The 55,885-nt window shown below is 70.0% G+C and carries 55 protein-coding genes, 1 tRNA gene, 1 pseudogene and 1 riboswitch (2 of these 58 running past the window's edge); of the genes and pseudogenes, 21 read left to right on the forward strand and 36 right to left on the reverse strand.

Annotation, left to right across the window (positions count from 1 at the left end):
* The 3 genes from ACIBLC_RS17775 to ACIBLC_RS17785 form a co-directional block, all read left to right on the forward strand.
* Positions 1 to 812, forward strand: partial view of a sensor histidine kinase gene (locus ACIBLC_RS17775; RefSeq protein WP_399211885.1) — the 3' portion only. It extends 385 nt beyond the left edge of the window; only the last 812 of its 1,197 coding nucleotides appear in the window; its start codon lies off the left edge, out of view; it ends in the stop codon at positions 810 to 812.
* Positions 809 to 1,450 (forward strand): response regulator, encoded by a 642-nt coding sequence (locus ACIBLC_RS17780; RefSeq protein ID WP_399211886.1) that lies wholly within the window; start codon positions 809 to 811, stop codon positions 1,448 to 1,450. The genes ACIBLC_RS17775 and ACIBLC_RS17780 overlap by 4 nt, the downstream gene beginning before the upstream one ends.
* A gap of 105 nt (positions 1,451 to 1,555) precedes the next feature.
* Entirely contained in the window at positions 1,556 to 3,394 is a 1,839-nt protein-coding gene (locus tag ACIBLC_RS17785; protein ID WP_399211887.1) for a glycosyl hydrolase family 18 protein, read from the forward strand.
* An 11-nt stretch (positions 3,395 to 3,405) separates the two neighbouring features.
* Here ACIBLC_RS17785 and ACIBLC_RS17790 read toward each other — a convergent pair whose 3' ends face one another.
* The 25 genes from ACIBLC_RS17790 to ACIBLC_RS17910 form a co-directional block, all read right to left on the reverse strand.
* A complete protein-coding gene (locus tag ACIBLC_RS17790) occupies positions 3,406 to 3,852 on the reverse strand; it encodes a DUF2550 domain-containing protein (RefSeq protein ID WP_399211889.1) in 447 nt (148 codons plus the stop codon).
* Between the two features lie 138 nt (positions 3,853 to 3,990).
* A complete protein-coding gene (locus tag ACIBLC_RS17795) occupies positions 3,991 to 4,365 on the reverse strand; it encodes a F0F1 ATP synthase subunit epsilon (RefSeq protein ID WP_383681140.1) in 375 nt (124 codons plus the stop codon).
* 146 nt (positions 4,366 to 4,511) lie between these two features.
* On the reverse strand, positions 4,512 to 5,948 hold the full coding sequence (atpD, locus tag ACIBLC_RS17800; RefSeq protein ID WP_399211891.1) for a F0F1 ATP synthase subunit beta: 1,437 nt from the start codon (positions 5,946 to 5,948) through the stop codon (positions 4,512 to 4,514).
* Positions 5,948 to 6,862, reverse strand: coding sequence for a F0F1 ATP synthase subunit gamma (locus ACIBLC_RS17805; RefSeq protein ID WP_399211892.1), 915 nt, complete (start codon positions 6,860 to 6,862; stop codon positions 5,948 to 5,950). The genes atpD and ACIBLC_RS17805 overlap by 1 nt, the downstream gene beginning before the upstream one ends.
* A gap of 21 nt (positions 6,863 to 6,883) precedes the next feature.
* Complete coding sequence (gene atpA, locus ACIBLC_RS17810; protein ID WP_399211894.1) at positions 6,884 to 8,476, reverse strand: F0F1 ATP synthase subunit alpha; 1,593 nt, start codon at positions 8,474 to 8,476, stop codon at positions 6,884 to 6,886.
* Between the two features lie 151 nt (positions 8,477 to 8,627).
* The gene (locus tag ACIBLC_RS17815; RefSeq protein ID WP_399211895.1) at positions 8,628 to 9,449 is read right to left on the reverse strand and encodes a F0F1 ATP synthase subunit delta; all 822 of its coding nucleotides are present in this window, start codon (positions 9,447 to 9,449) and stop codon (positions 8,628 to 8,630) included.
* A complete protein-coding gene (locus ACIBLC_RS17820) occupies positions 9,446 to 9,991 on the reverse strand; it encodes a F0F1 ATP synthase subunit B (protein ID WP_399211896.1) in 546 nt (181 codons plus the stop codon). Before ACIBLC_RS17820 ends, ACIBLC_RS17815 begins: the two co-directional genes overlap by 4 nt.
* 41 nt (positions 9,992 to 10,032) lie before the next feature.
* Complete coding sequence (locus ACIBLC_RS17825) at positions 10,033 to 10,269, reverse strand: F0F1 ATP synthase subunit C (RefSeq protein ID WP_399211897.1); 237 nt, start codon at positions 10,267 to 10,269, stop codon at positions 10,033 to 10,035.
* A gap of 76 nt (positions 10,270 to 10,345) precedes the next feature.
* A complete protein-coding gene (atpB, locus tag ACIBLC_RS17830) occupies positions 10,346 to 11,167 on the reverse strand; it encodes a F0F1 ATP synthase subunit A (protein WP_399211898.1) in 822 nt (273 codons plus the stop codon).
* Between the two features lie 225 nt (positions 11,168 to 11,392).
* Positions 11,393 to 11,830, reverse strand: coding sequence for a hypothetical protein (locus ACIBLC_RS17835; RefSeq protein ID WP_399211899.1), 438 nt, complete (start codon positions 11,828 to 11,830; stop codon positions 11,393 to 11,395).
* 298 nt (positions 11,831 to 12,128) lie between these two features.
* On the reverse strand, positions 12,129 to 13,493 hold the full coding sequence (locus tag ACIBLC_RS17840; RefSeq protein ID WP_399211900.1) for an MraY family glycosyltransferase: 1,365 nt from the start codon (positions 13,491 to 13,493) through the stop codon (positions 12,129 to 12,131).
* 129 nt (positions 13,494 to 13,622) lie between these two features.
* Positions 13,623 to 14,861, reverse strand: a complete 1,239-nt coding sequence (glyA, locus tag ACIBLC_RS17845; protein WP_399211901.1) for a serine hydroxymethyltransferase — start codon at positions 14,859 to 14,861, stop codon at positions 13,623 to 13,625.
* Between the two features lie 122 nt (positions 14,862 to 14,983).
* Positions 14,984 to 15,649, reverse strand: coding sequence for a protein-tyrosine-phosphatase (locus ACIBLC_RS17850; RefSeq protein WP_326720645.1), 666 nt, complete (start codon positions 15,647 to 15,649; stop codon positions 14,984 to 14,986).
* Entirely contained in the window at positions 15,646 to 16,293 is a 648-nt protein-coding gene (locus ACIBLC_RS17855) for an L-threonylcarbamoyladenylate synthase (RefSeq protein ID WP_365441017.1), read from the reverse strand. Before ACIBLC_RS17855 ends, ACIBLC_RS17850 begins: the two co-directional genes overlap by 4 nt.
* Before the next feature lie 53 nt (positions 16,294 to 16,346).
* A complete protein-coding gene (prmC, locus tag ACIBLC_RS17860; protein WP_399211902.1) occupies positions 16,347 to 17,192 on the reverse strand; it encodes a peptide chain release factor N(5)-glutamine methyltransferase in 846 nt (281 codons plus the stop codon).
* Between the two features lie 47 nt (positions 17,193 to 17,239).
* Positions 17,240 to 18,316 carry a peptide chain release factor 1 gene (gene prfA, locus ACIBLC_RS17865; RefSeq protein ID WP_399211903.1) on the reverse strand — a complete coding sequence of 359 codons (1,077 nt, stop codon included), beginning with the start codon at positions 18,314 to 18,316 and terminating at the stop codon, positions 17,240 to 17,242.
* Between the two features lie 137 nt (positions 18,317 to 18,453).
* Entirely contained in the window at positions 18,454 to 18,681 is a 228-nt protein-coding gene (gene rpmE, locus ACIBLC_RS17870) for a 50S ribosomal protein L31 (protein ID WP_399211904.1), read from the reverse strand.
* A gap of 194 nt (positions 18,682 to 18,875) precedes the next feature.
* Positions 18,876 to 20,015: an LCP family protein gene (locus ACIBLC_RS17875; protein WP_399211905.1), complete on the reverse strand. Its 1,140-nt coding sequence runs from the start codon at positions 20,013 to 20,015 to the stop codon at positions 18,876 to 18,878.
* Between the two features lie 233 nt (positions 20,016 to 20,248).
* A complete protein-coding gene (gene rho, locus ACIBLC_RS17880) occupies positions 20,249 to 22,327 on the reverse strand; it encodes a transcription termination factor Rho (RefSeq protein ID WP_399211907.1) in 2,079 nt (692 codons plus the stop codon).
* Between the two features lie 385 nt (positions 22,328 to 22,712).
* Positions 22,713 to 23,642 (reverse strand): homoserine kinase, encoded by a 930-nt coding sequence (gene thrB / locus ACIBLC_RS17885; protein WP_399211908.1) that lies wholly within the window; start codon positions 23,640 to 23,642, stop codon positions 22,713 to 22,715.
* A 296-nt stretch (positions 23,643 to 23,938) separates the two neighbouring features.
* Positions 23,939 to 24,997 carry a threonine synthase gene (thrC, locus tag ACIBLC_RS17890; RefSeq protein ID WP_399211909.1) on the reverse strand — a complete coding sequence of 353 codons (1,059 nt, stop codon included), beginning with the start codon at positions 24,995 to 24,997 and terminating at the stop codon, positions 23,939 to 23,941.
* A gap of 6 nt (positions 24,998 to 25,003) precedes the next feature.
* Entirely contained in the window at positions 25,004 to 26,305 is a 1,302-nt protein-coding gene (locus ACIBLC_RS17895; protein WP_399211910.1) for a homoserine dehydrogenase, read from the reverse strand.
* 176 nt (positions 26,306 to 26,481) lie between these two features.
* Positions 26,482 to 27,873, reverse strand: coding sequence for a diaminopimelate decarboxylase (gene lysA / locus ACIBLC_RS17900; RefSeq protein ID WP_399211911.1), 1,392 nt, complete (start codon positions 27,871 to 27,873; stop codon positions 26,482 to 26,484).
* Positions 27,874 to 27,894: 21 nt separating this feature from the next.
* On the reverse strand, positions 27,895 to 28,875 hold the full coding sequence (gene nrtL, locus ACIBLC_RS17905) for an ArgS-related anticodon-binding protein NrtL (protein WP_399211912.1): 981 nt from the start codon (positions 28,873 to 28,875) through the stop codon (positions 27,895 to 27,897).
* A gap of 352 nt (positions 28,876 to 29,227) precedes the next feature.
* Entirely contained in the window at positions 29,228 to 29,791 is a 564-nt protein-coding gene (locus ACIBLC_RS17910) for a response regulator (RefSeq protein WP_399211913.1), read from the reverse strand.
* Between the two features lie 175 nt (positions 29,792 to 29,966).
* Here ACIBLC_RS17910 and ACIBLC_RS17915 point away from each other — a divergent pair.
* A tRNA-Arg gene (locus tag ACIBLC_RS17915) sits at positions 29,967 to 30,038 on the forward strand.
* A 529-nt stretch (positions 30,039 to 30,567) separates the two neighbouring features.
* Here ACIBLC_RS17915 and ACIBLC_RS17920 read toward each other — a convergent pair.
* The 3 genes and pseudogenes from ACIBLC_RS17920 to ACIBLC_RS17930 form a co-directional block, all read right to left on the reverse strand.
* Positions 30,568 to 30,918, reverse strand: a complete 351-nt coding sequence (locus ACIBLC_RS17920) for a hypothetical protein (protein ID WP_399211914.1) — start codon at positions 30,916 to 30,918, stop codon at positions 30,568 to 30,570.
* A 232-nt stretch (positions 30,919 to 31,150) separates the two neighbouring features.
* Positions 31,151 to 31,573, reverse strand: a pseudogene (locus ACIBLC_RS17925) (tyrosine-type recombinase/integrase); the annotation flags it as partial.
* A 294-nt stretch (positions 31,574 to 31,867) separates the two neighbouring features.
* Positions 31,868 to 32,131, reverse strand: coding sequence for a hypothetical protein (locus tag ACIBLC_RS17930; protein WP_399212193.1), 264 nt, complete (start codon positions 32,129 to 32,131; stop codon positions 31,868 to 31,870).
* Here ACIBLC_RS17930 and ACIBLC_RS17935 point away from each other — a divergent pair.
* The 4 genes from ACIBLC_RS17935 to ACIBLC_RS17950 all read left to right on the forward strand — a co-directional run bounded on the left by ACIBLC_RS17935 (position 32,013) and on the right by ACIBLC_RS17950 (position 34,803).
* Entirely contained in the window at positions 32,013 to 32,327 is a 315-nt protein-coding gene (locus tag ACIBLC_RS17935; protein WP_399212209.1) for a hypothetical protein, read from the forward strand. The genes ACIBLC_RS17930 and ACIBLC_RS17935 overlap by 119 nt on opposite strands.
* Before the next feature lie 167 nt (positions 32,328 to 32,494).
* Positions 32,495 to 33,214 carry a DinB family protein gene (locus ACIBLC_RS17940; RefSeq protein WP_399211915.1) on the forward strand — a complete coding sequence of 240 codons (720 nt, stop codon included), beginning with the start codon at positions 32,495 to 32,497 and terminating at the stop codon, positions 33,212 to 33,214.
* 459 nt (positions 33,215 to 33,673) lie between these two features.
* Positions 33,674 to 34,336: a hypothetical protein gene (locus tag ACIBLC_RS17945; RefSeq protein ID WP_399211916.1), complete on the forward strand. Its 663-nt coding sequence runs from the start codon at positions 33,674 to 33,676 to the stop codon at positions 34,334 to 34,336.
* Positions 34,336 to 34,803 carry a hypothetical protein gene (locus ACIBLC_RS17950; RefSeq protein WP_399211917.1) on the forward strand — a complete coding sequence of 156 codons (468 nt, stop codon included), beginning with the start codon at positions 34,336 to 34,338 and terminating at the stop codon, positions 34,801 to 34,803. Before ACIBLC_RS17945 ends, ACIBLC_RS17950 begins: the two co-directional genes overlap by 1 nt.
* Positions 34,804 to 34,979: 176 nt before the next feature.
* On the opposite strand, the gene ACIBLC_RS17955 is transcribed toward ACIBLC_RS17950, so the two are convergent.
* Together ACIBLC_RS17955 and ACIBLC_RS17960 are read right to left on the reverse strand one after the other, a co-directional pair.
* Positions 34,980 to 35,633 (reverse strand): fasciclin domain-containing protein, encoded by a 654-nt coding sequence (locus ACIBLC_RS17955; protein ID WP_399211919.1) that lies wholly within the window; start codon positions 35,631 to 35,633, stop codon positions 34,980 to 34,982.
* A gap of 71 nt (positions 35,634 to 35,704) precedes the next feature.
* Entirely contained in the window at positions 35,705 to 37,336 is a 1,632-nt protein-coding gene (locus tag ACIBLC_RS17960) for a sulfite oxidase (RefSeq protein ID WP_399211920.1), read from the reverse strand.
* 348 nt (positions 37,337 to 37,684) lie between these two features.
* On the opposite strand from ACIBLC_RS17960, the gene ACIBLC_RS17965 reads away from it, so the two are divergent.
* Genes ACIBLC_RS17965 through ACIBLC_RS17985 form a run of 5 tightly spaced genes read left to right on the forward strand, consistent with a single transcriptional unit; the run spans position 37,685 to position 43,125 of the window.
* Positions 37,685 to 39,004 carry an NAD(P)/FAD-dependent oxidoreductase gene (locus ACIBLC_RS17965; protein WP_399211921.1) on the forward strand — a complete coding sequence of 440 codons (1,320 nt, stop codon included), beginning with the start codon at positions 37,685 to 37,687 and terminating at the stop codon, positions 39,002 to 39,004.
* Positions 39,001 to 39,732 (forward strand): DUF1365 domain-containing protein, encoded by a 732-nt coding sequence (locus ACIBLC_RS17970; RefSeq protein WP_399211922.1) that lies wholly within the window; start codon positions 39,001 to 39,003, stop codon positions 39,730 to 39,732. The genes ACIBLC_RS17965 and ACIBLC_RS17970 overlap by 4 nt, the downstream gene beginning before the upstream one ends.
* The gene (locus ACIBLC_RS17975) at positions 39,729 to 41,012 is read left to right on the forward strand and encodes a class I SAM-dependent methyltransferase (protein WP_399211923.1); all 1,284 of its coding nucleotides are present in this window, start codon (positions 39,729 to 39,731) and stop codon (positions 41,010 to 41,012) included. Before ACIBLC_RS17970 ends, ACIBLC_RS17975 begins: the two co-directional genes overlap by 4 nt.
* Positions 41,009 to 42,331, forward strand: coding sequence for a class I SAM-dependent methyltransferase (locus tag ACIBLC_RS17980; protein WP_399211924.1), 1,323 nt, complete (start codon positions 41,009 to 41,011; stop codon positions 42,329 to 42,331). Before ACIBLC_RS17975 ends, ACIBLC_RS17980 begins: the two co-directional genes overlap by 4 nt.
* A complete protein-coding gene (locus ACIBLC_RS17985) occupies positions 42,328 to 43,125 on the forward strand; it encodes a DUF1295 domain-containing protein (protein ID WP_399211925.1) in 798 nt (265 codons plus the stop codon). Before ACIBLC_RS17980 ends, ACIBLC_RS17985 begins: the two co-directional genes overlap by 4 nt.
* A gap of 66 nt (positions 43,126 to 43,191) precedes the next feature.
* On the opposite strand, the gene ACIBLC_RS17990 is transcribed toward ACIBLC_RS17985, so the two are convergent.
* Both ACIBLC_RS17990 and ACIBLC_RS17995 read right to left on the reverse strand, forming a co-directional pair.
* Positions 43,192 to 43,944, reverse strand: a complete 753-nt coding sequence (locus ACIBLC_RS17990) for an anti-sigma factor domain-containing protein (RefSeq protein WP_399211926.1) — start codon at positions 43,942 to 43,944, stop codon at positions 43,192 to 43,194.
* Positions 43,941 to 44,525 (reverse strand): sigma-70 family RNA polymerase sigma factor, encoded by a 585-nt coding sequence (locus ACIBLC_RS17995; RefSeq protein WP_399211927.1) that lies wholly within the window; start codon positions 44,523 to 44,525, stop codon positions 43,941 to 43,943. Before ACIBLC_RS17995 ends, ACIBLC_RS17990 begins: the two co-directional genes overlap by 4 nt.
* Positions 44,526 to 44,760: 235 nt before the next feature.
* On the opposite strand from ACIBLC_RS17995, the gene ACIBLC_RS18000 reads away from it, so the two are divergent.
* The gene (locus tag ACIBLC_RS18000; protein WP_399211928.1) at positions 44,761 to 45,426 is read left to right on the forward strand and encodes an alpha/beta hydrolase; all 666 of its coding nucleotides are present in this window, start codon (positions 44,761 to 44,763) and stop codon (positions 45,424 to 45,426) included.
* Positions 45,427 to 45,775: 349 nt separating this feature from the next.
* Positions 45,776 to 46,366: a histidine phosphatase family protein gene (locus tag ACIBLC_RS18005; protein ID WP_399211929.1), complete on the forward strand. Its 591-nt coding sequence runs from the start codon at positions 45,776 to 45,778 to the stop codon at positions 46,364 to 46,366.
* A gap of 164 nt (positions 46,367 to 46,530) precedes the next feature.
* Here ACIBLC_RS18005 and ACIBLC_RS18010 read toward each other — a convergent pair whose 3' ends face one another.
* Positions 46,531 to 47,289: a CbtA family protein gene (locus tag ACIBLC_RS18010; protein ID WP_399211930.1), complete on the reverse strand. Its 759-nt coding sequence runs from the start codon at positions 47,287 to 47,289 to the stop codon at positions 46,531 to 46,533.
* Positions 47,290 to 47,309: 20 nt separating this feature from the next.
* On the reverse strand, positions 47,310 to 47,531 hold the full coding sequence (locus ACIBLC_RS18015) for a CbtB-domain containing protein (protein ID WP_399211931.1): 222 nt from the start codon (positions 47,529 to 47,531) through the stop codon (positions 47,310 to 47,312).
* Between the two features lie 34 nt (positions 47,532 to 47,565).
* A riboswitch (cobalamin riboswitch) is annotated at positions 47,566 to 47,707 on the reverse strand.
* A gap of 265 nt (positions 47,708 to 47,972) precedes the next feature.
* Between ACIBLC_RS18015 and ACIBLC_RS18020 the strand changes: the two genes are divergently transcribed.
* The gene (locus ACIBLC_RS18020; protein WP_399211932.1) at positions 47,973 to 49,748 is read left to right on the forward strand and encodes a beta-ketoacyl-[acyl-carrier-protein] synthase family protein; all 1,776 of its coding nucleotides are present in this window, start codon (positions 47,973 to 47,975) and stop codon (positions 49,746 to 49,748) included.
* Positions 49,749 to 49,794: 46 nt separating this feature from the next.
* On the opposite strand, the gene ACIBLC_RS18025 is transcribed toward ACIBLC_RS18020, so the two are convergent.
* Positions 49,795 to 50,868: a Ku protein gene (locus ACIBLC_RS18025; RefSeq protein ID WP_399211933.1), complete on the reverse strand. Its 1,074-nt coding sequence runs from the start codon at positions 50,866 to 50,868 to the stop codon at positions 49,795 to 49,797.
* 104 nt (positions 50,869 to 50,972) lie between these two features.
* On the opposite strand from ACIBLC_RS18025, the gene ligD reads away from it, so the two are divergent.
* Positions 50,973 to 51,860 (forward strand): non-homologous end-joining DNA ligase, encoded by an 888-nt coding sequence (gene ligD / locus ACIBLC_RS18030; RefSeq protein WP_399211934.1) that lies wholly within the window; start codon positions 50,973 to 50,975, stop codon positions 51,858 to 51,860.
* Between the two features lie 106 nt (positions 51,861 to 51,966).
* Here the strand turns inward: ligD and ACIBLC_RS18035 are convergent, their stop codons facing one another.
* Entirely contained in the window at positions 51,967 to 52,770 is an 804-nt protein-coding gene (locus tag ACIBLC_RS18035; RefSeq protein ID WP_399211935.1) for a nuclease-related domain-containing protein, read from the reverse strand.
* Positions 52,771 to 52,868: 98 nt separating this feature from the next.
* Here ACIBLC_RS18035 and ACIBLC_RS18040 point away from each other — a divergent pair, with 98 nt between their 5' ends.
* From ACIBLC_RS18040 to ACIBLC_RS18055, 4 genes are all read left to right on the forward strand, one after another.
* Positions 52,869 to 53,378: a dual specificity protein phosphatase family protein gene (locus ACIBLC_RS18040; protein ID WP_399211936.1), complete on the forward strand. Its 510-nt coding sequence runs from the start codon at positions 52,869 to 52,871 to the stop codon at positions 53,376 to 53,378.
* A gap of 123 nt (positions 53,379 to 53,501) precedes the next feature.
* Positions 53,502 to 54,263, forward strand: coding sequence for a hypothetical protein (locus ACIBLC_RS18045; RefSeq protein WP_399211937.1), 762 nt, complete (start codon positions 53,502 to 53,504; stop codon positions 54,261 to 54,263).
* Positions 54,260 to 55,654: an ATP-binding protein gene (locus tag ACIBLC_RS18050; protein WP_399211938.1), complete on the forward strand. Its 1,395-nt coding sequence runs from the start codon at positions 54,260 to 54,262 to the stop codon at positions 55,652 to 55,654. Before ACIBLC_RS18045 ends, ACIBLC_RS18050 begins: the two co-directional genes overlap by 4 nt.
* Before the next feature lie 110 nt (positions 55,655 to 55,764).
* Positions 55,765 to 55,885, forward strand: the beginning of a protein-coding gene (locus tag ACIBLC_RS18055) for an SH3 domain-containing protein (RefSeq protein WP_399211939.1). It continues 374 nt past the right edge of the window; 121 of the gene's 495 nt are visible here — the first part of the coding sequence; the start codon lies at positions 55,765 to 55,767; its stop codon lies beyond the right edge, outside the window.

Raw genomic sequence — 55,885 nt, forward strand, 5'->3', positions numbered from 1 at the left:
TCGCGGTCTGGCGGGTGCCGGAGACCCTGCTGATCGGTGTGGTCATCGGCATCGTGGTGTTCACGCCCGCCGCCACCGGCTGGGTCGTGCGCAACCACCGGGACACCGCCGTCACCGAACGCCTCCGCGCCGAACAGACCGCGCTGCTCGCCGAGATCGACCGCGCCCAGGCGGTCACGGCCGAACGCGCCAGGATGGCACGGGAGTTGCACGACATGGTCGCCAACCACCTGTCCGCGATCGCCATCCACTCCACGGCCGCGCTCTCCCTCGACGACCCCAGGACCTCGAAGGACGCGCTCACCGTGATCCGCGAGAACAGCGTCGAGGGCCTGGCCGAGATGCGGCGGCTCATCGGCATCCTGCGCGACGACAGCGGGGACAAGGAGCCCGCGGCGGCTCCCACCCTCGACGGCCTCGAAGCGCTGGCGGAGAGCGCCCGCGCCAACGGGCTCGACATCACCCTCGACGCCGCCCACGAGTCCCGGCTCCCCACCCCGGTCGAGCTCGCCGCCTACCGCATCGTCCAGGAGTCCCTGACCAACGCCCTCAAGCACGCCTCCCCCGGCCGCGTCACCGTCACCCTGGCCCAGCTCGACGGCTCCCTCACCGTGCGGGTGTCCAGCCCCTACGGTGACCGGGACGGGCCGCGCGCGCCCGGCTCGGGGGCCGGGCTGGTCGGCATGCGTGAGCGGGTCGCCCTGCTGAACGGCACGTTCGAGGCGGGCCCCGAGGTCTCGGGCCGGGCCAAGGTCTGGGCCGTGCGCGCCACCCTGCCGATCACCCACAGAACCGAGGGAGACAACGAATGATCCGCGTGCTCGTCGCCGAGGACCAGTCCGCCGTACGGGCCGGGCTCGTCCTCATCCTGCGCAGCGCGCCCGACATCGAGGTGGTCGGCGAGGCCGGGGACGGCGAGCAGGCCGTCGAGCTCGCCCGTCGGCTCCGGCCGGATCTCGTCCTGATGGACGTCCAGATGCCCCGGCTCGACGGCGTCTCCGCGACCCGTCGGGTCGTCGACGAGCAGTTGGCCGACGTACTCGTCCTCACCACCTTCGACCTCGACGAGTACGTCTTCGGGGCACTGCGCGCGGGCGCCTCCGGGTTTCTGCTGAAGAACACCGAGGCCCGCGACCTCCTGGAGGCGGTCCGCACGGTGGCCCGCGGCGAGGGGCTCATCTCGCCCACGGTCACCCGCCGGCTGATCGCCGAGTTCGCCGCGAAGCCCGTACGGGATCCTGGGCCGGACCCGGCGGTCCTCGAAGCCCTCACCCGGCGGGAACGCGAGGTGCTCTCCTGCCTCGGCGAGGGAATGTCCAACGCGGAGATCGCGACGCGCCTCGATATGGCCGAGGCGACGGTGAAGACGCACGTCAGCCGCCTGCTGGGCAAGCTGGAGCTGCGCAGCCGGGTTCAAGCGGCGGTGCTGGCGCAGGAGTTGGGCGTGTAACAAGTAATCGCGAGCATTGCCCACAGTGGTCTGGACCTATTGACCTATGGTCCAGACCTTTCTATTGTCCTGCGCACCTCATCAAATCCCCCGGAGGAACCGCGGATGCGCTTCAGACACCGAGCCAGACAGAGAGCCGTGGCAGGACTCACCACCCTGCTGCTCCCGTTCGCCGCCATGGTCGGCCTCGCGAGCCCCGCCCAGGCAGCCACCTCGGCCACCGCCACGTTCGCCAAGACCCAGGACTGGGGAACCGGCTTCGAGGGCAAGTGGACCGTCAAGAACACCGGGACCACGAGCATCAGTTCCTGGACGATCGGCTGGGACTTCCCGTCCGGTACGTCCGTCAGCTCGGCCTGGGACGCGGACGTCACGTCCTCCGGCACCCGCTGGACCGCCAAGAACAAGTCCTGGAACGGCACCCTCGCCGCCGGCGCCTCCGTCTCCTTCGGCTTCAACGGCTCGGGCAGCGGCGCCCCCTCCAACTGCCTCCTCAACGGCGGCTCCTGTGACGGCGGCCCCACGGTGCCCGGCGACACGGCCCCCACCGCGCCCGGCACCCCGACCGCCTCCGGCATCACCAACACCGCGGTGAGCCTGTCCTGGTCGGCGGCCACCGACGACAAGGGCATCAAGAACTACGACGTCATCCGTGACGGCGCCACGGTCGCCACGGTGACGGGCACCTCGTACACGAACACCGGTCTGACCGCCGGCACCGACTACTCGTACACCGTGAAGGCCCGCGACACCGCCGACCAGACCGGTCCGGCGAGCGGCTCGGTCGCGGTGCGCACCACCGGCGGCACCACCGACCCGCCGCCGACCGGCAACGCCGTGAAGCTCGGCTACTTCACCGAGTGGGGCGTCTACGGCCGCAACTACCACGTCAAGAACCTGGTCACCTCCGGTTCCGCGTCGAAGATCACGCACATCAACTACTCGTTCGGGAACGTCAAGAACGGGCAGTGCGTGATGGACGACTCCTACGCCGCCATCGACAAGGCGTACACCGCCGACCAGTCGGTCAGCGGCGCGGCCGACACCTGGGACCAGCCGCTGCGCGGCAACTTCAACCAGCTGCGCCAGCTCAAGGCCAAGTACCCGAACATCAAGGTCCTCTGGTCGTTCGGCGGCTGGACCTACTCGGGCGGCTTCACCCAGGCCGCGGCCAACCCGACCGCCTTCGCGCAGTCCTGCAAGGCCCTGGTCGAGGACCCGCGCTGGGCCGATGTCTTCGACGGCATCGACATCGACTGGGAGTACCCCAACGCCTGCGGCCTGTCCTGTGACGCCTCCGGCTTCAGCGCCTTCAAGACGCTGTCCTCCGCGCTGCGCACCGAGTTCGGCAGCAACTACCTGGTCACCGCGGCCATCACGGCCGACGGCTCCTCCGGCGGCAAGATCGACGCGGCCGACTACGGCGGCGCCTCGCAGTACCTCAACTGGTACAACGTGATGACGTACGACTACTTCGGCGCCTTCGCCCCCACCGGCCCGACCGCTCCGCACTCCCCGCTGACCTCGTACAACGGCATCCCGGCGGCCGGCTTCAACTCGGCCGACGCGATCGCCAAGCTGAAGTCGAAGGGCGTGCCCGCCAACAAGCTGCTCCTCGGAATCGGCTTCTACGGCCGCGGCTGGACCGGCGTCACCCAGGCCGCCCCGGGTGGCACGGCGACCGGCGCGGCACCCGGCACGTACGAGCCTGGCATCGAGGACTACAAGGTCCTCAAGAACACCTGCCCGGCCACCGGCACCATCGCCGGCACGGCCTACGCGTACTGCGGCAACAACTGGTGGAGCTACGACACCCCGGCCACCATCGGTACGAAGATGGCCTGGGCCAAGTCCCAGGGCCTGGGAGGCGCGTTCTTCTGGGAGTTCAGCGGGGACACCACGAACGGTGAACTCGTGAGCGCCATCAACAGCGGCCTCAGCTGACAGAAGCAGAGCTAAGCCACATTGACGCGCTGACCGGGCGGGGCTGCTTCCAGCCACGCGAGAAACCCGGTCAGCGCGTCTTCGCTCATCGCCAGTTCGAGACGCGTGCCCCTGTGCAGACAGGTGAGAATGATCGCGTCGGAGAGCAGCGCGAGTTCCTCCTCGCCCTCCGGGGCACGCCGGCCCGCCACCTCGATCGCCGAGCGCTCCAGGACGCGGCGCGGGCGGGGGGCGTAGGAGAAGACGCGGTACCACTCGATGCGGTCGCCGTTGTAGCGGGCGACGCCGTAGCCCCAGCCCTTGCCGTTCGTGTCGGACTTCTCGGGCACGTCCCAGCGCAGGCTGCAGTCGAAGGTTCCCCCGGAGCGCTGGATCAGCCGGCGGCGGAGGCCGAAGACGAACAGTCCGATCACCACGAACGCCACTACCAGGCCGCACACAGTCAGAGCGAGGACCATCGACACCGACCTCCTCGTCTCCTAGGTAAAGCAGGTAAAGAAACGGAAAAAAGCACCCGCATCGCCTCAGCCGCGACCCGGTCCGGAGCAAGCTCCGGTCCTGGCCGCGGCTGAGTCAAATCTGTCCGGCGCGCTGGTTCAGTGCGCCGACACCGCTCGCAGACGGACGTCCGCGCGACGCTCGGCGGTGGCGTCGCCGTCCGCCTTCGCGCGCTCGAGCTCCCGCTCCGCACGCTGCACGTCGATCTCGTCCGACAGCTCGGCGATCTCGGCCAGCAGCGACAGCTTGTTGTCCGCGAACGAGATGAAACCGCCGTGCACCGCGGCGACGACCGTTCCACCATCACTCGTACGGATGGTCACCGGGCCCGACTCCAGCACACCGAGCAGCGGCTGGTGACCGGGCATGACGCCGATGTCGCCGGACGTGGTGCGCGCGACGACCAGGGTGGCCTCGCCGGACCAGACACTGCGGTCCGCGGCGACGAGCTCGACATGCAGCTCAGCAGCCAAGGTGGGCTCCTCGGGTCACCACCCGGCCTTGCCGCCGGGTGTTGGGTCAAAGTCTAGTAGGCGTACGTGAGGGGACGGGACGCACCCCGCGAGGTGCGACCCCGCCCCCTCACCAAGAGGCAGTACTCACTCGGTCAGGCGACCGTTCAGGAGACGCCGTGCTCCTTGGCGTTGGCCTTGAGGTCCTCGATGCCACCGCAGAGGAAGAACGCCTGCTCCGGGAAGTGGTCGTAGTCGCCGTCGATGATCGCGTTGAAGGCCGTGATCGACTCCTCCAGCGGAACGTCCGACCCGTCGACGCCGGTGAACTGCTTGGCGACGTGGGTGTTCTGGGACAGGAAGCGCTCCACGCGACGGGCACGGTGGACGGTGAGCTTGTCCTCCTCGCCCAGCTCGTCGATACCGAGGATCGCGATGATGTCCTGAAGGTCCTTGTACTTCTGAAGGACCGACTTGACGCGCATCGCCGTGGCGTAGTGGTCCGCCGCGATGTAGCGGGGGTCCAGGATGCGGGACGTGGAGTCCAGCGGGTCCACGGCCGGGTAGATGCCCTTCTCGGAGATCGGACGGGAGAGAACCGTCGTCGCGTCGAGGTGGGCGAAGGTGGTGGCCGGGGCCGGGTCGGTCAGGTCGTCCGCGGGGACGTAGATCGCCTGCATCGAGGTGATCGAGTGACCACGGGTCGAGGTGATGCGCTCCTGGAGGAGACCCATCTCGTCGGCCAGGTTCGGCTGGTAGCCCACCGCGGAGGGCATCCGGCCGAGCAGGGTCGAGACCTCGGAACCGGCCTGCGTGAAGCGGAAGATGTTGTCGATGAAGAACAGCACGTCCTGCTTCTGCACATCGCGGAAGTACTCCGCCATGGTCAGACCGGCCAGGGCCACCCGGAGACGGGTGCCCGGGGGCTCGTCCATCTGACCGAAGACAAGCGCCGTCTTGTCGATGACGCCGGACTCGGACATCTCCTCGATGAGGTCGTTGCCCTCACGGGTGCGCTCGCCGACACCGGCGAACACGGAGACACCGTCGTGGTTGTTGGCGACGCGGTAGATCATCTCCTGGATGAGCACCGTCTTGCCGACACCGGCACCGCCGAACAGACCGATCTTTCCACCCTTGACGTACGGGGTGAGAAGGTCGATGACCTTGACGCCGGTCTCGAACATCTCGGTCTTCGACTCGAGCTCGTCGAAGCGCGGGGCCTTGCGGTGGATGGGCCAGCGCTCGCCCGTGTACTTCTCGTCGGAGTTCAGCACCTCACCGAGGGTGTTGAACACCTTGCCCTTGGTGAAGTCGCCGACCGGGACGGAGATGCCCGCGCCGGTGTCGGTGACCGCGGCCTGGCGGACCAGACCGTCGGTGGGCTGCATGGAGATCGTGCGAACCATGCCGTCACCCAGGTGCTGGGCGACCTCCAGGGTCAGGATCTTCCTCTCGCCGGCGTTGGCCGGGTCGGCCACCTCGACGTGAAGGGCGTTGTAGATCTCCGGCATCGCGTCGACGGGGAACTCCACGTCGACGACCGGGCCGATGACCCGGGCGACGCGGCCCGTGGCAACGGCCGTCTCAACTGTCGTCGTCATTACTTGTCACTCCCCGCGGTCGCGTCGGCCAGAGCTGCGGAGCCACCGACGATCTCGCTGATTTCCTGGGTGATTTCGGCCTGGCGGGCCGCGTTGGCAAGACGGGAGAGCATGGTGATCAGGTCTCCCGCGTTGTCGGTCGCCGACTTCATCGCGCGGCGCGTGGCGGCGTGCTTGGAGGCAGCCGACTGGAGCAGCGCGTTGTAGATACGGCTCTCGACGTACCGCGGCAGCAGGGCGTCAAGGACGTCCTCGGCCGACGGCTCGAACTCGTACAGCGGAAGGATCTCGCCCTTGGGCGCTTCCTTCACAACCTCTTCGAGGCGCAGCGGCAGCAGGCGGCCGTCGACCGCCGTCTGCGTCATCATCGAGACGAACTCGGTGTAGACGATGTGGAGTTCGTCCACGCCGCCCTCTGCCGTCTCCGTCTCGATGGCCTCGATCAGCGGACCCGCGACCTTCTTCGCGTCCGCGTAGCTGGGCTCGTCGGTGAATCCCGACCACGACTCCGCGACCTTGCGCTCGCGGAAGTTGTAGTGGGCCAGACCGCGGCGGCCGACGATGTACGTGTCGACCTCCTTGCCCTCCGCCTCGAGGCGCGCCGTCAGCTTCTCGGCGACCTTGATGGCGTTGGAGTTGAAGGCGCCGGCCAGTCCGCGGTCGCTCGTGAGGAGCAGCACCGCGGAACGGGTCGCCGTCTCCGCCTCCGTCGTCAGCGGGTGCTTGGTGTTGGAGCCGGTACCGACCGCCGTGACCGCGCGGATGAGCTCGGTCGCGTACGGCGCGGAGGCCGCCACCTTGCGCTGCGCCTTGACGACGCGCGAGGCGGCGATCATCTCCATCGCCTTGGTGATCTTCTTGGTCGCGGTGACGGATCGGATGCGACGCTTGTAGACCCGGAGCTGGGCTCCCATGAGTCAGGTCCCTTCCTTACGTCACTTGGCCGCGGCGGCCGGAGCGTCTTCGCCGAGAAGCTTGCCGTCCGAGGTCTCGAACTGCTTCTTGAAGTCCGCGATGGCGTCGCCGACGGCGGTGAGCGTGTCGTCCGACATCTTGCCGCCCTCCTTGATGGAGGTCATGAGGCCCTGCTCCTTGCGGTGCAGGTACTCCAGGAGCTCCTTCTCGAAGCGGCGGACGTCGTCGACGGGCACGTCGTCCATGCGGCCGGTGGTACCGGCCCAGACGGAGACGACCTGGTCCTCGGTCGGCATCGGCTGGTACTGCGGCTGCTTGAGCAGCTCGACCAGTCGCTGACCGCGCTCCAGCTGCGACTTCGACGCGGCGTCCAGGTCGGAACCGAAGGCGGCGAACGCCTCCAGCTCGCGGTACTGGGCCAGGTCGAGACGGAGCCGGCCGGAGACCTGCTTCATCGCCTTGTGCTGGGCGGAGCCACCGACACGGGAGACCGAGATACCGACGTTCAGGGCCGGACGCTGACCGGCGTTGAACAGGTCGGACTCCAGGAAGCACTGGCCGTCGGTGATGGAGATGACGTTGGTCGGGATGAACGCCGACACGTCGTTCGCCTTGGTCTCGACGATCGGCAGACCCGTCATCGAACCGGCGCCCATCTCGTCGGAGAGCTTCGCGCAGCGCTCCAGCAGACGGGAGTGCAGGTAGAAGACGTCACCGGGGTAGGCCTCGCGCCCCGGCGGACGGCGGAGCAGCAGGGACACGGCGCGGTAGGCGTCGGCCTGCTTCGAGAGGTCGTCGAAGATGATGAGGACGTGCTTGCCCTCGTACATCCACTGCTGGCCGATGGCCGAACCGGTGTACGGCGCCAGGTACTTGAAGCCGGCCGGGTCGGACGCCGGGGCGGCGACGATGGTCGTGTACTCCAGCGCGCCGGCCTCTTCGAGAGCGCCACGCACGGAGGCGATGGTCGAACCCTTCTGACCGATGGCGACGTAGATGCAGCGGACCTGCTTCTTGGTGTCGCCCGAGCGCCAGTTGTCGCGCTGGTTGATGATCGTGTCGACGGCCAGCGCGGTCTTGCCGGTCTGACGGTCGCCGATGATCAGCTGACGCTGGCCACGGCCGACCGGGGTCATCGCGTCGACGGCCTTGTAGCCCGTCTCCATCGGCTCGTGCACCGACTTGCGGACCATGACGCCCGGAGCCTGCAGCTCCAGGGCGCGGCGTCCGGTGGTCTCGATCTCGCCGAGGCCGTCGATCGGGGCGCCGAGCGGGTCGACGACGCGGCCGAGGTAACCCTCGCCCACGGCGACGGAGAGCACCTCACCGGTGCGCTGCACCGGCTGGCCCTCCTCGATCCCGCTGAACTCGCCGAGGACGACCGCACCGATCTCGCGCTCTTCCAGGTTCAGCGCGAGGCCGAGGGTTCCGTCCTCGAACTTCAGCAGTTCGTTCGCCATCGCCGAGGGAAGGCCCTCGATCTTGGCAATACCGTCGCCGGCGACGGTGACCGTACCGACCTCCTCGCGCGAGGCCGCGTCCGGCTTGTACGACTGGACGAAGTTCTCCAGCGCGTCCCGGATCTCCTCCGGCCGGATCGTGAGCTCCGCCATCTGGGTTCCCTGCTCTCCTTGTTGGGCCCGAAGTTTCACTTGGGGGGATGGGGACTCCCCCCTGTAAAGAGGTGAATCCTCTGCACGGCCCAACGAGGGCCGTAGGTGCGTACTTCTTGCTGTGTGCTGCGTACCGCTTATGAAGTTGGGGCTAGCCGGCCATGCGGCGGCTGGCGTCCGCGAGACGGTCCGCGATGGAGCCGTTGATGATCTCGTCGCCGACCTGCACCTGGATCCCGCCGAGGACCTCGGGGTCCACGTCGAGGTTGAGGTGCATCTGCCGGCCGTAGAGCTTCGCCAGAGCGGCGCCGAGGCGCTGCTTCTGTCCGTCGCTCAGCGGGACCGCGGAGGTGACGACGGCGACCCAGCGGTCCCGGCGCTCGGCGGCGAGCTTGGACAGGGACTCGAGTCCCGCTTCCAGGCTACGTCCACGCGGCGCGGTCACAAGGCGCGTCACCAGTCGCTCCGTCGTCGCTTCGGCCCGGCCGCCGAGCAGGCTGCGCAGCAGCTCGCTCTTGGCCGCGCTGGTGGCGGTCCGGTCGGTCAGCGCTGCGCGCAGCTCGGTGTTGGAAGAGACGATCCGGCCGAACCGGAACAGCTCGTCCTCGACGTTGTCGAGCTTGCCGGCCTGGTGTGCCGACGTGAGGTCGGCGGTGTCGGCCAGCTCTTCGAGGGCGTCGACGAGGTCACGCGACCGCGACCAGCGCGAGCGCACCAGACCGGCCGCCAGATCGGCGGTCTCGCCGCTGACCTGGCTGCCGAACAGGCGCCCGGCCAGTTCGGCCTTCGCCTCTCCGGGCTGCGCCGGGTCGGTGAGGACCCGACGCAGCGACACCTCGCGGTGCAGCAGCGCGGTGACCGCGGCCAGCTCGTCCGCGAGCCGCGCCGCGTCCACGGACGTGTTGTCCGTCAGCGCGTCGAGACGCTCGCGTGCGGCTGCGGTTGCCTCGCGGCTCGCTCCGTGCGCTGTCATCGAGCCGCCTCGGCCTTCTCCTCAAGCTCGTCGAGGAAGCGGTCGATGGTGCGGCTCTGCCGGGCGTGGTCCTCGAGGGACTCGCCGACCAGCTTGCCGGCCAGGGCGGTGGCCAGCTGGCCGACGTCCTGACGCAGCGCCTGAGCCGCGGACTTGCGGTCCGCCTCGATCTGCGTGTGACCGGCGGCGACGATTTCGTCACGCTGCCGCTGGCCTTCCGCGCGCATCTCGGCGATGAGCGTGGCGCCCTGCTCCTGCGCCTCCTGGCGCAGCCGTGCGGCCTCGTGCCGGGCTTCGGCGAGCTGAGCCTTGTACTGCTCGAGCACGCTCTGGGCCTCGGTCTGAGCGGCCTCGGCCTTCTCGATACCGCCCTCGATGGCCTCGCGGCGCTGCTCCAGAACCTTGTTGATGTTCGGGAGGAGCTTCTTGGCGAGGAAGCCGAAGACGATGACGAAGGCGATCAGGCCGATGACGAGCTCGGGGATCGGCGGAATGAGGGGGTTTTCCAGTTCCTCAGCCGCGATAGTGAGCATCTGGCTCATATCAGTGCCTTTCGTCTAGTGGGCTGTCGTGGATCCGACGATCACACGCCATAGACGAACGGCATGACCAGACCGATGAGCGCGAGCGCCTCACAGAAGGCGAAGCCGAGGATCTGGTTGGCGCGGATCAGGCCGGCAGCCTCGGGCTGACGAGCGAGGGCCTGGGTGCCGTTGCCGAAGATGATGCCGACGCCGACGCCGGGGCCGATGGCGGCGAGGCCGTAGCCGATGGAGCCGAGCGAACCGGTGACGGCGGCGAGGGTCTCAGTGGCAGCCATGCTGATTCTTCCTTCTCTGTACGGACCGGCGGAGGTTGGCCACCGGACGCTTAGGGGGTTTTACAGGGGGGTTCGCTCAGTGGTGCTCGGCGAGCGCGCCCTGGATGAAGGTGCAGGTCAGAAGCACGAAGACGTAAGCCTGCAGGGCCTGGATGAACAGTTCGAACGCCGTCATGACGATCACCATCACGAACGAGACACCCGCGTAGGCGATCCCGAGGCCGTTGAGCAGGTACCAGCTGGCGATCGTGAAGAGCAGCAGCAGGGTGTGCCCCGCGAACATGTTCGCGAACAGTCGCACGGCGTGCGTGAACGGCCGGACGATCAGGTTCGAGAGCAGCTCGATGCCCATGGCCAGCGGGAGAACCGGGCCCAGCGACTTGTCGTAGCCGGAGAAGTTCTTGAACGCGCCGACCAGTCCGTGTCGCTTGAAGGTCAGCGAGACCCACAGGACGTAGACGATCCCGGCGAGAACCGCGGGGTACGCGATGATCGCCGTGACGGGGAACTGGGCGACCGGAACGATCGACCAGAGGTTCATCATCCAGATGAAGAAGAACAGCGAGACGACCAGCGGTACGTACTTCTCGCCTTCCTTCTTGCCGATCGTCTCGTAGACGACCCCGCGCCGGACGAAGTCATATCCGGCCTCGGCAACCATCTGGAGCTTGCCCGGGACCACCTTCGGCTTGCGGAAGGCGGCCCAGAAGAAGCCGATGATGATGACGGAGCCGAGCAGCGCCAGGAGCATCGTCTTGTTGAAATAGACGCTGCTGTCCGCATCGCCCACGAGGGGCTCGAACAGGAACGAGTGCAGGCCGGGAGCCGGGAAGCCACAGCCGTCGAAGATGTGGCAGTCGGTCTCGAAGGCGAGCACCTGCGTCGGGTCAGCACTCACCGCGGGCTCCTTCAGCGTGGCGCATAGGTACGGCAACCTCGTTGTGTCGGCGCGGCACGCAGCCGCGGTTCGGCACTGGACTGGTGTTACGGATGTGGGGGCGGCTGTGGGGCATCAAGCCTCGCGTTTGAGCAGGCGTCAGCTCAGATGCCCGCGCCCGCGATGCCGCAGTTGGCACCGGACGATAGCAGGGTCTCCGACACGCACTTATCGCGGCCCTACCCCTCACGACGAGTGCCCTGTCTTCTCGGGCTTGTCGCCCTTCGAGGACTCGGGTTCGACGTAGAGGATCTTGGCCTTCATCTGGGCACGCGCCTGTGCGCCGATCCACGCGAGCGTGGTGGCGACGATGGCGATCGCGAAGGCCTTGGGGTTGAACAGCGTCGTGTTCTTGAACGCGGCGACAAAGATGAACAACAGAAGAATCTGTGCCGTGTAGAGCATCAGACCCATCGCCTGGAACAAGTGCGGAAGCGATTTGGCGGTGCGCTGCAGAACGTAGAGCCCGATACCCATGAAGAGGATCACGACCAGCGTCGCGACGATCGCCCCGATCGCTCCCTTGCCACCGGCGACCACGCCACTGACGACGGCGGCAATCGCGCCGACGGCAGCTGTGGGCACAGCGGCCTGAAGGAGAATCCGGGCGTCATTGGACGGCATGGCGGCAACTCCGCTGGCTAAGGGGGGGCAGGGTGTCGTCATGGACGAGCGTAATCCCGGGCTGAGAGAGAACCTCACGCCAAGGGACCGTCTCTCTGGGGTCCTTCGGCTCCGGCTCGGGTTCTCGTGAACCGTATCACAAACTATTTGATGAGGTCTTTACCTGGTTGGTGTGCTCGCTGTCACACATGAGAGTGAAGGTGCGCGTCTGTGCATTCTGAGAGCCAAGTTGTCTGGTATTAGGGCGATTTGCCGAAGCGTGAAGTCTCGGGTCTCTTGCGAGATTCTTACTTTGGCGTCAGCGCGACGATCCGGCCTTACCCCGATCCAGGAACCGCGAACGGCCACCGATCGCGGTCGCCCCGTTGACTCCTGACACTCCGACAGCGACCGGCGCGCGGTGCTCCCGGGCGCCGTCCTCGTCGGTGAAGGCCCCCGCCTCGTGCGCCACGGCGGGCTCGGTCTCCGCTGTCCCGGACAGGTCCACGGAGCCCCTGCCGCGGCGGTAGCGGGGCGGCACGAAGCTCTCGGCCCAGCGCGGAGTGCGCGGGGTGAAGCGCGGCAGCAGGAGCAGCACGAGACCCACCGCGCTGAGCCCCATGATCCCGAGCACGCTCCACATGGCCCCGGAGTTGACCGAGTACGCGAGGGCGCCGAAGGAGATCAGCGCCGACCAGAAGTACATGATCATGACCGCGCGGCTGTGCGAGTGCCCGACCTCCAGGAGCCGGTGGTGCAGGTGCCCGCGGTCGGCGGCGAACGGCGACTGTCCGCGCCAGGTGCGCCGCACGATGGCCAGCACCAGGTCGGCGGCCGGGATCGCGATGATCGTCAGCGGCAGCAGCAGCGGGATGAAGACGGGCACCGTCTGGTGCACGGTGTTCCGCTCGGAACCGGAGAACAGGTTCATCACGTCGGGGTCGATCTGCCCGGTGATGGAGATGGCGCCGCCGGCCAGCACAAGCCCGATGAGCATCGAGCCGGAGTCACCCATGAAGATCCGCGCGGGGTGCATGTTGTGCGGCAGGAAGCCCAGGCACATGCCCATCAGGATCGCCGCGAAGAGGGTGGCCGGGGCGGCGGCCTCGATGCCGTAGCTGTACCAGATGCGGTACGCGTACAGGAAGAACGCGGCGGACGCGATGCAGACCACTCCGGCGGCGAGACCGTCCAGGCCGTCCACGAAGTTCACCGCGTTGATGGTGATGACGACGAGGGCGACGGTGAGCAGGGTGCCCTGCCACTGGGTGAGCGCGACCAGCCCGACACCGGGGATGGGCAGCCACAGGATGGTGAGACCCTGCACGACCATCACGCCGGCCGCGATCATCTGGCCGCCCAGCTTGATCAGGGCGTCGATCTCGAACTTGTCGTCCAGTACACCGATCAGCCAGATCAGCGCCGCCCCGGAGAGCAGGGCCCGCGGCTCGTTGGAGTTCGCGAAGACGTCGCTGAGGTTCTCCAGGTGGTCGGCGACCAGCAGGCCCGCGCACAGCCCGAAGAACATCGCGATGCCGCCGAGCCGCGGAGTGGGTTCCCGGTGCACGTCGCGCGCACGGATCTCCGGCATGGCTCCGGCCACGATCGCGAACTTCCGCACCGGCCCTGTCAGCAGATACGTCACCGCGGCCGTCACGCAGAGCGTCAGCAGGTATTCACGCACGGGCTTCCCCACAGGTCTCGCTGGCCATCTGAGCCCCACACCTTAGCGATGCACGCATATGGTTGAGGACTTCCGGGTAGCGACGATGGTTGCACGAGTGGCTGTGCACGAGTCTCCGTCTACCCCGTATCACCCGGGATACGGGGGAAATCCGCTGGTCAGCTCCCCTACTTCTTCACGAACCGCTTTCGCGTCGACCTCGTCCCGCAGCACCCCCGCGAAGAGTACGGCCACCCGAGCCATCTCCGCCTCGCCCATCCCCTGCGTGGTCAGCGCCGCCGTACCCAGCCGCAGCCCCCGGGCGTCCCCGTCCGGCAGCACGCAGGTGTCGAGGACCATCCCGGCGGCGGCGAGACGCCCGCGGGCCGTGCGCCCGTCCACACCGAGGGGCGCGGTGCCGACGGTGAGCAGGTGGGTGTCGGTACCGCCGGTGGTGACGGCGAGCCCTTCCGCGTCCAGCGCCGCGGCGAGCACCCGGGCGTTGGCGACGACCTGATGGGCGTACGCCGTGAAGGCCGGTGTCGCCGCCTCGCCGAACGCGACGGCCTTGGCGGCGATCGTGTGCATCTGCGCGCCACCCTGGGTGAAGGGGAACACCGCCCGGTCCACGCGCTCGGCCAGCTCGTCGCCGCACAGGATCATCCCGCCGCGCGGGCCGCGCAGCACCTTGTGGGTGGTGGCGCAGACCACATCGGCGTACGGCACCGGATTGGGCGCCGCTCCCCCCGCGACGAGCCCGATGGGGTGGGCTGCGTCCGCGATGAGGTGGGCGCCCACCTCGTCGGCGATCTCCCTGAACAGCGCGTAGTCGATGTGCCGGGGGTAGGAGATCGAGCCGCAGACGACGGCTTTGGGGCGGTGCGCACGGGCCAGCGCGCGCACCTGCGCGTAGTCGATGAGCCCGGTCTCGGCCTCGACCCCGTACCCGACGAAGTCGAACCATCTCCCCGAGAAGTTCGCGGGCGACCCGTGCGTGAGGTGGCCGCCGAAGGCCGGCCCCATCGCCAGGACGGTGTCACCGGGGCGCAGCAGCGCGGCGTACGCGGCGAGGACCGCCGAACTCCCGGAGTGGGGCTGCACGTTGGCGTGTTCGGCGCCGAACAGCGCCTTCGCCCGGTCCACCGCGACCCGCTCGGCGACGTCCACGATCTCGCAGCCGCCGTGGTGCCGGGCGCCGGGATAGCCCTCGGCGTACTTGTTCGCCAGCGGCGACCCGAGGGCGGCCAGCACGGCCGGCGAGGTGAAGTTCTCGGCCGCGCTCAGTTGCAGGGTCGTCGACTGCCGCGCCAGCTCCCCGATCAGGATCTCGGCGAGCTCCGGGTCCTGCCGACGCAGAACATCCGCTTCCAGTGTTCGTGTGACCGGCATGGTGGGCTCCGGACCTCGGCGTGGGGGTGCGCTGAGTCCAATGTAGAACCGGGACCGGAGGGACGCCCGGTGTCACGTCCGGGTGGGTACCGCTGCGCCGGATTCCGTCCGTCGGGCCTGGATCACGTCCGGGTGGGTACACCTGTCAACGCGGTCACCACGGGATCCAGGGCTTCGTTGATCTCGTCCCCGATCGAGCGGAAGAACGGCAGGGGGGCGCCGTAGGGGTCGAAGACCTCGTCCGCCTCGGCGGTGGGGGCGAGGAGCCACCCGCGTAGCGCGGCGGCGGCCCGGACCAGCGCGCGTGCGCGCTCGACCACTCCCTCCTCGAGGGGTGGGAGCGTCGCGGGGTCTATGGCCCGTACGAGCCGGGTGAACTCCTTCAGGGTGAAGGTGCGCAGGCCCGCCGAGTGGCCCATGGAGATGACCTGGGCGCGGTGGTCCCGGGTGGCCGTCAGGACCAGGTCGGCGCGGATCACGTGGTCGTCGAGGAGTTCGCGGCCCACGAAACCGGAGGGGTCGGCGCCGTAGTCGGTGAGGACCGTCGCCGCGTTGGTCTCCATGGGCGCGCCCTCGTGCCCCCAGGTGCCCGCGCTCTCCACGATCAGGCCGCCCCACAGGGGGTCGCCGAGCCGGTCCGCGAGGGCATGCCGGGTCAGCCGCTCGGTGATCGGCGAGCGGCACACGTTGCCGGTGCTGACGTGGAGGATGCGGAAGGACCCCCTGGGAGAACCGTTGGCCCCCGTGATCCCCGTGCCTATGCCACGCCCCGCGTCAGGGGCTGTCAATTCGCCACCTCGAGGTCGGGTACGACCTTCCGCAGCTCCTCGGCCGACAGTGCCCCCTCGCGCAGCAGCACGGGTACCTTGCCGGTCACGTCGACGATCGAGGAGGGGACGATGCCGGGGGTCGGGCCGCCGTCCAGGTACACGGAGATGGAGTCGCCGAGCATCTCCTGCGCGGCGTCACAGTCCTCGGGCGAGGGGTGACCCGTGAGGTTGGCGGAGGAGACGGCCATCGGGCCGACCTCGGTGAGCAGCTCGATGGCGACGGGGTGCAGCGGCATGCGTACGGCGACGGTGCCACGGGTGTCTCCCAGGTCCCACTGGAGGGACGGCTGGTGCTTGGCGACGAGCGTGAGCGCGCCCGGCCAGAACGCGTCGACGAGCTCCCAGGCCATCTCGGAGAAGTCCGTGACCAGGCCGTGCAGCGTGTTCGGGGAGCCGATGAGGACAGGGGTGGGCATGTTGCGGCCCCGGCCCTTGGCGTCGAGGAGATCGGCGACGGCCTCGGAGGAGAACGCGTCGGCGCCGATGCCGTACACCGTGTCGGTCGGGAGGACGACCAGCTCGCCACGGCGGACGGCGGACGCGGCTTCACGCAGACCGGTGGTGCGGTCGGTCGCGTCGTTGGTGTCGTATCGCCGTGCCATTTAGCGGGCCTCCTCGTACACGTACTGCTGCCTGGGGAACTCGATGCGCGTGCTCACGGCATCGCCTTGCGGGCGGTCGCGAACCGCGGCCGGTTGTTGAGGTCCGGGTGGTCGGCCGCGTCGGCCCAGCCCCGCTCCTCGGTGAAGATCCACGGCACCTGCCCGCCCTGGGTGTCGGCGTGCTCGATGACGACGACACCGCCGGGACGCAGCAGGCGGTGCGCGGTGCGCTCGATGCCGCGGATCAGGTCGAGGCCGTCCTCGCCCGAGAACAGGGCGAGTTCGGGATCGTGGTCCCGGGCCTCCGGCTGGACGTACTCCCACTCGGTGAGCGGAATGTACGGCGGGTTGGCGATGACCAGGTCGACCTGGCCGTCGAGGTCGGGGAAGGCATCCAGGGCGTCTCCCTGGCGCAGGTCGACCCTGGAGCCCTGGACGTTCTTGCGGGTCCACTGGAGGGCGTCCTCGGACAGCTCCACGGCGTGCACACGGGAGCGCGGGACCTCCTGGGCGAGGGCGAGCGCGATGGCGCCGGAGCCGGTGCACAGGTCGACGATCAGCGGCTCCACGACGTCCATGGCGCGTACGGCGTCTATGGCCCAGCCGACGACCGACTCGGTCTCCGGACGCGGCACGAACACCCCTGGCCCGACCTGGAGTTCCAGGTAGCGGAAGTAGGCGCGTCCGGTGATGTGCTGGAGCGGCTCGCGCGCCTCGCGGCGCGCGGTCACCTCCCAGTAGCGGGCGTCGAAGTCGGTGTCCTTGACGGTGTGCAGCTCGCCCCGCTTCACGCCGTGCACGAAGGCCGCGAGCTCCTCCGCGTCATTACGCGGCGAGGCCACGCCGGCGTCGGCCAGCCGCTGGGTGGCCTGGGCCACTTCCGCGAGCAGCAGGTTCACGCTGGTCCTCCGGGCTGAGCTGTTGTCGTGAGGGCGGGTGGGGGCTCTTACGCGGCGGCGAGCTTCGCGGCCGAGTCCGCGTCGACGCACGCCTGGATCATCGCGTCCAGGTCACCGTCGAGGACCTGGTCCAAGTTGTACGCCTTGAAGCCGACGCGGTGGTCCGAGATGCGATTCTCCGGGAAGTTGTACGTACGGATCTTCTCGGAGCGGTCGACCGTGCGGACCTGGCTGCGGCGGACGTCGGCCGCATTGCGCTCCGCCTCCTCCTGAGCCGCGGCGAGGAGCCTGGAGCGCAGGATACGCATCGCCTGCTCCTTGTTCTGGAGCTGGCTCTTCTCGTTCTGGCAGGAAGCGACGACTCCGGTGGGAATGTGCGTGATGCGCACCGCGGAGTCGGTGGTGTTGACGGACTGGCCGCCGGGTCCGGAGGAGCGGTAGACGTCGATCCGCAGGTCGTTCGCGACGATCTCGACGTCGACCTCCTCGGCCTCGGGCGTGACCAGCACACCGGCGGCGGAGGTGTGGATCCGGCCCTGCGACTCGGTCGAGGGCACCCGCTGTACGCGGTGCACCCCGCCCTCGTACTTCAGGCGGGCCCAGACACCCTGGCCGGGCTCGGTGGCACCCTGGCCGCCCTTGGTCTTCACGGCGACCTGGACGTCCTTGTAGCCGCCGAGCTCGGACTCGGTGGCGTCGATGATCTCGGTCTTCCAGCCGACGCGCTCCGCGTAGCGCAGGTACATGCGCAGCAGGTCGCCGGCGAAGAGCGCCGACTCGTCGCCGCCCGCGCCCGCCTTGATCTCCAGGATGACGTCCTTGTCGTCGCTGGGGTCGCGCGGGACCAGCAGCAGACGGAGTTTCTCCGTCAGCTCCTCGCGCTGCTTCTCCAGCTCCTTGACCTCGGCCGCGAAGTCGGGGTCGTCGGCGACGAACCCCTTCGCCGTCTCGATGTCGTCGCCGGTCTGCTTCCAGGAGCGGTACGTCGCGACGATCGGGGTCAGCTCGGCGTAGCGCTTGTTGAGCTTGCGCGCGTTGGCCTGGTCGGCGTGGACCGACGGGTCAGCGAGCTTCGTCTCCAGATCGGCGTGCTCGCCGATGAGTTCCTCGACCGCCTCGAACATCTCCGGCTCCAATGGGCTGTCCCCAGCTCCTTGACGGGCTCGGGACGTAGGTAAGACATGGGGGAAGGGGCTGCACCGCAAAGCGCCGGTCCCGGCACCCCCGTGCAGGGGCACCGAAGACCGGCGCTGTGAGGTCGCTACTTCTTGTCAGCGGCAGCCTTGGCCTTGCCGAAGCGGGCCTCGAAGCGGGCCACGCGGCCACCGGTGTCGAGGATCTTCTGCTTGCCCGTGTAGAACGGGTGGCACTCGGAGCAGACCTCCGCGCGGACGGTGCCGCTGGAGATGGTGCTACGGGTGGTGAACGACGCGCCACAGGTGCAGCTGACCTGGGTATCGACGTACTCGGGGTGGATGTCGCGCTTCAAGGTGTCTCCTAGTTTCGGGAGGGCGCCGGGTCGCCGCCGCGGATTGCGGGTGCGTGAACCGGAGCCGACGGACCAGTCTGCCAGGACTGGCCGCATCCCCCAAAACCGGGGGGCGGCGTGATCTATTCCCAGGGGCCTCCGGTGCGGCTCGGCCGGCGCTTCCGGTGCGGCTCGGTCGGCGCCTCCGGTGCGGCTCAGCCCGCGCTGACGACGTCCTTCGCGGTGCCGGTGGCCGTGCCCTCGGTGGCCGACGCGGGGATCGCCCTGTCGTTCTTCAGGGCGTCCCAGACCAGCTTGTCCTTGGCCTCGTCGATGAGCACCCGGTTGGCGTCCGCGCTGTCGTACTGGACCGGCATCGTCACCATGGTCATCTTCGAGGAGCTGATGCCCTTGAGGCCGCTCGCGAAGGACGTGAGGTCCTTGACGGAGTCCAGGTCGGAGTCGGTGGTGACGGCGTTGGTCGCGGTGTCGGCGAGTTCGACCAGCTTGGCCGGGTCGGTGAGCAGGCCGATGCTCCTGACCTGGTTCATCAGGGCCTTGATGAACGCCTGCTGGAGCTGGATCCGGCCGAGGTCCGAGCCGTCGCCGACGCCGTGCCGGGTGCGGACCAGGCCGAGCGCCTGCTCGCCGTCGAGGGTGTGCGTGCCGGCCTTCAGGTTCAGGTGGCTGTCGGGGTCGTCGATGTCCTTGGTGGTGGTGATCTTCACACCGCCCAGGTCGTCGATGAGCTTCTGGAAGCCGCTGAAGTCGACCTCGATGTAGTGGTCCATGCGGATCCCGCTCATGGACTCGACGGTCTTCACCGCGCAGGCCGCGCCGCCGGTGGAGTACGCGGAGTTGAACATGACCTCGGAGGCCGCGTCGTGCGTGACGCCCTCGGCGTCGGTGCAGGAGGGACGCTCGACGAGGGTGTCCCGGGGTATGGAGACCACGCTCGCCTTCTTGTGCCCCTCGTAGATGTGCACGACCATCGCCGTGTCCGAGCGGGCACTGCCGTCGTCGGCGCCGCCGCCCAGCTTCCCGTTGGAGCCGGAGCGGGTGTCGGAACCCAGGACCAGGATGTTCTCGGAGCCGTTGTCGACCTTCGTCGGCCGGTCGGTGCCCAGGGCCTGGTTGATGTCGACGCTCTTGATGTTGCCGTTGAGCTTGAAGTACAGGTACCCGGCGCCGGTGCCACCCAGCACGACGATCCCCGCCGCGACCCAGGCCGTGATCAGCAGGCCCTTGCGGCGCTTGCTGCGGGCCTTGCGTCGGCTGCCCTTCGCGCGGTGGCGCGGGGCGCTGGTGCCGGGCTCCCCGGGTATGCCGGGTTCCGGCGTGCTCTCGGCAGGCATGTGCTCCTCGGTTCCTGGTACGGCTCGGTTACCCCCTGCTTTCAGGCTCAGGTCCGGCCCGGCGTGACGGGTACCGCTCCATGGTCGCTCCGTTTGGTCAGACGGGGAAACCCGGGACGGGGTTGCACAGCGCACTGTGGCAAAGCTCTCGCTCGTCGGCGGAGCCGTGTCACGCGAAGGGCCGCCCCCGTCACAGCTGTGACGGGGGCGGCCCTTTGTCCGCGGAGACCGGATCAGTCGTTGCCGTTGCCGTTGCCCGGCGTGGTCTTCGCGATCTGCATCAGGAACTCGGCGTTGGACTTCGTCTTCTTCATCTTGTCCAGCAGGAGCTCGATGGCCTGCTGCGAGTCGAGTGCGTGCAGCACCCGGCGCAGCTTCCAGACGATGGCGAGTTCCTCCGGGTTGAGGAGGATCTCCTCCTTGCGCGTACCCGACGGGTCGACGTCGACCGCCGGGAAGATGCGCTTGTCGGCGAGCTTCCGGTCGAGCTTGAGCTCCATGTTGCCGGTGCCCTTGAACTCCTCGAAGATCACCTCGTCCATGCGCGAGCCGGTGTCGACCAGCGCGGTGGCCAGGATGGTCAGCGAGCCGCCGTCCTCGATGTTGCGCGCGGCACCGAAGAAGCGCTTCGGCGGGTACAGCGCGGTCGAGTCGACACCGCCGGACAGGATGCGGCCGGAGGCGGGCGCGGCGAGGTTGTACGCACGGCCGAGACGCGTGATCGAGTCGAGCAGTACGACGACGTCGTGACCCAGCTCCACCAGACGCTTGGCGCGCTCGATGGCGAGCTCGGCGACCGTGGTGTGGTCCTCGGCCGGACGGTCGAAGGTCGAGGAGATGACCTCGCCCTTCACCGACCGCTGCATGTCGGTGACCTCTTCCGGACGCTCGTCGACCAGGACGACCATCAGGTGGCACTCGGGGTTGTTGACGGTGATCGCGTTGGCGACCGCCTGCAGGATCATGGTCTTGCCGGTCTTCGGCGGGGCCACGATCAGACCTCGCTGGCCCTTACCGATCGGCGCGACGAGGTCGATGATGCGGGTCGTCAGCACGCCCGGGTCGGTCTCCAGGCGGAGCCGGTCCTGCGGGTAAAGGGGCGTCAGCTTGTTGAACTCCGGGCGGCCACGGCCGGATTCGGCGGCCATGCCGTTGGCGGAGTCGAGGCGGACCAGCGCGTTGAACTTCTCGCGGCGCTCGCCGTCCTTGGGCTGACGGACCGCGCCCGTGACGTGGTCGCCCTTGCGCAGACCGTTCTTGCGGACCTGGGCCAGCGAGACGTACACGTCGTTCGGACCCGGCAGGTAGCCGGACGTACGGATGAACGCGTAGTTGTCGAGGATGTCCAGGATGCCCGCGACGGGGATCAGGACGTCGTCGTCGGCGACCTGCGGCTCGTTGGGACCGAAGTCCTCGCGGCCACGCCGGCCACGACGGTCACGGTAACGGCCGCGCCGGCCGCGGCGTCCATCGCCGAACTCGTCGTCGTCCTGCGGGCCGTTGTCGCGCTGCGGGCCGTTGTCACGCTGCGGGCCGTTGTCACGCTGCTGCCGGTCCTGGCGGTCCTGACGACCACCACTCTGGCCCTGCTGCTGACGGTCCTGGCGCTGCTGTCCGCCGCCCTGACCACCCTGACCCTGCTGCTCGTCGGTCTTGCCACCGCGGCGGTCGCGGTCACGGCCGCCACGGTCGCGGTCGCGACGTTCACGACGGCCCTGGCGGCCGTCGGCGTCACCGGTGTCGGCCTTGGCCTCGACCAGGGTTTCCGTCTTCTGCTCGCTCTTGGCCTCGGCGGTGACCGTCTCGGGGCTGCCGGCATCGGCTACGGCCCGGCGACGGCGGCGCTCGCCCGCGGGGGCGTCGTCAGCCGCACGCTCGGCCTCGCTCGCGCGGGAGGGGCCCCCGTCGGGCTGGCCGGGAATCTCGATCTGCTGCTGGGCCACGGCCTTCTCGGCGGCGGCGGGCTTCTCGGCCTTGGCCTCGGCGGCGGCCTCATCGCCCGTACGAGCCTTCGAGGTGGCCCGGCGCTTCGGCTTGGTCTCGGTGGCGGCCTCGGCCTTCGGGGCGCTGCCTCCGCCGGCCTGCGCCTCCTTGATGACCTCGATCAGCTGGCTCTTGCGCATCCGCGCGGTGCCCCTGATCCCGAGGCCGGTCGCGACCTGCTGAAGCTCGGCCAGCACCATGCCGTCAAGGCCGGTACCGCGGCGCCGCCGGGAGCCTGCACCGGAGGCAGGCGCGGCAGAGGCGTCCGTGGCGGGCGCGGCAGCGGTCTCCTCGACACGTGCGCCCATCAGATCGGTGGTGTCGCTCACGAAGGGTCCTTCCCTGGAGCGGACGTCGGCCTGTCTGGCACGGCGACCGGTTTTGCTGTCCGGATTTGGTCCGTTTTGCATGGACCGTGCCGGGGCGGTGGTCCGCCAACGCGGCGGAAGAAATGACTGGTGAAGACGATTCCGGAGCCGCGGCACTGAATTGCGGTGTCATCGGCTCGGTCACGCCGGTTCCGGAGCGTGCTCAACACTGCTCAGCACATAGCACCCAATGCATACAAAGCAGTTTGGGAGGCTCCCGGAAGAATGGGTGTCCCGAACGGGGACGCGAAGCACCTCGCCATGGTGAGGTCGGGTGCAGACTTGAGATTAACACTACCGGATCCAACAAACATTCCCCCTCTCGAAATCCGGCAACCACGCACTTCTAATGGACACCGGACGGCGCGAGCGGCAACACGCTCGCACCGGTGGCGTCAAGATCCAGACGATTGGCAGCCCAGCCCTGACCTGCGAGGTCAGCGATTTTGTCGGCCGACGCCCCGTCCGCGAGGGCCAGCACCGTGGGCCCCGCGCCGGAGATCACCGCGGGAATACCGTCACCGCGCAGCCGCTCCACCAGGGCGATGCTCTCGGGCATGGCCGGGGCGCGGTACTCCTGGTGCAGCCGGTCCTCGGTGGCGGGCAGCAGCAACTCGGGACGGCGGGTGAGCGCCTCGACGAGCAGTGCGGCGCGGCCCGCGTTGGTCGCGGCGTCGACATGCGGCACGGTGCGCGGCAGCAGTCCCCGCGCGGTTTCGGTGAGAACCGGCTTTCCCGGTACGAAAACCACCGGAACGATGGAATCGGCGGGGTCCATCCTGATCGCCCGCGCCGCGCCGGTCTCCATCCAGGAAAGCGTGAATCCGCCGAGCAGGCAGGCCGCGACGTTGTCGGGGTGCCCCTCGATCTCGGTGGCGAGTTCAAGGAGTGCCGTGTCGTCGAGCTTGGTGTCCCCGCCTATCGTCACCGCCCGCGCGGCGACGATGCCGGCGCAGATGGCGGCCGACGAGGAGCCGAGGCCCCGGCCGTGCGGGATGCGGTTGGCGCAGACGATCTCGAGGCCGCGCGGCTGTCCGCCCAGCAGATCGAAGGCGGTACGCAGGGAACGTACGAGGAGATGACTCTCGTCGCGCGGCAGCGTCTCGCTGCCCTCACCCGCGATGTCGATGTGCAGCCCGGCGTCGCCCACCCGGACGACCACGTCGTCGTACAGCCCCAGGGACAGGCCGAAGGCGTCGAAGCCCGGCCCGAGGTTGGCGCTGGTGGCGGGGACGCGCACCCGGACGGCGGCGGCGCGGAAGGCGGGACCGGCCATCGCTCGATGACTCTCCTTGAGCTGCGTGATGTACGAGGTTCTCGAAACGTGCGATGCGAATGCGGGTGGAGCGACTCGGGATACGGATGTGGGACGGCCTGCGCTGCGAACCTGACGCGTACGTCAACACCCGAAGGCCGAAACGAGGGCGGCACCGCGGCATATGCAGCGGGCGGGTTCAGTACAGCCTATCGAAGACAGGTTCTGTGGCGACATAGGGCGCACAGGAGGCGCACGATGCGTGTCGCGAGCGCCCTGTGCACCCCCTGTCGGATGTCCTGCCGAACGTTCGCCGTCTACGCGAGTCCGAGCTGCTCAGCGGCCGTGACGGCGTCCACCGGAACGGTCACCGGCCGCGGTGCGCCGGCGACGGCCCAGTCAGGATCCTTGAGCCCGTTTCCGGTGACCGTGCAGACGATCCGCTGCCCGGGGTCGACCTTGCCCTGCTCCGCGGCTTTCAGCAGACCGGCGACGGACGCGGCGGAAGCGGGCTCGACGAAGACACCCTCCTGCGCGGCCAACAGCCGGTAGGCGCGCAGGATCTCACGGTCCGTCACCTCGTCGATGAAGCCGCCCGACTCGTCCCGGGCGGTCAGCGCGAACTGCCAGGACGCCGGGTTGCCGATACGGATCGCGGTGGCGACGGTCGACGGGTCCTTGACGATCTCGCCGCGCACGATCGGGGCGGAGCCGGAGGCCTGGAAACCCCACATGCGCGGGGTCCGCTTCGCGATGCCGTCGGCGGCGTACTCCTTGTAGCCCTTCCAGTACGCGGTGATGTTGCCCGCGTTGCCCACCGGCAGGACGTGGATGTCGGGCGCGTCGCCGAGCATGTCCACGATCTCGAACGCGGCGGTCTTCTGGCCCTCGATGCGCACCGGGTTGACCGAATTGACCAGCGCCACCGGGTAGTTGTCGGACAGCGACCGCGCGAGCGTGAGGCAGTCGTCGAAGTTGCCGTCGACCTGGAGGATCTTCGCGCCGTGCACGAGGGCCTGGCCCATCTTGCCGAGCGCGATCTTGCCCTGCGGGACGAGGACGGCGCAGACCATCCCGGCCCGTACGGCGTAGGCGGCGGCGGAGGCCGACGTGTTGCCCGTGGAGGCACAGATGACGGCCTGCGCACCCTCCTCCTTGGCCCGGGAGATGGCCATGGTCATACCGCGGTCCTTGAAGGACCCGGTCGGGTTGGCGCCCTCCACCTTGAGGTGGACCTCGCACCCGGTGCGCTCGGAGAGCACCTGTGCGGGTACGAGCGGCGTACCGCCCTCACGGAGCGACACGACCGGCGTGCTGTCGGAAACCGGCAGCCGGTCCCGGTACTCCTCGATGATTCCGCGCCACTGGTGGGTCATTGCTGGTTACTCTCCTTCAACCCGCATGATGCTGGCGACACCCCGCACGGTGTCGAGGCTGCGCAGCGCCTCGACGGTCCCATTGAGGGACGCGTCGGACGCGCGATGGGTGACGACGACGAGGGACGCCTCGCCGCCTCCGTCCTGGCGGCCCTGCTGGCGCACGGTGTCGATCGAGACACCGTGCTCGGCGAAGACGGTGGCCACCTGGGCGAGAACACCCGGTTTGTCGGCCACGTCGAGGCTGATGTGATAGCGCGTCACGACCTCGCCCATGGGCGAGACGGGCAGCTGGGCGTACGCGGAGTCGCCGGGCCCCGTCGAACCGTTCAGCCTGTTGCGGCACACGGCCACGAGGTCGCCGAGCACGGCGGACGCGGTCGGCGCGCCGCCGGCACCGGGCCCGTAGAACATGAGCTGCCCGGCGGCGTCCGCCTCGACGAAGACGGCGTTGTACGCGCCGCGCACGGAGGCGAGCGGATGGCTCAGCGGAATCATCGCGGGGTGGACGCGCGCGGTGACGGAGCCGCCGTCCGCGGCCCGCTCGCAGATGGCGAGCAGCTTGATGGTGCAGCCCATCTTCTGCGCCGTGGCGAAGTCGGAGGCGGTGACCTCGGACATGCCCTCGCGGTACACGTCGTCGAGGCGCACGCGCGTGTGGAAGGCGATTCCGGCGAGGATCGCGGCCTTGGCGGCGGCGTCGAAACCCTCGACGTCGGCGGTGGGGTCGGCCTCGGCGTACCCGAGCGCGGTGGCCTCGTCGAGGGCTTCCTGGTAGCCCGCCCCGGTCGTGTCCATCTTGTCGAGGATGAAGTTGGTGGTGCCGTTGACGATGCCCATCACGCGATTGATCTTGTCGCCGGCGAGGGACTCGCGCAGCGGCCGGATGAGCGGGATGGCACCGGCGACGGCGGCCTCGTAGTAGAGGTCCCTGCCCTGCTCGTGGGCGGCGGCGTGCAGCGCGGCACCGTCCTGGGCGAGCAGCGCCTTGTTCGCGGAGACGACGGAGGCGCCGTGCTCGAAGGCGGTGGTGATGAGCGTACGAGCGGGCTCGATACCGCCGATGACCTCGACGACGACGTCAATGTCGCCCCGCTTGACCAGCGCCGTCGCGTCGGTGGTGACGAGGGCGGGGTCGATGCCCTCACGGACCTTGCCGGGGCGGCGTACGGCCACTCCGGCCAGCTCCACCGGGGCGCCGATCCTGGCGGCGAGATCGTCGGCGTGCGTCGTCATGATGCGCGCCACCTCTGAGCCGACTACCCCACAGCCCAGCAGCGCCACCTTCAGCGGACGCGTACGCATCATCCGACCTCGTTTCCTTCTACGTCACGGTTGGACCAGTCTCACTCACCGGACGGGGGTTTCTGCCCCTCGTCCGGATCGTGAGACGAGTATTTCATTTTCACCGGGGTGGGAGACGGAAGATCTTCCGTCTCCGGCCCTCGACCTTCGGCTTCCACCATCGGCTTCAGCCTCCGCCCTCAGCCGACGTCGAGGCGGAGCAGATCCTCCTCCGTCTCGCGGCGGACGATCACCCGGGCCTCGCCGTCGTGCACGGCGACGACCGGCGGGCGGAGCGCGTGGTTGTAGTTGCTGGCCATGGACCGGCAGTAGGCGCCGGTGGCGGGCACGGCGATGAGGTCGCCGGACGCCAGGTCGGCGGGCAGGAACGCGTCCCGCACGACGATGTCGCCGCTCTCACAGTGCTTGCCGACGACGCGGACCAGCATGGGTTCGGCCGTACTCGTGCGGGAGACGAGGGCGACGCTGTAATCGGCGTCGTACAGAGCGGTCCGGATGTTGTCGGACATGCCGCCGTCCACGGAGACGTACGTCCGGAGCCCGTCGAGCGGCTTGATGGTGCCGACCTCGTAGAGCGTGAAGGCGGTCGGGCCCACGATGGCGCGCCCGGGCTCCACGGAGATCCGGGGCGTCCGCAGCTTGGCGGCCTCGCACTCGCGGGTGACGATCTCGTTCAGCGCCTTGGCGATCTCGTGCGGCTCGCGCGGGTCGTCCTCACTGGTGTACGCGATGCCGAGGCCGCCGCCGAGGTCGATCTCGGGCAGCTCGACCCCGTGCTCGTCACGGATCTGCTTGAGCAGCCCGATGACCCGGTGGGCGGCCACCTCGAACCCCGAGGTGTCGAAGATCTGCGAGCCGATGTGGCTGTGGATGCCGATGAGCTCGAGCCCGTCGAGCTGGAGGGCACGGCGGGCGGCCTCCGCGGCCTGACCGCCGGCCAGCGGGATCCCGAACTTCTGGTCCTCGTGCGCGGTGGCGATGAACTCGTGGGTGTGCGCCTCCACGCCCACCGTCACCCGGATCTGCACGCGCTGCCGCCTGCCGAGGGACTGCGCGATGTGGGCGACCCTGACGATCTCCTGGAAGGAGTCGAGAACGATGCGTCCGACGCCCTCGGACACGGCTTGTTCGATCTCGGCCGTGGACTTGTTGTTGCCGTGGAAGGCGATGCGGTCGGCGGGCATACCGGCGGAGAGCGCGGTGGTGAGCTCACCGCCGGAGCACACATCGAGGTTGAGCCCCTCCTCGTGCAGCCACCGCACGACGGCCCGGGACAGGAAGGCCTTCCCCGCGTAGAAGACGTCGGCGTCCTGCCCGAAAGCGGTACGCCAGGCACGCGCCCGCGCCCGGAAGTCGGCCTCGTCGACGAAGTACGCCGGGGTGCCGAACTCCTCGGCCAGCGTGGCCACATCGATCCCGCCGACGGTGACGACGCCGTCCTCGTCACGGCTGACGGTGTGCGCCCAGACCTTCGGGTCCAGGGCGTTGAGGTCGGCGGGCGGGGCGGTGTAGTGCCCCTCGGTCAGAACATCGGCGTGACGGGGCCCGGCGGGGTGTGCGGAACGGCTCATGTCTGTGCGCTTTCTGCTGTGTCAGAGGTGTTCGGGTGCACTGATGCCGAGCAGGGACAGGCCGCCTGCCAGCACCGCTCCGGCTGCTTCGGCGAACGCGAGCCGGGCACGGTGGGCGGCCGAGGGTTTCTCGTCGCCGAGCGGCAGCACGGTGTGCTGATGACCGAGGAAGGCATCGGCGACGGTGACGAGATGCCGGGCGAGCCGGTCGGGGCTGCGGTGGGTCGCGGCGGCGGTGAGAACGCGGGGGTGATCGGCGAGGGCGGCGAGAAGGCTCTGCGTGACGGCTGTGTCCCGCAGATCCCCGGGGGCGCCCGTGTAGCCGAGTGCGGCGGCGTTGCGGCTGAGAGCCCGGGTGCGGGCGTGGGCATACCGGATCCGGAAGAGCGGGTTGCTCTCACGCTGGACGAGGTGGTCCGCGGTGATACGGGGACGGTCGTGGGGCGCGGGGTGGAGCAGGGCCCAGCGGGCGGCGTCGGAACCGAGGAGGGCGGGATCCTCGGGGGCGGGTACGGGACGGAGGTTGACCGGCTCGGCGTGCCGCACCTCGGCGCGGCCGCCCTGGGTACCGACGATCCGTACGAGCGTGTCGGCGACGACCTCGGCACGGGTGTCGTACGGCACGCGCAGCTCGACGACCTGCCCGGCGAGGGCGTCACCGTGCCCGTACCGGCTGCCGTGCCGCAGGACCTCGGACACGAGCGTCCGGGTGACGGCGGCCTGGTCCAGGCTGATGTTCAGGAACCCGGGCCCGGTGATCGCGACGTCAGCGACACCGGGCGCGCCGCGGAGGTACGGCCGAAGGATCTCGGCGACCTGCCGGGACGCCCGCCCGGCCGGCCGCGCCAACTCCAACGCGATGTTCGTGGCGTAGTCCCCACACCCCCCGGCCCCCGGCACCGTCACCACGGCCCGCCCCGGCACCACCACGCCCAGCTCCCCCGCCTCCACAGCACGACGCACCGCGCGCAGCACGGTACGGGAGAGCTCGACGGGGGTCACGGGACAAGCCTAGGGGAGGAGGGGGGTGGGTACGCGAGTCGGTTTGGGGGTGGGTCCGGGATGTGGACGGGGTGGGGGTGGGGGTGGGGGTGGGGTACGGAGGAGTGGGGTGCGGGGGTGGTGCTTCGGTGGCGTCGCGGCTGAGGGCCCGGGCGTCGGCGTCGGCGTCGGCGTCGGCGTCGGCGTCGGGTGACTGTCGGTGAATCGGCTCCGGGGGTGGCGTTGGCCTGCTGGCTGACTGCGGGTGCGCTCGGCTATGGGGGGGCGGACAGCTGTGTGGCCGCTGTCGACTACGGGGGGTGTCGTCGACTACGGGGATGTCGTCGACTGTTCGGCCGCCGTCGACTGCCGGTCAGTGACCGGTGCGGCCGGCCCGCTCGGCGCGCTCGGCCCGCTCGGCCTCCTCAGCGCCGTAGACGGCTTGGAACGGCGCGCCGGTGCCGCCGCCCTCACCCAGCCCACTGCCACTACCGGGGCCACTGCCAATGCCGGGGATGTTGCCAGGGCCACTACCGCTCCCCCGACGCTCCATCAACTGCCTTACAAGCTGGACGAGTTCGGCGGGCTCGAAGGGCTTGGCGAGGAACGCGTCGACGCCGACGTCAAGCCCGCTCTCGACCTCGTACTGAGTACAGGCGCTGACGATGGCAAGGGGAATGTTCCGGGTACGCGGATCGGCCCGAAGTCGAGCGGCGGTGCGCAGTCCGTCCAGCCGAGGCATGACCACGTCGAGTGTCACGACATCGGGCCGCACCTGGTGCACCACGTCCAGACATTCGACACCATCAGCCGCGGTCACGACCTCGAGACCCTCCAGCTCAAGGTTGACCCTGATCAGCTGCCGGATGACCTTGTTGTCGTCCACAACAAGCACCCGGCCCGACACGCCTGGCACAACTCGAGAGTAGGTCCGCACGCACCGCCGCGTCCGGGTTTTCCCCACTTCCACCCCGTGCGGACGCCCCGCCTCCACCCCACCCGAACCCCGTCCCGCCCCCGACAACAGCCCGTCCCGCCCCCACCGAAACCCATGCCGGTCCCCCTCAAAAGAGCTGGTAGTGTTCAACCCGTCGCCGCACACAAAGCGACACGCCCCCGTAGCTCAGGGGATAGAGCAACGGCCTCCGGAGCCGTGTGCGCAGGTTCGAATCCTGCCGGGGGCACCCTGTATGAGGTGCCCAGAGACCCCGCCATCAGCGCTTTCGCTGAGGACGGGGTCTTGGCGTTTGTGCGGGCGGATGCAGCCGAAAGCGTCTCCATGACAGTGATCACGTTGTAATAGCGTGTTGATCTCGCAGGGCGTCGCAGCAAGTCAACGGCCGTTTTCGCGCCTGCCCAGCGTCGCGCGGGTCACCGACGAAATGCGCGGGTTCTGGGTGACGACAAGGCGGCGCGCGGACCTGAAGTGCTCGACCGGCGTGGACAGCTGTCCGCTGCCATCCAATCGAGCCGTCTGACAGCGAACCGAACCCAGTCGTTCGGGTTTCGTAGCGACGTGAACGCGCTGGGAGTGCAGTGTGTCCGTACCTCGACGGCGTGATCACGGCGATGACCTTGCGGACGGGCGACGGCCCGTCGACGGCGGAGTCGCCACGGGTGTGTGCGGAGTCTGCGGAGCCTTCCGTGGTGGGTACGGCGGCGGGCCGCACAGGGTCCGCTGCGCGGCCCGCCGTCATGCTCTCGTCCCTGGGATCAGCAGGGCTTGACATACCAGACGTTGTCCCAGGTGATGTAGAACGACTCCGGCGCGGTCAAGGTGTACAGGAGTTCCATGTTCCTGCCGTACAACTTGGCTTTGGTGCCCGGGGTTTGGTTGTTGTTGACTTCCCCGATGCCGACCATGTTGGTCAGCCCGAACGTCCTGCACGCCTTGAACGCGAAACTTCCGCCGGAGGGCGCCTCGCCGCAGATCATCATGTAGGGACAGCTCAGGTCGGTCGCACCGGCCGGTGCGGCCGATGCCACGCTGCTCAGCCCGAGCGTCGATCCGGCGACGAGCGCTCCCACAGCCAGCACATTCGATACTGCTCTGCGCAGTGCCATGTCTGTTTCCCCCTAGGAATCCTGATGCGATTGTGGTCGATGCCCGGAGCCTGAGCGCGGGCATCCTCTTGTGAAGAGGACTTCATGCGCCTAAGCCAGCTTCCGCCCCTGCCAAGTTCGCGACAATCATTTCGACTAGGGTCGAAATGTGCAGGTCAGCCCGTCGCCGTGCAGACATGACGAAAGCCCTGGATCTCTCCAGGGCTCACGTCCACTGGTCCTGCGGACCGGTTCACTTTCCGGTGTCGCGCTCCTCCCCCAGGCCCTTCGAGATGCGGTCGTTCATCTCCTGCTCCTGGCCGTCGATGCAGTTCGCGTAGATCTTGAGCAGCACGTCGACCGAGTGACCCGCGCGAGCGGCCACGTCCGGTGCCGGAACTCCGGAGTTGAGCCACTGTGAGACGCCCGCGTGCCGAAGGCCGTAGGGCCGGATGGCGAGCACGGACGAGACCTGTTCCGGGAGGAGCGCCAGTTCTCGCGTCTGCTTCCACACCCGCGAGTACGACGACGCAGCTACGACGTTGCCTCGCTCACTGGCGAAGAGCCGGCCGTCTTTCGCCGTGCCGAACTCCTTAAGGTGCTCCCGGAGCGGCCGTACCAGCGGCGGCGGTATCGGCACGATGCGCACCTCACCTTCCGCCCGCTGTTTCAGGCCCGCTCCCACCAGCCCAGTGCGTTCTGTCAGACCGGGTGTGTGAGCAGCCGGTCTGACAGAACGCGTCCCAAAGCATCGGCCGGCACTCCCGGCAAGGCCCCACCTGTGCCGGTGCTCAGTCGGCGCTACCGAGCACTTCGTCGGGGTGGGGCATCCCTTCGAAGTTAGACGTTGCGCGGGGATCACCGACGTTGCCGTCACGGTCGGCGTCCATCGGGATCATCTGTCCGTCAGCAAGCACGAGCCAGGCGAGTAGCGGGGAGGCCGCAAGTCGTCGATCGCTTTGACTGACGGCTACGAGCTCCTGCTCGCCCGCCTCGCGTGAGTCAACAGCAAGACGCTTCCGGCCGCTGCGCCTACCGCTCCCGCGGCCAGGAAACCGTGGGAGGAGCGCCAGGACAGCACCGACCACCGGGAGTGCGCGGAGAACAACGAACCTGTGCTCAGCCATGACCCGGTTGAGATCAAGGACAGCGAGGAGCCGATCGAGGCCACCGACAGGGCGCTTCCGATCGAGCCGACCGACAGGGCCGAACCGACGGACCCCACGGACAGCACCGAACCCACCGAGCCGATCGACAACACGGAGTCCTGCGACCACAACGACAGCACCGAACCAGAAGAGGGACGACGGACCGACCGTACGGACAGCTTTGTCATGCGGCCATCTTGCCCGCTGATCGTTCTGGTGTCGCCGCCATACGGAAGGGTCTACGGGCCGGGTGTCGCGCCACAACCGTTCCGTGTGACTTGAACTCAGGTCGTCAGAACCCGCTGCGCCTTTGGATTTTTGCCCGTGCTCGCCCAAGCCCGCACCGCTCCATGGGAGAGGAGGAGTAAATCGGTCGCGCCCCGCGAGGGGAGCCGCTAGCTTCCCCGAGCGCAGCTAGGTACGAAACGCGACCGCGAAGGGGACCACGGATGGACACTGAGGGTGCGCGGACCGACCGTTTCGGGCTGCTGCTCGAGCAGTTCGACCGCGCCAGGGAGATGGCCGAGGTACGGCTGAGAGGGCTCAGCGATGATGAGTACCTGTGGGAACCGGTGCCCGGTTGCTGGTCGATCCGGCGCCGGGGCGAGGCGGCGACGCCGAGGGCGTTCGGGCCGGGCGAGTGGGTGCTCGACCTGGGCGCCGCGGACATTCCGGCGAACGAGTACGCGGAAGTCGCCCGGCAGGCCGCCGGCGGCATGAGCGTCGCCAAGATCGCCGACGACTGGAGCGTGAGTGTCGAGCGGGTCGAGCAGGTCCTCGCCCACACCGGTGAGCCGGAGCCTGACCGAACACCGGTCACGACCATCGCATGGCGACTGGCGCACCTGCACTTCCACTTCGCGGGCGGATGGGAGTGGACCTTCGGCGAACGTCGGCAGGAGCCGAAGCTGATCGTCGACTTCACCCCCTCCGCCACCTTGGCGCTCGAACGGTTCTGGGCACTGATCGACCGCTGGCGCGACAGCGTCGCCGCCGTCACCGACGAACAACTCGACATGGTCGGCTTCTCTCAGTACCCGTACGGTTCCGACCCCGACGACCCCTACATCGCCGTGCTGTCGGGGGCCAACCTCGAATTCATCCACCACATGGCCGAGATCGCGTTGCTCCGCGACCTGTGGCGGGCTCGCTTCACGCCTGGCCAGTAGATCCGGGTGCGCTCGGCGACCCCCTCTCCGTCGCGCGTCCGAACCACCCGCCACGGGAGGGGCCTAACTTGCCGCGGCATCCTGCCAGTTGAGCTGACGGGGGAGTTGCGGTCCTGGTGGGTGGGTTCTCGATCAAAGAAGTGGGGCGGTGGGACGCGGAGGCCATGCGCGGTGGGAGTTCCTGACCTTCCGCCGGGTGCGACTCCCGGCCCCGGCCCTGTCTCGATGCTTTGCGAATCCTCCGGCGATTGGGAAGCCGATCGTTCGAATGTCATTCGTACGAATAATCGCTTCTTGCGTAACGTCGGATTTTTTCGTCACAGCAGGCGCAACCGGGTGCGGCCGCGCTACGTTGATTCGAGCGACGCCAGTAACAAAGTGTTAGGGACCTGCTACTTTGGGTAGGCTAATCGCGCACAGTCGGGGGGTGCCATGGGGGCAAACGACTTCACTGCAGGCATGCGCAGCGTGCTTGATCCAACAGGTCAGGTTCTCGCTGCGCGTCCCAACGCCTGCTCACAGCGCCCTAGATCATTCGACGAAGGTGTCGAAGCCCTGCTCGAAGCCCTGCCGGAACCCGCACTCCTCGACTCGGAGACAAGAGCGAGAGTCCGGCGGATGGGGGCGGACGTCGAATATCAGGGACTTTCGAAGCTGCGCCTCGCCGCTGTGACGGTGAGCTTCGTCTCGACCGTCTCGACATTCGCCTTCTGTACGGTGGCCATCGCCGTGAACAGTTCATGGCCGCTGCTCGTCATCGGCACACTTTCGGCCAGTGCCACGCTCGCTATCAGCGCATTCTTCATTGCGCTGCGTTGGACTCTGACACGGAGACGCGAGGCCATGCGGGCCGCCCTGCGCTGCATGGCCCACGCCAGGATTTCCGATCTGGAGGATCAGCAGCTCTTACGGCGCAGCAGAGATGATCCGGAATTGGCCAGTGCGATTCTGGTCGAGATCATGACGGAATACACCGATGCCGTGCAGTCGCAGGACTCCGGCTCTCCGACGGTCCACAGTCGTAGCATCTCGGTCGATCGCCTGATGAGGACAGCCGGCCAGAACCACGTAGTCGCTCAGGCTCTCCGGCGGCTGGCGTCGGATGTGAGTGAGGCACGTTAATGTCCCAAGCCGCCGAACCCGGCGACGACAAGGTAGACGTAGAGCGCCTTGTGGAACTTGCGAGGCGTCTTGAGAATGTCAAGTCGAAGGACCTGAAACGCGCACTCAAGGCAATCAACTACGCGGCTCGAACTCAACGTTGGAATGCCGTGCTGAGCAACCTGAACACGGCATTGGGCATCGTCGTATCCGGAGTCCTGGTGCTTTCCTTCGTCTGGCTCGGCTACCAGCTGGCCCTCAAAGGGCACCCGGGGTGGTGTGTTGCCGTATGTGGCGTCCCAGTGACCTCCATCAGTTCCATCTTCGTGCTGAAGAAGAACCTCGCCGGCCAGGTGATGGACGGCTTCACCAAGAGGACAGTCGCCGATCCTGGGGCGCAGGGACAGCTACCGGCACAACAGCCGCCCCCCGCTGATCAGGCGGCTTCGGCGAACAACGCGAGCGGAACCAACCAGCCCGCGCCGTGAACGCGAGGCTGTCCGGCCCCGCCAGAGGCTCCCGGACGACAAAGACCGGACGACAAAGAGGGGATGGCCGGGGAAACAACCCCAGCCACCCCCTCCCCCCGTCGCAGTCGGTCGAGAACCGGACGCCGGACGCCGCCGTATCCCTGTCCCGGGCGGCCGGTGCACGCCGACTGCCGTCAGCTGGTCGGCATCAGGACCGTGTCGATGATGTAGACGTTCGCGTTGGCGGTCTTCACGTTGCCGCAGACCACGTTGGCGGAGTCGTTGACCATGTAGGACTCGTCCGAGCCGGAGGTGGTGAGCTTGGACTTCTCGAGGGTGTCGTAGGAGCCGTTGTCCAGGTCCGTCGGGGCCAGCTTCTGGCCGACGACGTGGTAGGTGAGGATCTTGGTCAGCTGGGCCTTGTCGGCGAGGACCTTGTCCAGGGTGGCCTTCGGGATCTTGGCGAAGGCGTCGTTGGTGGGCGCGAACACCGTGATGTTCTGGGCGTTGTTGAGGGTGTCGACCAGGCCCGCCTTCTTGACCGCGGTCACCAGCGTGGAGAGGGCCGGGTTGTTCGAGGCGGCGGTGGCCACCGGGTCCTTGGCCATGCCGTCGAAGGAGCCGGCGCCGTCCGCGGGCACCGACGCACACGCCGAACCGAACGGCGCGTCCGACTCGGCGGTGCTCCCGGACATGCTGTCGTCGGACGCCGGGGCCGACGCCGACGCCTCGCTGGAGGAGTCCGACGCCGCGGTGTCGCTGCTGTCGTCGGAGCAGGCGCTCAGGGCCAGCGGCAGCACGGCGGCGGCGGCCACAGTCATGGCGACGCGACGGATACGAGTGTTCATGGTGTTTCTCCTGATGGATTGATGCGGCCGGAGCCGCGCTCATATGGGGGTGGGAGAGGTGGCTTGGGGTGTCAGTCCACGGTCACGACCACCGAGTGCCAGCCGCTCGCACCGTCGGGGATGGTGCGGGCCCGCTTCTCGGTCTGCACCGCGCCCGTGCGGTCGGTGGCGCGGACGGTGAGGGTGTGGCCGCCCTTGGTGGACTGCCAGGGGTAGGACCACTGGCGCCAGGTGTCGCGGGAGTCCTCGGCGGCGAGCCGGGCCTCCAGCCAGGGGCCGTCGTCGACGCGGATCTCGACCTTGTCGATGCCGCGGTGCTGCGCCCAGGCGACGCCGGCGACCATGACGGTTCCGGTGCCGGGGCGGGCGAAGGGCTTGGGGGTGTCGATGCGGGACTGGGTCTTGATCGGCGCCTCGCGGGCCCAGTCGCGTTTCACCCAGTAGGGGTCGTAGGCGTCGAACGTGGTGAGCTCGATGTCCTTGATCCATTTGCAGGCGGAGACATAGCCGTAGAGGCCGGGCACCACCATGCGGACGGGGAAACCGTGGTCGAAGGGCAGGGGTTGACCGTTCATCCCCACGGCGAGCAGGGCGTCGCGGCCGTCCATCACGTCCTCCACCGGGCTGCCGATGGTCATGCCGTCCACCGAGCGGGCCACCAGCTGGTCTGCCGGACCTCCCCGTGACGGCGGCCTCACCCCGCACTCGGCCAGCACGTCCGCCAGTCGTACGCCGATCCAGCGGGCGTTGCCCACGTACGGGCCGCCGACCTCGTTCGACACACAGGTGAGGGTGATGTCCCGTTCGATCAGGTCACGCCGCAGGAGGTCGTCGAAGGAGAGCGTGAGCGGGCGGGTGACGCCCCGGCCGTGGATGCGCAGCCGCCAGTCGGTCGCGTCGACCTTCGGCACCACCAGCGCGGTGTCCACGCGGTAGAAGTCCTTGTTCGGGGTGGTGAAGGCACTGACCCCGGGGATCCGCAGTTGCGCGCCCTTGGGCACGTCCGGCGCGCGGGACGACGGCACCGGCAGGACCACGTCCTGGCGTGAGGCGACCGCGTCCCGGCCGCTGGAGCCGTTCAGGGCACGGCCCAGCACCCCGGCGCCCGCGGACGCGACAGCGGCCGCACTCGCCGCGATCACGAACCCACGCCGGTCCCATACGGGGCCGGAAGGCGAATCTCCGTCCACCGGGCTGCCGTCCGGGCCGCCCGTCAGGCCCCGCACCGGTTCCCGACCCCGCAGCGGACCGACCAGGAAGAACAGGGTCGCCGCCCCGACCACGGCGCCCACCACGGAAGGCAGTGCGTCGGTGAGGCCCGTCGAGTCCGGCCGGCTGATCGCCGCTGCCGCCCCCACGACGCCGAAAATCAGGACACCGGCAGCGCCGGTACGCCGATATCGCAGGGCGACAATTCCCAGGGAGAGGGCGAACAGGGCCAATACGGCGAGAATTCCGAGTTGCAGGACGAGTTTGTCGTTGGTGCCGAAATTCCGGATCGCCCAGTCCTTCATCGCGGCGGGGGTGCGGTCGATCGCCGCGCCTCCGACGGCGACGACAGGACCTGCCTGCGGACGCACCCAAGCCGATACGAGTTCCGCGACAGCGAGCGCGGCGAATCCCGCCAGAACACCACTGAAAGCGCCGAGCGCCGGTCGCGTCCAGCTCCGCGGATTTCGCCATTCCTTCTTGTCGTCGGTCACGTGGGGAATCCGATTCAGAACGGTCGGCGGATTGGTCGATCACCCGGTCTGATGAAGTTTTTTCTCGGACCAATCCGCACCGGTCCGCGCAACGGATTACCCGAATTGAGGCCGCCGCCCGGAGCCCGGCCCGACGAGGGCGCCGCGGCCGACAACGCCGCGGACGCCACAGACGCGCCGTCGCCCCAGCCAGCGCCGCCACCGCCGCCACCGCCACCGCCACCGCAGAGGACCACACGGACCCCGCACCCCCACCGGCAGGAAGATCCCTCCTCGGCCAATCCGCTCCCCCACCAGTTCCGGATTACCGGTGAGGTCCGCGTTCGCGGGCGACTGGGAGGAGCAGCGATGTCACGCGCGCCACGGAGTGCGTCACCGGAGCGGGGCGAGCCGGCGGCCGGCGGTCACCGCGGGCGGCGTACGGCCGTCGTGGGCAGCGGGGTGGCGGGACTGACCGCGGCGTACGTGCTCGGCCGCGCGCACCACGTCACCCTCTACGAGGCCGACGAGCGGCTCGGCGGACACGCCCACACCCACGACCTCACGTCGTCGGACGGCCGGACCCGCCGGGTCGACTCGGGCTTCATCGTGCACAACCGGCGTACCTATCCGAACCTGCTGCGGCTCTTCGACGAACTCGGCGTCGCCACGCAGGAGTCGGAGATGAGCATGTCGGTGCGGTGCGAGGGGTGCGGTCTCGAGTACGCGGGCGCCCGCGGCTTCGCCGGACTGTTCGCGCAGCCGCGCAACGCGCTGCGCGGGGTCTATCTGCGGATGCTCGCGGAGGTGCCCGCCTTTCACCGTGCGGCCCGGCGGCTGCTCGCCCGGGAGGGCGCGAGCACCGTCACGCTGGGCGAGTTCCTGTTCCGCGAGGGCTTCTCCCCTTATTTCCGCACCCACTTCATGACCCCGCTCGTCTCGGCCGTGTGGTCCTGCGACGCCGTCACCGCCCAGCGCTACCCCGCCGCCTACCTGTTCCGCTTCATGGACCACCACGGAATGCTCGCCGTGGGCGGATCGCCGACCTGGCGCACGGTCACCGGCGGTTCGCGCGAGTACGTGGACCAGGTGGCCGGGCGGCTGGACTCGGTGCGGCTGTCCACCCCGGTGCGCAGCGTGCTGCGGCACCCGGACGGCGTCGACATCACCGCACAGGACGGGACCACCGACTCCTACGACTCCGTCGTCATCGCCACCCACCCCGACCAGGCCCTGAGTCTGCTGGCCGACGCCACGCGGCAGGAGAAGGAGCTGCTCGGCGCGTTCCGCTACTCGCGCAACACCACGCTCCTGCACACCGACACCCGGCTGCTGCCGCGCGCCCGCGGGGCGCGCGCCTCGTGGAACCACCTGATGCCGTCGTGCGCGGCGGCCTCCGACCAGGTGCGGGTCAGCTACGACATGAGCCGGCTCCATCGCCTCGACTCCCCCGAGACGTACGTCGTCACGCTGGGCGGCGAGGACCGGGTCGATCCGGAGCGGGTGCTCGCGCGGATGGTGTACGAACACCCGGTCTACACACCGGAGTCGGTCGCCGCCCAGCGCAGGCTGCCCGAACTCCGCACGCCCGTCACGGCGTTCGCGGGCGCTTACCACGGCTGGGGCTTCCACGAGGACGGCTGCCGTTCCGGTGTGGAGGCGGCGGCCGCCCTGGGAGTGCGCTGGTGACCGCGGCACCCGCCCTGTACGACTGCGCGATCGCCCACGTACGCACCGCGCCCGTCCGGCACGCGTTGCGCCACCGTACGTACATGTGGCTCGTCGACCCCGACGACCTGCCCGAACACCCCCGTCCGCTGCGGACGTTGGCGCGTTTCGACGCGCGCGACCACTTCGACGGCGACCAGCCGTCCATCCGGGCGGGGCTGGACGCCTTCCTGGCCGACCACGACGTGCGTCTCGACGGCGGCTCCGTGATGATGCTCGCCCACGCGCGCGTCCTCGGGTACGTGTTCAACCCGCTCAGCGTCTACTGGTGCTTCGACCGCGACGGCATCGCGCGCCATGTCGTCGCCGAGGTCCACAACACCTACGGCGAGCGGCACTGCTACCTGCTCCGCCCGGACGCGTCGGGGACCGCGCACGCCGACAAGGCGTTCTACGTCTCGCCGTTCTTCCCCGTCGACGGCCGCTACCGCATGCGCCTGCCCGCGCCCGGCGAGCGCCTCGACCTCACCGTGCACCTCGAACGCGAGAACGGCAGGCCCTTCACCGCGACCGTCCGCGGCACGCGGCGCCCCGTCACCGCGGGTGCGCTGGCGCGGCTGGCCGTGCGCCACCCCCTGTCGACCCTCGCCGTGTCCGTGGCCATCCGGATCCACGGCATCCGCCTGTACCTGCGGGGACTGCCCGTCCAGCCCCACCCGGACCATTCCACCCCGGAGAACGCGACATGAGAACAGCCGAACCCCGATCCGCCACCCCACGGGCGGCGCACGCCGCGACCGCGGCCGTCGACGCGGCCCGCTGGCCCGACGTGGCCGCGCCGCCGAGGGCCTCCCGCGCGCGGATCGCCGTCACCACGGCCGTCGTGGGCCGCGCCCTGGAGCAACTGCCCCTGCGCGTACGGTTCGCCGACGGCACCTGGACGGGCAGGGGCGGACCGGTACTGGACATCCACGACCCGAAGGCGTTCTACGGCCGTATCGGCGCCCAGGGTCTGGTCGGCTTCGGCGAGTCCTACATGGCCGGCGAATGGGACGCCCCCGATCCGGTCGCCGTCCTCACGGTGCTCGCCGGGAACGCGGCACGGCTGATCCCCGCCCCGCTCCAGCGGCTGCGCGGGCTGTGGGCGCTGCGCAGGCCGCGGGCCCAGCGCAACACCCCCGACGGCGCCCGCGACAACATCAGCAGCCACTACGACCTGTCCAACGACCTCTTCGCCCTCTTCCTCGACGACACCCTGAGCTATTCGGCGGCGCTCTTCCGCGGCTTCCCCGCCACCTGGGACCTGCTCGCCGCCGCCCAGCACCGCAAGATCGACCGGCTGCTCGACCTCGCCGAAGTCCGGGAGGGGACAAGGGTGTTGGAGATCGGCACCGGTTGGGGTGAACTCGCGATCCGGGCCGCCGCGCGCGGTGCCCGCGTCACCTCCCTCACCCTCTCCGCCGAACAGCGCGACCTGGCCCGCCTGCGCGTCGAGGAGGCCGGTCTCAGCGACCGGGTCCGCATCGACCTGTGCGACTACCGCGAGGCGCGGGGTACGTACGACGCGATCGTGAGCGTGGAGATGATCGAGGCGGTCGGCGCGGAGTTCTGGCCCGTCTACTTCCGCACCCTCGACAAGCGGCTGGCCCCCGGCGGCCGGGCCGTCCTTCAGGCCATCACCATGCCGCACGACCGGATGCTGGCCACCGGCAACACCTTCACCTGGATCCAGAAGTACATCTTCCCCGGCGGTCTGCTGCCCTCCGTCGAGGCCGTGGATCAGACCGTGCGCGAGCACACCGCACTGACGGTCACCCGGCGGGACCGCTTCGGCGCGCACTACGCCGAGACCCTGCGGCTGTGGCGCGAACGCTTCACGGAGCGCGCGGACGAGGTGGCCGCGCTGGGCTTCGACGACACGTTCCGGCGTATGTGGAGCTTCTACCTCGCCTACTCCGAGGCCGGGTTCCGCTCCGGCTATCTCGACGTACAGCAGTACCTGTTGACCAAGGAGAACCCCTCCCCATGACCACCACCCGCACCACCCCGCCCCGTACCGGGCCGGCCGCCGCCCACCGGCTCGCCGCGCTCGTCGAGACCGCGCTCGGCGGTCCCCTGCCGGTCCGGCTGCGAGCCTGGGACGGCAGTGAGGCGGGGCCGAACGAGGGCCCGGTGGTCGTCGTACGGTCCCGGCGCGCCCTGCGGCGCCTGCTGTGGGAGCCAGGTGAACTGGGCCTGGCGCAGGCGTACGTCACGGGCGAGCTCGACGTGGACGGCGACCTCGGCGAGGGGCTGCGCGTGCTGTGGTCCGCGGCGCGGGAGCAGCGGTCGGACACTCCGCGGCTCGCGTTCGCCGACAAGGCCCGCGCGCTCGGCACGGCGGTGCGGTTCGGCGCCGCGGGGCCGCGTCCGGCGGCGCCCGCCTCCCAGGCGCGGCTGCGTGGCGGCCTGCACAGCAAGGCCCGGGACCGGGCCGCCATCAGCCATCACTACGACCTGTCCAACGCCTTCTACCGACTGCTCCTCGACGAGACCATGGCCTACTCCTGCGGCTACTGGACGAGCGACAAGCCGGACTTCACCCCGGCCGACTCCCAGCGCGCCAAGCTGGAGCTGATCTGCCGCAAGCTCGGCCTGGTCCCCGGCGCCCGGCTGCTGGACATCGGCTGCGGCTGGGGCTCCCTCACCCTGTACGCGGCGGAGCGGTACGACGTGCGGGTCACCGCGGTCACACTGGCCCGCGAGCAGGCGGCGTACGTCCGTGAACAGGTCGGCGAGCGGGGGCTGGAGAACCGGGTGGAGGTGGTGTGCCAGGACTACCGGGACATCGCGGGCGGTGGCTACGACGCCGTCTCCACCATCGAGATGGGCGAGCACGTCGGGGACGCCGAATACCCGGCGTTCGCCGCGTCCCTGCACCGGATGGTCCGTCCGCGGGGCCGGGTGCTCGTCCAGCAGATGTCGCGCGGGGCGAAGGCGCCCGGCGGCGGGGCGTTCATCGAGGCGTTCATCGCGCCCGACATGCACATGCGGCCACTCGGCGAGACGGTCGGCTTCCTGGAGGAGGCGGGCCTGGAGGTGCGGTCCGTGGAGTCGCTGCGCGAGCACTACGTGCGTACGGTCGGCGCCTGGCACCGCACCCTGGAGGAACGCTGGGACGAGGTCGTGGCGCTGGTCGGTGCGGAGACGGCCCGCGTGTGGCGGCTGTACCTGGTCGGCGGGGCCCTGGCGTTCGAGGAGCGGCGCATGGGTGTGGACCAGATTCTGAGCGTCCGGCCGACGCCGGACGGGGAGAGCGGCATGCCGGCGACGCCGGAGGACTGGTACGAGGGAGTTGACCGGCCGTGAACGGATTCGAGTGGGGCGCCTTCGCGGTGAACCTGGCGTGGGCGGCGGCGGCCGCTTTCGGCGTCATGCTGGTGACGTTCGTGATCGCCGTGCGCAAGGGCGTGCACCGGGTCGTCGACGTCGCCTGGGGTGTCGGGTTCACCGCGGTCGCGGTGGTGACCTGTGCGGTCTCCGCCGATTCCGGCGACGCGGGCAGGCGGTACCTGGTCACCGTGCTGACGGCCGTGTGGGGGCTGCGGCTGGCCCTGCACATCGCCCGGCGCGGGCGCGGCCACGGCGAGGACCCGCGCTACGAGAAGATGCTGGCCAAGGCCTCCGGGAACCGGAACCTGTACGCGCTCCGCATGGTGTATCTGCTCCAGGGCGCCCTGGTGTGGCTGGTGTCGCTGCCCGTCCAGGCGGCCCAGTACATCGCCGGCCCTCTCTCGGGCCTCGCCGTGGCCGGTACGGCCCTGTGGGCGCTCGGAATGTTCTTCGAGGCGGTGGGGGACGCCCAGCTCGCCCGCTTCAAGAGGGATCCGGCCAACCGGGGACAGGTCATGGACCGCGGGCTGTGGCGCTACACGCGCCACCCGAACTACTTCGGTGACTTCTGTGTCTGGTGGGGACTGTTCCTGATCGCCTGCGACTCCCTCGGAGCGGCGGCGGCGGTGGCCGTGTCGCCGGTGGTGATGAGCCTGCTGCTGATCAGGGGCAGTGGGAAGCCGCTCCTTGAACGGCACATGGCGGAGCGTCCCGGTTATGCCGAGTACGTGGCGCGGACCAGCGGTTTCTTCCCGCTGCCGCCGCGCTGACGACCCGGGTCCCGCCGGACCCGGACACTCACCCACAGTGTCCGGGTCCGGCGGGACCCCGCTCCCTCAGGCGGGGAACTCCATCAGGGCGAGCGGAGCGGATGTGGGCCGGTCCGAGCCGCCCGCCGGTTCCACGGTGATGCCCATGCCCGACGCACCGTCGACAGCGCCCTTCAGCAGGACGGTCTGGTCGCTGCGGCCGGGGTTCATCAGACCGGCGGAGCGCATGGTTCCGCCGTCGTCGAACCACAGCTGGTAGACCTTTCCACTGGGCGGCGCCGCCATCCCGGAGACGGCGAACACCGCCCTGTCCCGGCTGTCGGAGACCACGACGGTGCCGCTGGTGCCGTCCGCCAGTTCGGCGACCTTGGTCCTGGCGTCGGGCGCGGTGAGCACGGCGGCGATCTGGTCGGTGCCCTGTTCGGCGCGGTCGGCCTGCTCGATGGCGTCCTCGGCGCGCTGGTGCTGCCAGACCGCGGTGCCGCCGAGCGCGGCCGCCGCCGCGAGACAGGCGGCCAGCGCCCAGCGCGACAGCGGGCGGGCCCGCAGCGCCGCGCGGCCGGAGCGGGTGACGGTCGGGCCACCGGGTGTCTCCTGCCGGACGCCGGCGATCCGGTGCAGCACCTGTTCCCGCAGCGCCGGGCGGGGCGTCACGGAGACGGCGAGACCGAGGCGGGCGGCGGTGGCGGAGAGTTCGGCGGTCTCTTGCGCGCAGGATTCGCAGCCCGGGAGGTGCCGCTCGAAGGCCTCGCGTTCCTCGTCGGACAGGGCGTGCAGGGCGTAGGCACCGGTCAGCTGGTGCAGATCGACGGTGATCACGCGGTCACCCCCAGGCAGTCGCGCATCCGGATGAGCCCGTCGCGCAGGCGCGTCTTGACGGTGCCCAGCGGAAGCGCCAGTGCCTCCGCCACTTGTCGGTAGGTGAGCCCGCGGTAGTAGGCGAGCTGGACGGCCTGACGCTGGATGTCGGTGAGGGTGCGCATGCAGCGGCGTACCTGCTCCCGCTCCAGCCGCGCCTCCACCTGTTCGCTCACCTCGTCGTACTCGGGGGTGTGCTCCAGGAGGGCCGCCTTGTGGTCCCGGGCCGCCGCGGCCTCCACCGAGCGCACCCGGTCGACCGCGCGGCGGTGGGCCAGGGTGAGGATCCAGTTGATGGCGGTGCCGCGGTCGGGGCGGTACCGGGGAGCGGTACGCCACACCTCCACCAGGACCTCCTGGGCCACCTCCTCCGACTGCGCCTGGTCGCGCAGGACGGCGCGGACGACGCCGAGGACCGGATTGACCACGGCGTCGTAGACCGACGCGAACGCGCCTTCCTCACCCAGGGCGACCTGACCGACCAACTCCTGAAGATCCGGTTCGCTCGAGGGGTTTCTGCCGATGTGCACGGCTTCTTTCACGGGGGTCCTCCGTGGTTGGGACATCTCCGGACGTAATCCGATCCTGAGAGGGCCACGGATTGGTCCTCGCACCGATAAAAACGCAGGTGGAGCCGGATGGCACGGGAAGGATGGCGGAGAGCGGACGGCAATGCCCTCCGCCGGGCGACCAAGCCACCGGGCGTCCGGCAACGAATCATCGGAGAACGGCTGATGTTCTCGGTGACTACGACCCGACGGTACGCGAGGAGCACGCATGGCAGGGCACGAGCAGCATTTCGCCCCCGAGGCGGCGGGCGCGCTGGTGCCTCGCCGGGTCCCGCGCCGGGCCCGGGCCGCCGTCCTGTTCCTGCACGGCGGCAGGGCGGACGGCCTGACGCCGTCGCGGCCTTGGCACCTGGCGGCTCTGCGGATGCGGCCCTTCGTGGGGGCGGTCGCCGCGGCGGTGCCGGAGGACTCCGTCCTGCTGGGAGAGGTGCGCTACCGGCTGCGCGGCTGGAACGGCGGCGCGGCCGACCCCCTGCGGGACGCCCGGCAGGCGCTGAGGGAACTCGCGCGGCTCGCCGGAGACGTCCCGGTCGTCCTGGTGGGCCACTCGATGGGCGGTCGCGCGGCCCTGCGTGCCGCGGCCGAGCCGCAGGTCCGTGCCGTACTGGCGCTCGCGCCCTGGATTCCGGACGGCGAACCGGTGGCCCACCTCCGGGACAAGGACGTCCTGGTCCTGCACGGAGACCGCGACCGCGTCACCGACCCGCACGCGTCCGTGTCGTTCGTCCACCGGGCCCGCGAGGCGGGCGCCCGCGCCGACGTCGTAGTGATCCCGGGCGGCGACCACGCCATGCTCCGCCGCGTACCGACCTGGCACCGTGCCGCGGGCTCGGCGGTCGTCGGCTTCCTGCGGGCCGGCTGCACGACCGTGTGACCCGGATCCCGCGGGCCCCCGCCGTGGACGGGGCCGGTGCCCGCCCCGGTCTCTGCTGCTCCAACGGAGTTTCGGGGCGGGGTTGTTGGGCCGCAGGACCGGCCGGGGGCCCTGTGTTTCCCCGGCGGGCGTGAGTGCGTACGCCGGGGGGCGTCGCCCCAACTCGCCGAATCTGTACGGCCTGGAGCTGCGGACCTGCGAAATCGACGAGCTCGGTGGGTGTTAGGTTCACGCCCGTCCCCCCGGTCGGCTGACGGCCGGCGACCCGGCCGCCGTACGCGGATGCCGTACGCGGATGCCGTACCCGGTGGAGACCCGAACCCGTGACACCAGCAGGAGGAGCCTTCCCGTGACCAGCCGTGTCATCTTCATCTCGCCCGCCACGAGCCGGGCGTTGCGGCAGGCCCGCTTCGACGACGGCGACTCGATCGACGACGCGGGAGCGGCCCGGGCACACGCGGCGGCCGGATCGCTCCCCCGCGCTGTCCGGGTCGTCGCCACGCCCAGTGTGCGGTGCCGCGAGACGGCGACGGCACTCGGTCTCCGTGCCGAGGACGCTCCGGGGCCCGCGGCATGGGACGCGGGCCGCTGGCGGGGCCGCACGCTGGACGAGGTCGGCGCCGCCGAGCCGGAGGCGGTGGCCCGCTGGCTCGCCGACACCGCCTCGGCACCCCACGGCGGGGAGTCGGTCGAGGATCTGTGCGCCCGGGTCGGGAGCTGGCTGGACAGCGTGGCGGACACCGACGGCCGCACGCTCGCGGTGGTCGAGCCGGAGATCGTACGGGCGGCCGTCGTCCACGCCCTGGGCCTGCCCGCCGAGGCGTTCTGGCGGCTGGACGTGCCTCCGCTGACGGCGACGGAGCTCAGCGGCCGGGCCGGGCGCTGGAACCTGCGGCTGGGACGGTTGCTGGACGAACCGGAGGCCGGCGCGGACGTCTGAGCCGCGAGGGCCGGGCAGCGGCCGGAGACTCCCGGTTCCCTCGGGTCCGACATCCGCCGGAAGCCGTTCCTCCCCGCTCGCCGCGCACTTGATGGGTCCTCACCGGAAAACGCGAGAGGGCCCCCGGACGGTTCCGTGGGCCCTCACCGGTGTCGCGGGACGGGTCAGTTGGGGGCGGCGACCGGCCGGGCCGTTGCGACCTTCGCGGGGCCGGGGTTCAGCAGCCGTTCGGCCAACTCGCCGAAGGCGAGGCCGAATCCGCCCCACAGGGTGATCTGGATGGCCAGCGCGGAGACGCGGAACCGCCACAGCACGGCGGCCGGGAAATCGGCGGGGACCTCGTTGATGACGGGCAGGAACGCGTACGCCAGCCCGATCGCGAGGGCGAAGGCGGCCACCGCGGCGACGGTGGCGTACCAGGTGCCCAGTCTCGGCGCGAGCCGCTTGCCCAGGATGGTCGCGGCGATCGCCAGCAGTACGCCTAGCACCATCATCAGGAAGTACAGGGTGGTGCGCTTGGCGATGGTGTCGTGGTCGCCGACCGCCGGCGGGTTGGCCGGGTACTTCAGGAACGGCACGACGTAGACCGCGAGCAGGGCGCAGCCGGACAGCAGCAGCGCGGTGGCGCGCGGGCTGAAGCGGCCCACGCGGCCGAGCGCGAAGCAGAAGGCGAGGGCGGCGATGCCGCCGAAGGCGACACCGTAGACCAGGACGCCGGTGGCCAGGCCCGCGGTGGACTGCAGGCTGCGGGAGACGAGTTCGACCTCGTGCTCGTGGCCCGCGGCGCGGGACTCCTCGAAGCTGATCGCGCTGTCGACGCTCGGCTCACCGAGGAAGTAGGCGACGATCAGGGCGAGCACGCCGGCACCGAGGCCGGCGAGCATGCCCCGCACGAGGAGATTTCTTACCGTTGCGGAGTTCATGAGCTGCGCCGAGTCCTTCGTCAGTGGCAGGGGAAGCCGAGAAGGTGGCGTGCGTCGTGCACCCACTCGTGGACTTCCCCGCCGGAGACGACGGAGGTGGCGCCCTGTTCGGCGCCGACGAAGTACAGCAGGACCAGCATCAGGATGCCGAAGAAGACCGCCCAGGGAGCGATGTCCTTGAGCGGCAGTTTCGCCGGGATGGCGGGGGTGGTGGGCGTCGGCTGGGCGACATGCTGCGCCATGGCAGGGCCTCCTCGGGAGTTCGCGTCCCATCTCGGTGGTGCACTGGACGACGGCTACGGGTCTGACTTGCCCCCCTCTCGCATAAGGGGTGGCACACAGTGGCGCGACCGTGCCGGGTTCCCACCGGCTTCCGTTCTGCCGTCGTCGATATCGCACCGACGGTACCGCGTGGCGGGTACATGGCCAAGACCAGGCCACCAGGCGTGATCCGTTTCTCCGGTCCGGCGACCGGTCGTCCGTCCCCTGTCCGAAACCCCTGACTCCCGGGGCCGGTTGGCGGGCCGACGCCGCATCCTCGCGAATACCAGGCGGGAAGAACGCTGCCCGCGATGGGGTGACATTGCGCACATCAGCGGCGGACGCGTCTAGCCAAGGGGTTCTTTGTCGCTGACAGTTGGGCGGGATATTTCCCATTCAATCGGCACAGAAGGATCCCTCCCATGCGCGATTCCTCCGACGTCCCCGTACAGCCCCACCCCGTCACCGTCGCCGAAGTGATACCCGGTGATCTTCTCGCGCTGTCGGAAGAGGACGTGACGGCGAACCGGTGGTACGTGGTGATGCACACCCTGCCGGAGAACCCGCAGACCATTCGGCTGGCTCTGCGACCGCCTCTCGGCGGAAGTGATCACGAACGGGTATTCCCGCGGAATCACCAAGTGACGGTGGGGAGTCGGCGTGTGGATGTCGCCGGAATTCCCGAGATCGATTCGGCCGGTCTGGAAACGGTCGAATTCAGGGACGGCGATCGGATCACCTCCCTGCGCGCCGTCGACCCCGGGGCCGTCGAGGAGTCGTACAGCCGCCGGTGGGGCCGGTGGTACCGGGATCTGGAGAGCCGGGACGAGGAGCCCGAGTCGGACTCGCAGCTGCGCGAACGGGTCGCGCGGGAAGTCGCCGAGGGTCATGTCGTACGGCATCTTCCGCGGCCCCGTGCGAGTGCGGCCGCCGGCGCCGTACGGCCTCGGCGGGTCGTGGTCACCGGGCTCGGAGCCGTGACGCCGCTCGGTGTGGGGGTGGCCGAGCTCTGGCAGGGACTGGTCGAAGGGCGGTGCGGGATAAGGGAGTTGGCGGGTGAGGAGTTCGCCGGGCTGCCGGTGCGGCTCGCGGGGTCCGTTCCCGTGGATCCCGCGGAGCTGCTGCCCCGGCCGCAGGCCCGGCGGATGAACCGGGCCGCGCAGTTCGCGGTGATCGCGGCGCGCGAGGCCTGGCGGGACGGCGAGCTGGACGGCGCGGGGACGGTCGAGAGCGGGCTCGATCCCGAGCGGGTCGGGATCAGCGTCGGCGCCATCCTCGGCGACGCCTCCGTGCTCGTCGGCGGTGACCGGCGGCTGCGGGAGAAGGGGCCGCGTGCCGTGTCACCGCTCACCACACCGATGACCGTGCCCTCCCAGGCCGCCTCGCAGGTGTCGCTCGCGCTGCGGATCACCGGCGAGGCCCGCACCGTGAGCAGCGCCTGCGCCTCCGGCACCGAGGCCATCGGGCAGGCCGTCGACCGCATCCGGTACGGGCACGTCGACGTCGCCCTGGCCGGTGGCGCGGAGGCGGTGGTCACCCCGGCGATCATGGCCTCGTTCGCCGCGATGCGCGCCCTGTCCACCCACGGGCTCGGAGACGGCGGATCGGCCAGCCCTTCCCGGCCGTTCGCCCGCGACCGCGACGGCTTCGTGAACGGGGAGGGCGCCGGTTTCCTGCTGCTGGAGGCCGAGGAGCACGCGCGGGCACGCGGGGCGCGGATCTACTGCGAGGCAGCCGGGTGGGGACTGTCCGCCGACGCCCACCACATGGCCGCGCCCGACCCCTCCGGCAGCGGTGTCGCGCTCGCGATGCGACGAGCCGTACGGGACGCCGGCGCCCATGCAGTGGACGTCATCCACGTCAACGCCCACGCGACCGCCACCACCGACGGCGACCTCGCGGAGGCGGGCGCCCTGCGGGCCGTACTCGGCGGGAGCGTGCCCGTGACCGCGCTCAAGGGCCACCTCGGTCATCTCCAGGGCGCCGCGGGCGGGGTGGAGGCCGTGGCCGCCGTGCTCACCCTCCACCACGGAGTCATTCCGCCCACCATCGGCTGCGAGGACCAGGACGACGCCATCGAACTGGACGTGGTGACCAGGACGCCGCGGCCACTGCCCGCCCTCGGCGACCTCGCCCTCAGCAACTCGTTCGGATTCGGCGGCCACAACGCGGTGCTGGCACTCCGGCGCCTGGCGTGACCCCGGCGACGCGGGCCCGGGAGGACATCCGCTCGCCCGGTGCGATTCAGGCGGACGCGCGCTTTCGGGGTGCCGCCTTCTTCGCCGCGGCGGCGCTTTTCGCGGTGGTCTTCTTGGCAGCGGCCTTCTTGCCGGCGGCCTGGGCAGTCGACTTGGCGGTCGTTCTGTCGGTCGCCTTCTTCGCCGCCGAAGTCTTCGCCGTCGCCTTTTTCGCCGTCGTCTTCCTGGCGGCCGACTTCTTCGCCGTCGACTTCTTTCCGCCGACCTCCTTGGGGGTCGTACGGGCGGGGAGCCGCTTCACCTCGGCTGCCTCGCCGGATTCCTCGCCCTCGCCCCGTGATTCCTTGGCCGCGCGCACGCTCTTCTCCAGGGCGGCCATCAGGTCGAGTACCTTGCCGCCGGTCTTCTCGCCGGCGGGTGCGGCGGGGGCCTCCACACCGGAGGCCTTGGCGGTGACGAGTTCCTCGACGGCCTCGCGGTAGTCGTCGTGCAGGTCGGCGAGCTCGACCTCGCCGAGGGTGTCCATCAGGGCGTCCGCCAGGTCCAGTTCCTTGTCACGGACGGTGACACCGGCGTCCGGGGCGACGTCCTGCGGCGCCCGGATCTCGTCCGGCCAGAGCAGACCGTGCATGGCGATGACGTCGTCGACGACCCGCAGCATGCCGAGGCGCTCCCGGCCCCGCAGGGCGAACTTCGCGATGGCGACCTTCTGGCTGCGTTTCAGGGCCTCGCGCAGAAGGGTGTACGGCTTGGCGGCGGGGACGCCGTTCGCGGACAGGTAGTACGCCGTGTCCATCTGGAGCGGGTCGATCCGGTCGGCCGGCACGAAGGCCACGATCTCGATCGTCCTGGCGGTCGGGATGGGCAGCTGGGCCAGGTCCTCGTCCGTGATCGGGATCAGCGTGCCGTCCGCGTCCTCGTACGCCTTGCCGATCTCGCCGCCGGTGACCTCGCGGTCCTCCGCCTCGCAGAACTTGCGGTAGCGGATGCGGCCGCCGTCCTCCAGGTGGATCTGACGGAAGGAGATCGCGTGGCTCTCCGTGGCGTTCACCAGCTTGATCGGGATGCTGACCAGGCCGAAGGAGATGGCGCCGTTCCATATGGATCGCACGTGCAGCACCTTTCCGTCCGCGACGGCCTCTGTTCGCGACGGCTTTCGTCCGCGACCTTTCGTCCGCGACGACTTCCGTTCGATATCAGCCGTTTTTATGGGATTGTCATCGTATGACGCCGATCACCGAGGTGGAGGGGCGAAGGCTCGCGCTGAGCAATCTGGAGAAGGTCCTCTATCCGGCGACCGGCTTCACCAAGGGCGAGGTGCTGCACTACTACGCGACGGCCGCCGAGGTCCTGCTGCCCCACCTCCGGGACCGGCCGGTGTCCTTCCTGCGCTATCCGGACGGACCCGACGGCCAGGTGTTCTTCGCCAAGAACGTGCCGCCGGGTACGCCCGAGTGGGTCACCACCGCCGAGGTGCCCCGGTCCGAGGGGCCGGCCCGGATGGTGCTGGTCCAGGACCTGCCGACGCTGATGTGGGCGGCGAACCTGGTCACCGAGTTCCACACACCCCAATGGATCGTCGGGGCGCCGGGGGACGCGGACCGGCTGGTCCTCGATCTCGACCCGGGAGCGCCCGCGACCGTCGTGGAGTGCTGCGAGGTCGCGCTCTGGCTCCGGGAACGGCTGGCCGCGGACGGGATCGAGACGTACGCGAAGACGTCCGGGTCCAAGGGGCTGCATCTGCTGGCGGGGCTCGAGCCGACGCCCTCCGGGCGGGTGACGGAGTACGCCAAGGAGCTGGCCGTGGCGGCGGAGCGGGAGCTGCCGCGGCTGGTGGTGCACCGGATGACGCGGAACCTGCGGGCGGGGAAGGTGTTCGTCGACTGGAGTCAGAACGCCGCGCGGAAGACCACGGCGGCGCCGTACACGCTGCGGGCGCGGGCCGAGCCGACGGTGTCGGCTCCCGTCACCTGGGAGGAGGTCGCGGAGTGCCGGGTGCCCTCCGGGCTGGTCTTTCAGGCTCCGGACATCGCGGCGCGGCTGGAGGAGTACGGGGATCTGCTCGCGCCGCTGCTGGATGCGGGGCGCGCCCGTGCCCTGCCCTCGCCGTGAGTTTTTCGCCCCCTCCGCCCCTTCCCGTCCCGTTCCTGGGGGCTGCGCCCCCAGACCCCCCTTTCGCGCTTCGCGCTCGTCCTCAAACGCCGGACGGACTAAAAGATCACAGCCTTGTCCATGTGCGGCGGTCGCGCGCCATCGCGTGCAGTGCCTCCACGTCCGCCGGTTTCAGCAGGCCGCCCAGGCGGGCCAGGGCGGCGAGGTCGGTGTCCGTGAGTACCTGGGCCTCGCGGAGCGGGACGGTGACGTTCAGGTCGGCGGGGCCCGCCACGGCGAGCACGGGACGGACCTCGGCCGTCAGGGCGTACGAGGCGCGGTCGGCGTCCGCGCGGACGCGCCGGAGCAGGGGCTGCGGCTCGCGGCGGCCGATGGAGACCATCGGGTCGGCCACGAGGACCCGCTGCTTACGGGCGTACAGGGCGCGCACGGAGAAGAGGCCGCCGGGACCGATGACCAGGTGGTGGAGACGGTCGCCGCCCGGGAGCGGGATCGAGTGCAGGGTGTGCCAACCCGCGCCCTCCAGGTGGTCGAGGGCGTCGCCGACCGCCTGCTCGGCGGCGAGCGCGCGGCGCCGGGGGTCGGGGCGCAGCCGGTGGGCCGGGCCCGGGTCGCGGTCGAGGGCGATCACCAGCGCCTCGCCGGGCCGGTTCGGCGCCAGGTCGTCGTCCGGGTGGAGGGTGAGACGGGCCAGCTCCGCCGGGGTGGGAACCGGCGGCGGCCCCACCGTCACCGGGCCGGTCAGGAACGGGCCGAGCGCGTCGAGCACGTCCTCTCTGCGGTCCTCACTGATCAGGTTGACCCTGGCCGACTCACGGTCGTACCAGGCGACGTTCCTCCCGTCCGTCCGACAGACGTACAGCCGCTGCCGGCCGTGCCGCCAGGTCGGTATGACGCGCAGTCCGTTCATGCACCATCACCCCACGACCATGGGAACAGGCGGGGTGCTCCAGGGGCAAGAACCCGGTTACCTTTGTGAGCAGTTGGGGGAGTTGGTGGGAGGCGCCGTTGCGAACCCGCGGAAGGCCATCGGATGTTCCGGCCCCGGACAGCCCGTGGAGCGAGATCGTGCCCGGTCTGTGGATGGGAGGACACACGTTCGCGGGACGCTCCGGAGACCCGGAGTTCGCCGTCGTGCACGACGAGTTCGACCTGGTCCTGTCCCTGCTGCGGCTGTCGGGGCACGGCCCTGCCCCGGGTGTCGAGCACCATGTGTGGCCGGTCCCCGACGGGCCCCTCGACGGTACGCAGCTGGCGGGCGTCATCCGTCTCGCACAGGCCGCCGACGACGCCCTGGAGGACGGGCGCCGGGTCCTGGTCCGCTGCTTCCACGGATACAACCGTTCAGGGCTCGTGGTCGGGCACGCGCTGATGCGCGCGGGGCACACCGCGGACGAGGCGATACGGCTGATACGGAGCCGGCGCTCGCCGTGGGCGCTGCACAACGAGCTGTTCGTGGAGTACCTGCGGACCGGTCTCACCACGGCCAGGCTGCTGGAGGAACTGACGGAGCCGTGAAGCGGGCACGGCTGCCACTCCTCACGAGTCCGACCGGTGCACAAAAAGGACTTCCTTATGAATAATGCGAATAAGGTGTGCGAGGTCAGCTTCTAGCCCTTCCATCCCCCTCGCAGGAGCGCAGTGACCCACCACCGCCGCGCGGGCACGGTCCGCCGCGTGCCCAGGGCGTTCGCCCTGCTCGCCGCGGTTCCGCTGCTCGCACTGGCCGGCTGCGGCGACCCGGGCGGTCTGCGCGCGGCGGGCGGGACGCCCACCGCCGTGGGCCCGTCCCGGCTGTGGCCCACGCTGGCGCCCGCCACGACGCCCGCGCTCGACTACGGCGAGGCGGACACCGAGGTCGTCGAGGGCATCGAGGCCGCGCACGACGACATCCACCGGGTGGACCCGGTCGCGGCGCTGCGGGCCCAGGCCGCCGCCCATCCGGACGAGTACACCGGCAAGGAGGCGGACTATCCCGAGACCGCCGAGCGGCTCGGCGCGTGCGATCCGCCGGACTCTCGGGGCGCCCCGCGCGGCAAGGGCTGCCCGGTCCTTCAGTCGTACTACCGCGACCTCACCGGCGACGGCAAGGACGACCTGGTGCTGGGCTTCACCCTGCCCGGGGACCAGTTGGCCGTGCGGGTCTACACCTTCGAGAAGCACCGCCTGGTCCAGGTCATGGACACCACGGACGCCGTGATCGGCGTCGAGTTCGCGGGCAGCGACCTGATCATCCGGGCCGCGTCCAAACTGCCCGGCTACGAGTACCGCACGGTCTGGTCCTGGGACACGCACCAGCACGCGATGCTGGCGACGCGCGACGAGATCCTGCGGGTGGGCGACGGCTCCACCCCGTCCGGGTCCCCCGCTCCCCGGCCGAGCGCCTCCCCGAGCGCCTCATGAGAGGCCCCCGCCGGATCCTCCAGCGCCTCCCCCGGTGGACCGCGACCCTCACCTGGAAGGCCGCCGCCTTCATCACGGTGATGTGCTGCGGCCTCGCCGCACTCCTCGGCATCCTCGTGCACGTCTCGGTGACCGACCAGACAGTCGGCGAGGCGCGCGCCCGCGCACTGGACCGGCTCACCGAGGTGACCAGGGCGTACGAGGCCGGGGACCGGCTGCCGCCGGACGCGGGCGTCGGTCTCCCGGGACTGCCGGAGCGGCTGGCCGGGCTGGCGGCGGACGGGCGGCGCGGCACCATGGTCGGCGACGACCAGGACCGGCGCCCCACGATGTGGGCGGCCGGACCGGCCGACGGAGGCCGCGCCCTCGCCGTCAGGTTCGACTACTCGCAGGGTGCCCACGCCATCCGGGCGCTGGACCGCGCGATCGTGGGGTCGTCGGCGCTGGCGATCGGGGCGACGCTGCTGGTGGGAGCGTTCGCGGTGTCCCGGGTGACGCGGCGGCTGCACGCGACGGCGCGGGTCGCCCGGCGGATCAGCGCGGGCGACCTGGACGCGCGCGTGAACGATCCCCGTACTGTCGCGGCCCCCCGTACCCCCGACAGCCCCCACGACTCGCGGACGCCCGCCCGCCGCCAGGACGAGGTGGCCGCCGTCGCCGCGGCCCTCGACAGCATGGCGTCCTCGTTGCAGGCCAAGCTGCTGAGCGAGCAGCGGTTCACCGCGGATGTGGCGCACGAGCTGCGTACGCCGCTGACCGGGCTGCACGCGGCGGCCGAACTGCTGCCGCCGGGGCGCCCGACCGAGCTGGTCCGCGACCGGGTCGCCGCGCTGCGCACGCTCACCGAGGACCTGCTGGAGATCTCCCGCCTCGACGCGCGGCGGGAGCGCGTCGAGCTGGATTCGGAGCCGCTGGTTCCGCTGGCCGAGCGGGTGGTGCGGGCGTCGGGGACCGAGACCGCGGTGCGGGCCGTGCGGGACACGCGGGTGGAGACCGACCGGCGCAGGCTGGAGCGGGTGCTCGGGAATCTGGTGGCCAACGCGCACAAGCACGGGCGGGGGCCTGTGGTAATGACGGTCGACGGCCCGGTCGTCACCGTGCGGGACCACGGCGACGGCTACCCGGACTACCTCGTGGAGCACGGGCCCCAGCGGTTCCGCACGGAGGGCGGCGCGAAGGGGCACGGGCTCGGGCTGACCATCGCGCTCGGCCAGGCGGAGGTGCTGGGCGCGCGACTGACGTTCGCCAACGCCCCCGACGGCGGGGCGGTGGCGACGCTGACACTCCCTCAGTCCCCGCACACCCCTCGGTCCCCGCACGCCCCGCGCTCCCCCCGCCGCTCGCGGTCTCCTCACTCCGATGGCCCCGAAGGGCCGCACCAAGAGCCCTGAGGGCTCCCGACTTCTCCGGATCCCCGATGGCGCAATGCGACCTGCGCGCGCCCCGGCTCGCTCCTAATGTGGCGATTAGTCAGTTTCGCCCCCTTCCTGGAGGAGTCCCCGTGTCCCCCAAGCCACTGCGGTCGACGTACACCCGCCTCGCCATAACTCTCGCCGCCGGCAGCCTCATCGCACTCGCCGGCGCCACCCCCGCCCTCGCCGACGAGGACTGGAACCCCGGGA

This window comes from Streptomyces sp. NPDC050535, from assembly GCF_044457665.1.
Lineage (GTDB): Bacteria > Actinomycetota > Actinomycetes > Streptomycetales > Streptomycetaceae > Streptomyces.

What these genes read in the sequence shown, in the direction of transcription:
- ACIBLC_RS17955 (WP_399211919.1), bottom strand. Translation starts at nt 35,633, where the DNA reads ATGAACACTCGTATCCGTCGCGTCGCCATGACTGTGGCCGCCGCCGCC.
- ACIBLC_RS17875 (WP_399211905.1), bottom strand. Translation starts at nt 20,015, where the DNA reads ATGCCTGCCGAGAGCACGCCGGAACCCGGCATACCCGGGGAGCCCGGC.
- ACIBLC_RS17780 (WP_399211886.1), top strand. Translation starts at nt 809, where the DNA reads ATGATCCGCGTGCTCGTCGCCGAGGACCAGTCCGCCGTACGGGCCGGG.
- prfA (WP_399211903.1), bottom strand. Translation starts at nt 18,316, where the DNA reads ATGTTCGAGGCGGTCGAGGAACTCATCGGCGAGCACGCCGATCTGGAG.
- ACIBLC_RS18010 (WP_399211930.1), bottom strand. Translation starts at nt 47,289, where the DNA reads ATGAACTCCGCAACGGTAAGAAATCTCCTCGTGCGGGGCATGCTCGCC.
- ACIBLC_RS17980 (WP_399211924.1), top strand. Translation starts at nt 41,009, where the DNA reads ATGACCACCACCCGCACCACCCCGCCCCGTACCGGGCCGGCCGCCGCC.
- ACIBLC_RS18035 (WP_399211935.1), bottom strand. Translation starts at nt 52,770, where the DNA reads ATGAACGGACTGCGCGTCATACCGACCTGGCGGCACGGCCGGCAGCGG.
- ligD (WP_399211934.1), top strand. Translation starts at nt 50,973, where the DNA reads ATGACGCCGATCACCGAGGTGGAGGGGCGAAGGCTCGCGCTGAGCAAT.
- ACIBLC_RS17805 (WP_399211892.1), bottom strand. Translation starts at nt 6,862, where the DNA reads ATGGGAGCCCAGCTCCGGGTCTACAAGCGTCGCATCCGATCCGTCACC.
- ACIBLC_RS17790 (WP_399211889.1), bottom strand. Translation starts at nt 3,852, where the DNA reads ATGGTCCTCGCTCTGACTGTGTGCGGCCTGGTAGTGGCGTTCGTGGTG.
- ACIBLC_RS17975 (WP_399211923.1), top strand. Translation starts at nt 39,729, where the DNA reads ATGAGAACAGCCGAACCCCGATCCGCCACCCCACGGGCGGCGCACGCC.
- thrC (WP_399211909.1), bottom strand. Translation starts at nt 24,997, where the DNA reads ATGACCCACCAGTGGCGCGGAATCATCGAGGAGTACCGGGACCGGCTG.
- thrB (WP_399211908.1), bottom strand. Translation starts at nt 23,642, where the DNA reads ATGGCCGGTCCCGCCTTCCGCGCCGCCGCCGTCCGGGTGCGCGTCCCC.
- atpD (WP_399211891.1), bottom strand. Translation starts at nt 5,948, where the DNA reads ATGACGACGACAGTTGAGACGGCCGTTGCCACGGGCCGCGTCGCCCGG.
- ACIBLC_RS17835 (WP_399211899.1), bottom strand. Translation starts at nt 11,830, where the DNA reads ATGCCGTCCAATGACGCCCGGATTCTCCTTCAGGCCGCTGTGCCCACA.
- ACIBLC_RS17965 (WP_399211921.1), top strand. Translation starts at nt 37,685, where the DNA reads ATGTCACGCGCGCCACGGAGTGCGTCACCGGAGCGGGGCGAGCCGGCG.
- ACIBLC_RS17895 (WP_399211910.1), bottom strand. Translation starts at nt 26,305, where the DNA reads ATGATGCGTACGCGTCCGCTGAAGGTGGCGCTGCTGGGCTGTGGGGTA.
- ACIBLC_RS18050 (WP_399211938.1), top strand. Translation starts at nt 54,260, where the DNA reads ATGAGAGGCCCCCGCCGGATCCTCCAGCGCCTCCCCCGGTGGACCGCG.
- ACIBLC_RS17920 (WP_399211914.1), bottom strand. Translation starts at nt 30,918, where the DNA reads ATGGCACTGCGCAGAGCAGTATCGAATGTGCTGGCTGTGGGAGCGCTC.
- atpA (WP_399211894.1), bottom strand. Translation starts at nt 8,476, where the DNA reads ATGGCGGAGCTCACGATCCGGCCGGAGGAGATCCGGGACGCGCTGGAG.
- ACIBLC_RS17815 (WP_399211895.1), bottom strand. Translation starts at nt 9,449, where the DNA reads ATGACAGCGCACGGAGCGAGCCGCGAGGCAACCGCAGCCGCACGCGAG.
- ACIBLC_RS17945 (WP_399211916.1), top strand. Translation starts at nt 33,674, where the DNA reads ATGCGCAGCGTGCTTGATCCAACAGGTCAGGTTCTCGCTGCGCGTCCC.
- ACIBLC_RS18020 (WP_399211932.1), top strand. Translation starts at nt 47,973, where the DNA reads ATGCGCGATTCCTCCGACGTCCCCGTACAGCCCCACCCCGTCACCGTC.
- ACIBLC_RS17950 (WP_399211917.1), top strand. Translation starts at nt 34,336, where the DNA reads ATGTCCCAAGCCGCCGAACCCGGCGACGACAAGGTAGACGTAGAGCGC.
- ACIBLC_RS17825 (WP_399211897.1), bottom strand. Translation starts at nt 10,269, where the DNA reads ATGGCTGCCACTGAGACCCTCGCCGCCGTCACCGGTTCGCTCGGCTCC.
- ACIBLC_RS17940 (WP_399211915.1), top strand. Translation starts at nt 32,495, where the DNA reads ATGGACACTGAGGGTGCGCGGACCGACCGTTTCGGGCTGCTGCTCGAG.
- ACIBLC_RS17855 (WP_365441017.1), bottom strand. Translation starts at nt 16,293, where the DNA reads ATGGCACGGCGATACGACACCAACGACGCGACCGACCGCACCACCGGT.
- ACIBLC_RS18000 (WP_399211928.1), top strand. Translation starts at nt 44,761, where the DNA reads ATGGCAGGGCACGAGCAGCATTTCGCCCCCGAGGCGGCGGGCGCGCTG.
- ACIBLC_RS17820 (WP_399211896.1), bottom strand. Translation starts at nt 9,991, where the DNA reads ATGAGCCAGATGCTCACTATCGCGGCTGAGGAACTGGAAAACCCCCTC.
- ACIBLC_RS17785 (WP_399211887.1), top strand. Translation starts at nt 1,556, where the DNA reads ATGCGCTTCAGACACCGAGCCAGACAGAGAGCCGTGGCAGGACTCACC.
- lysA (WP_399211911.1), bottom strand. Translation starts at nt 27,873, where the DNA reads ATGAGCCGTTCCGCACACCCCGCCGGGCCCCGTCACGCCGATGTTCTG.
- glyA (WP_399211901.1), bottom strand. Translation starts at nt 14,861, where the DNA reads ATGCCGGTCACACGAACACTGGAAGCGGATGTTCTGCGTCGGCAGGAC.
- ACIBLC_RS18015 (WP_399211931.1), bottom strand. Translation starts at nt 47,531, where the DNA reads ATGGCGCAGCATGTCGCCCAGCCGACGCCCACCACCCCCGCCATCCCG.